The sequence below is a fragment of the Nocardioides sp. Leaf307 genome (assembly GCF_001423135.1).
In the GTDB taxonomy this organism is placed as follows: Bacteria; Actinomycetota; Actinomycetes; order Propionibacteriales; family Nocardioidaceae; genus Nocardioides; species Nocardioides kribbensis.
In genome coordinates this window covers 1,888,251-1,943,664 of sequence record NZ_LMNY01000001.1, presented here as the reverse complement: position 1 = coordinate 1,943,664, position 55,414 = coordinate 1,888,251, and the positions used below count along the sequence as shown (strand labels likewise).

Genomic DNA, 55,414 nt, shown 5'->3' with positions numbered 1-55,414 from the left:
CTGCGGCAGCGCACGGTCGTAGACGTCTCCGGCCAGCACCACGAGATCGACCTGCTCGGACTCGACGACCGCCAGCAGGTGGTCGACGTAGGCCGCCTGGTGGGTCAGCATCCCCTCGCGGTGGAACGACCGGCCCAGGTGCCAGTCGGAGGTGTGCAGGATGCGCATGGGAAGAACCTACGAGGGGCCGCCGACACTGCGGGGGACCCACGCCGCGCGGCCCCGGGACGGGGTCCCGGGGCCGTGCGGTCGCCGCCACGGGGGGCGGCGACGAGAGGTCGCCGCTCAGCCCTCGAGGGCCGCCATGTCGATGACGAAGCGGTAGCGGACGTCGCTGCCCACGACGCGCTCGTAGGCCTCGTCGATCACGGCCGGCTCGGGGGCCAGCACCTCGACCTCGGCCCCGATGCCGTGCTCGGCGCAGAAGTCGAGCATCTCCTGGGTCTCGCGGATCCCGCCGATCTTGGAGCCGGCCAGGCTGCGACGCATGCCGGCCAGCGAGAAGGCGTGGTAGGTGTCGGCGTCGGCGGGGATGCCGACGCTGACCATCGCGCCGTCGAGGCGCAGCAGCGAGAGGTACTTGTCGACCGGCAGCGTCGCGGCCACGGTGTTGACGATCAGGTCGAAGGTGCCGGCGAGGGACTCGAAGGTCTCGGGGTCGGAGGTCGCGGCGTAGTGGTCGGCGCCGAGACGGCGGCCGTCCTCCTCCTTCTTCAGCGACTGGCTGAGCACGGTGACCTCGGCGCCCATGGCCGCGGCGATCTTGACACCGAGGTGGCCCAGGCCGCCCATGCCGACGATGGCGACCTTCTTGCCCGGCCCGGCGCCCCAGTGGTGCAGGGGGGAGTAGGTGGTGATGCCGGCGCACAGCAGGGGAGCGGCGACGTCCAGCTCGATGCCCTCGGGGATGCCGAGGGTGTAGTCCTCGTGGACCACGATCTGCTTGCTGTAGCCGCCGTAGGTCTCGACGCCGTCGTAGTCCTTGCCGTTGTAGGTCGGCACCTCGCCCTTGAGGCAGTACTGCTCCTCGCCGGCGCGGCAGTTCTCGCACTCGCGGCAGGAGTCGACGAAGCAGCCGACGCCGACACGGTCGCCCACGGCGTACTTGGTGACGCCCGGGCCGACCTCGGCCACGGTGCCGGCGATCTCGTGGCCCGGGACCATCGGGAAGATGCCCTCGGCCCACTCGTTGCGGGCCTGGTGGATGTCGGAGTGGCAGATGCCGCTGTAGGCGATGTCGATCAGCACGTCGTGCTCACCGACGGCGCGGCGCTCCACGGTGCTGGTCTCGAACGCAGCGCTCGGGGTCGGCACGGACAGGGTGGCGGTGGTGCTCATGGGGTCGTGCTCCTCTGGTGTCGCGGATGAGGGACGACTCCACGCTAGGCAGGCGCGGGCCGGGATCCGCCCACCCCCTTGGGTCAGACGCCGCCGGAGCGGGGAACGTCACAATGCGCCGCCGGTGACCGGCGGTGACAGGGCTCAGACGTAGCGCACGGTACGCCGCGGCGAGGTGAAGCCCCACAGCTCCAGGCCGCTCTGGGCGGCCAGCTGCGCCGACAGGCTGGTCGGGGCACCGACCGAGACCAGGGAGCCAAAACCGGCGGTGACCGCCTTCTGCACCAGCTCGAAGCCGGCACGTCCGCTCACCACCAGGCAGGCGCCACCGGGTCGCTCCCCGGCCATCGCCCGGGCGCCGCTGACCTTGTCGACGGCGTTGTGGCGACCGACGTCCTCGCGCACCAGGACCGCCTCGCCGTCGGCGGTGAAGAGCCCGGCGGCGTGGATGCCGCCGGTGCGGGCGAAGACCGGCTGCCGCTCGCGCAGCAGGTCGGGCAGACGGCGCACGACGTCGGCGGTCGGCGTGGCGCCCTCCCAGCGCGCGCCGCGCGCGATGTCGAGCACCGCCGAGACACTGTCGGCGCCGCAGACGCCGCAGGCCGAGGACCCGGCCGAGAGGGCGTCGTGGCGGTGGCCCGGCGGCCGGGCCGGGGGCTCGGCCAGGGTGAGGGTCACGACGTTGAACTCCTGCTCCGGGGCGAGGTCGACGTCGGTGCAGTAGGCGATGCCCGCGATGCCGGCGGGCCCGGGCAGTCCCTCGTGCACGGCCCACCCCGCCGCGAGCTCGAAGTCGTGACCGGGGGTCCGCATCGTCACCCAGGCCCGGTGGGCCTCGGCGCCGGGCCAGGCGAGCCGGATCTCGAGCGGCTCCTCGGTGACCAGCCGGTCCTCGTGGCGGCGGACCTCGTCGGGCCCCTCGCCGTCAGGGCCGGCTCGGTGCTCCTCGACCCGCGTGCGGACGGTGGGCCCGGGACGCCTGGCGCGGGCACCGGGAAGGCCGCGCGCTGCGCCGCTCATGCGCCGAAGGCCCGGGCGACGGCCAGGCGGTGCTCGAGGTCGTCGGTGGCGTCGACGACGCGGCGGCGCACGGTGGCGTCGAGGCCCGGGGCGTCGGCCGCGGCGTGCAGCGCCGCGACGGTCTCGTCGCGCAGCGAGGTCAGGGGGAAGAAGGCGGTGACGACCTGGCCGAGCACCCAGCCCTGGTGGACCTCGGCGATGGTGGGGAGCGCCTGGAGGTAGCGGGCGACGTAGGACTCGGTCAGGTGCTCCTGACCGGGGCGCCACATCCCGAGGCCGGCGGCCTCGAGCTCGTAGTTGGTGGCGGGGACCGCACCGGTGAAGCGCTCCCAGGCGAACTCCTTGGCGGCGGCCTCGGGCAGCGACGCGACGGCCCTCGCGTGCTCGACACGGGTGCGGGTGGTGGGCTCCTGGGCCAGCCAGCGGTCGAGAGCGGACCGGTCGGTGGCGCCCAGCGCGGCGAGCCGCACGAGCAGGCGCCAGCGCAGCTCGTCGTCGACCTCGACGCCGTCGGGCAGTCCCTCGCCCGCGATCCAGTGCTGGAGGCGGTCGGCGGGTGCCGTGGCGGCGGCGGCCTGGAAGGCGGCGAGCTGGAGGGTCGAGCCGGCGGGAGCGGCGAGCGCCCCGGCCAGCCCCGCCTCGTGCACCCGCGCCGCGGCGTCGTCGCCGTCGGTGGTCAGCGGCAGCACGTCGCGCAGCAGCCACGGCACGGTGAAGGCGATGGCCGCGTCGCTGTCCTCGGTCGGCAGCCAGGCCTCGACGAGGTCGACCACCGCCCCCGGCGCCACCGTGGCGTGGTGGTAGCCGCTGCGCACGCCGTTCCACACCCCGGCCCGCAGCAGCGCGTCGTCGGTGCGGGGGAGCAGCGCGGGCAGCTGCGCCAGCGTCTCGCCGTCGGGCTCGACGACGGCCCACGTGTCGTCGTAGGGGTCGAGCACCACCGCGGCCCCCGCCTCCGGCTCGTACGGCGTGCGCCCGCCCCGGGTGGTGACCCGGGTCAGCGCCCACGGGCCGGTGCCGGCGGTGCCGCCGGACGGAGCCGTCGCCCGGGCGGTCGCGACGCGGAAGGTGTGCGACCGGTCCGCCGGGCTGCCGGGCGGCGGCGTGCGCACCAGCTCGCCGGCGGAGCGGTCGAGCACGATGCGGTCGGGCCCCGCGGTGACCAGCCAGCCGCGGGTGAAGTCCGAGAGGTCGCCGGCGCCGGCGCGCTCCCAGCTCGCGAAGAGGTCGTGCATGGTGGCGTTGCCGAAGAAGTGGCTGCGGAAGTGGTCGACCGCGCCGGCGAGGAAGACCTCGTCGCCCATCGTGGCGTTGAGCTGCTTGAGGATGCTCGAGCCCTTGGCGTAGGAGATCCCGTCGAAGTTCTGCAGGGCCGCCGTGGCGTCCTCCTCGCCGTTGCCGGCGACCGGGTGGGTGCTGGGCCGCTGGTCGGCCAGGAGGCCCCACTGCCGGCGCGAGAAGGAGTTGTAGACCCAGGCGTCGGTGTACTCGGTGACGTCGGCGGTGACCCGGTTGCCCATGTACTCGGCGAAGGACTCGTTGAGCCACAGGTCGTCCCACCACAGCGGGGTGGTGATGTTGCCGAACCACTGGTGGGCCATCTCGTGGGCCACGGTCGTCGCACGCTGGATGCGCTGGCCGCGGGTCACCTTGCTGGAGAAGACCAGCTGGTCGCGGAAGGTGACGCAGCCGGGGTTCTCCATGGCGCCGGCGTTGAACTCCGGCACGAAGGCCTGGTGGTAGTCGCCGAAGGGGTAGCGGATGCCGAAGAGGCGGTGGAACTCGTCGAAGCACTGCTTGGTCATGGTCAGCAGCTCCTCGGCGTCGGCGTCGAGGTCGGCGGCCAGGCTGGCCCGTGCGCTGAGGCCGAGGGGGATGCCGTCGTGCTGGTCGCGCACGAGGTGGTAGGGCCCGGCGACCAGGGTGACGAAGTAGGAGGACAGCGGCTGGCTCGTCTCCAGCTCCCACACGCCGGGCTCGGGGTTGGTGGCCGGGGCGTTGCCGATCACGACCCAGTCCTCGGGCGCGGTGACGTGCAGCGTGTAGGGGGCCTTGAGGTCGGGCTGGTCGAAGCAGGCGAAGACGCTCGGGGCGGCGTCCATGAAGGACATGCCGTAGACGTAGTGGCGCCCGTCGGCGGGGTCCACCGAGCGGTGCAGCCCCTCGCCGTCGTTGCGGAAGGCCATGACCGCGTCGACGACGAGCTCGTGGGGACCCTCGGTGGTCTCGAGGGTCAGGCGCCCGCGTCGCAGGAGGTCGACGTCGACGGGGTGCCCGTCGAGGTGCACGGAGCGCAGCGAGGCCGGCTTCAGGTCGACGAAGGTCGTCCCGCCGCGCGAGGTGAACCTCACGGTGGTGACCGAGCCGAAGGTCTCGGTGTCGGAGGCGAGGTCGAGGCGCAGGTCGTAGGACTCGACGTCGAGCAGCGCGGCGCGGGCGACCGCCTCCGCGCGCTTGAGCCCACCGGGGGCGGCGGCCTCGGTGGAGGCGGTGGGGTCGGTCGGCGGGGCGGTCGGGGTGTCGGCGGAGCTCACTCCCTCACCCTAGGACGTGCCTCCCACGGTCACGATCGGGCCACGGTCACCAACCTGCCCGGCCCGGCGTGCAACCAAAAGGGTGAGAAGCACGTCACCCTTCACGAGGGACGCAGACCGCGCCCTCGCCACACAGGAGGAATGAGGACGCGATGACGCGACCCAGCACCACGCGCCGGGGCCGGGCCCTGGTCGCCAGCACCGCCGCAGCCGGACTGTTTCTCGGGGCCGCAGCCGTCGCCTCCGGGCCGGCACAGTCCGCCGAGCCCGCCGAGGACTGCACCCCCACCTACCCCCAGGAGCAGATCACCGCGGACGCCGCGGTGACCGGCCTGACCGTCTCCGAGGGCACCACGCCCGAGGCCTTCGAGGGCTCGATCATCGGCGTGCTCGACGACGGGATCGCTCCCGGCGTCGACATGATCATGGCCGACCTCACCTCGCCGGCCATCGACGCGGCCGGCGGCATCTGGTCGGGCATGTCCGGTTCGCCGGTCTACATCGACGGCCAGCTGGTGGGCGCCGTCGCCTACGGCCTGTCGTGGGGATCCTCGCCGATCGCGGGCATCACCCCCTTCGCCGAGATGGACGACTACCTCACCTCCGGCACGCGCCGCGTCGACGTCGACGCGCGCGCGGCCCGCCAGATCGCCGCGAGCTCCGACGTCACCGCGAGCCAGGCCGAGCAGGGCTTCCGCCAGCTCCGCATGCCGGTCGGGATCAGCGGGATGACGCAGAAGCGCATCGACATGGTCCGCGAGAGCGACAAGAAGTACTTCTCCGAGCAGACCTACGCGGTCGGCGCCGTGGGCCGCGCGGCCGCGGCCGACGCCACCGAGGAGACGATCGTCGCCGGAGGCAACCTCGCCACCACGCTGTCCTACGGCGACGTGACCGCGGGCGCCGTCGGCACCGCCACCTCGGTCTGCGGCGGAGAGGTGGTGGGCTTCGGCCACCCGTTCGCCTTCTTCGGCGAGACCACGCTGGGTCTCAACCCGGCCGACGCGCTCTACGTCCAGCCCGACAGCCTGGGCGCGCCCTTCAAGGTCGCCAACATCGCCCCCGCCGTCGGCACCATCACCGACGACCGCACCACCGGGATCACCGGCACCTTCGCCACGCTGCCCGACACCACCACGGTGGCCTCGACGGTCAGCTTCGACGGCCGCGAGCGCACCGGCAGCAGCGACGCCTACGTGAAGCGCTTCCTCGCCGACACGGTCTTCGGCCAGCTGCTGGTCAACCACGACCGCGTGCTCGACTCCTACATCCCCGGCACCGAGGCACAGAGCTGGACCATCACCGGCACCGACGAGCTGGGTGCGCCCTTCGAGATCTCCTCGGCCGACACCTACGTCTCGGACTACGACATCTCCTTCGAGTCGGTCTTCGAGCTGGCCGACCTCGCCTACGCCCTGAGCCGCATCGACGGCGTCCAGGTCGACGACATCACCGTCGACAGCGACGTCGACACCTCCACCGACACCCTCAAGGTGACCGGTCTGCAGCAGCGCAAGGGCGGCGAGTGGACGACGATCGGGCGCCGCACCAACCTGGTGGCCAAGGCCGGGAGCACCCTCGACCTGCGCGCCGTGCTCACCGCGGTCGACGACACCGTCACCTACGCACCGGTCTCGGTGAAGATCCCGTCGCGCGCCAAGCGCTCGGCCTTCCTCGTCGTCCAGGGCGGTGCCTCGGACTACACCAACAACTACCGCATCAAGTCGGTGGCCCAGGCCGTCAAGGCCTACGCCGACCCGGTCCGCAACGACGAGGTCTCCGCGGAGCTCTACGCCAATGGCAAGGGCCTGCGACGCTCCTTCGTCACCCAGAGCGGTCCCTACGACGAGGTCGTCCGCGGCCAGCGCTACGTCGACATCCGCGTGCGCCGCTGACGCGACCGCACCACCCTCGCAGCACAGCACGACCCGCACACACGACGGCGTGTGGGGGGCTCGCTCAGAGCCGCACGAGCATCTTGCCGGTGTTGGCGCCGCTCAGCACGCCGAGGAACGCCTCGACGGCGTGGTCGAGCCCGTCGGCGAAGGTCTCCCGGTGCTTCAGCGAGCCGTCGGCCACCCAGGCGCCGGCCTTCTCGTAGAACTCCGAGGCCAGGTCGTAGTGGTCGGTCACGATGAAGCCCTGCAGCCGCAGCCGCTTCTGCACCACCATCATCATGTTGCGGGGGCCCGCGGCCTGGCTCGGGTCGTTGTAGCCCGCGATCATGCCGCAGACGGCCACCCGGCCGAAGTCGTTGAGGTGCGTGATGGCGGCCTCGAGGTGCTCCCCGCCGACGTTGTCGAAGTAGACGTCGACCGGGCCGTGCTCGCCCAGCCGGTCGCTCACCCGGCCGTCGTGGTAGTCGAAGGCGGCGTCGAAGCCGAGGTCGTCGGTCAGCCACGAGACCTTGTCGGCCGAGCCGGCGGAGCCGATGACCTTGCCGGCGCCCAGCAGACGCGCCATCTGGCCCACGGAGGAGCCGACGGCGCCGGCCGCACCGGACACGAAGACGGTCTCGCCCTGCTTCATCTCGGCGATGCGGGTGAGGCCGACGTAGGCGGTCAGCCCGGTGCTGCCGAGCACGCCGAGGTAGGTCGAGGCGGGCAGCGTGGAGACGTCGAGCGTGCGCACGGCCTTGCCCGACACCACGGCGTGCTCGCGCCAGCCCAGCCCGTGCAGCACGGTGTCGCCGACCTCGATGCCCTCGGCGCGCGACTCCAGGACCTCACCGACCGCGGCCCCCTCGAGGGGCGCGTCGAGGGCGAAGGGGGGCACGTAGGACTTCGCGTCGTTCATGCGTCCGCGCATGTAGGGGTCGACCGACATGACGTCGGTGCGCACGAGCACCTCGCCCTCGCCGAGGTCGGGGAGCGTGGTGGTGACGAGGCGGAAGTCGTCGGGCACGGGCGCGCCGGAGGGTCGTCGGGCCAGGTGGATCTCGCGGGTCTCGGTGGTCATGTCCTCGATGGTGCCACCGGCTCCCAGGGGGCGACGGAGGTGGTGCTGGCAGGGCGTCGACGGGTGCGCGACATCACAGCCTCGAGGATGAGGTGCGGTGTGTAGCAGTCGCTACGATGTAAGAGTCGAAAACGATGATGACCAATGACAGGTGTGCGGGTACCCGCACACCGGACGCCAGCCCCGAGACGGGGCGAAAGGGATGAGAGACACCATGAACTCGCAGCTGTACGTCGCCTACGGGATCTCCTCGACGAGGTTCCGCCCCGAGCGTGAGGCGACCGAGCGGCGGAACCTGGGTCTCCTGCTGGCGCACCGCCGACGCGTGCGCCTGGGCCTCGAGCCCGCCGAGGACTGAGCCCGGGCCGCCGGAGGGACTCCGGCGCCCCGGACGTACGACGGGCCCCCGACACCACTCCGGTGTCGGGGGCCCGTCGTACGTCGTGGCCCCGGCCCGCCTGGGGCCGGGTCCGGGTCCTACGGCTGCACGGCCAGGGCGAACTCGACCTTGCCGTCGGGGTGCACGGCGGCGTCGAGGATCTTGTCGTCGAGCAGCAGCGCGGCGGTCTGGTCGAGGTAGACCGTGGCGCCGTCCTGCTCGACGGTGACGTCGCCCGGCTCGGGCGCCGCGGCGGTCGACACCAGCAGCGCCGGCTCCACCTCGCTCTCGGAGACGATGCGGAGGCCGGCTGCGCCGGGCTGGCCCGGCTGGGCCGGCTGGGCCGCGAGGTCGGTGACGATGGACTGGGCGTTCTCGGTCAGGAAGAGCACGTGCTCGCCTTCCGATGGGGTGCGGGGGGACCACTCGAACGTCTCTCGGCTGGGCGCTGAGGTCAAACCGGACGACCTCCCGGGCGTGTCTGGGAGGCTGCTGGCATGGACGAGACCACGCAGCAGCCCCCGGCCCCGACCCCCGACCACGTGCGCGAGCCGGGCCGAGACCCCGCGACCCGGCGGGCGGTCGATCTCGAGCGCATCGGGGAGCGCCGCTACAAGGCCACCAACGGCCGCGGTGGCGTGCTGCCGGTCGGGTCGGGCGACGACCCCGACTTCACCCCGGTCGAGCTGCTGCTCGCCGCCCTCGTCGGCTGCGGGGCGGTCGACCTCGACCACGTCACCGGCAACCGGTCGCCCTTCGCGTCCTTCGCGGCGCGGGCCGAGGGGCACAAGGTGCGCGACGAGCAGGGCAACCACCTGGTGGACCTGCGGGTCACCTTCGACGTGACCTTCCCCGAGGGCCCCGAGGGCGACCGGGCGCGCGAGGTCGTGCCGCGCACCCTGCAGATGGTGCAGGAGCGCCTGTGCACGGTGGGGCGCACGGTCACCCTGGGCGAGCCGGTCACCTACGCCGCGGGCGACCTGGGCCACTGAGCCCGGGCGCCCAGGACCGAGCGCCCAGGACCGAGCGCCCAGGACCGAGGGCCCAGGACCGAGCGCCCAGAACCGGGCCCCCAGAACCGGGCCCCCAGAACCGGGCCCCCAGAACCGGGCCCCCAGAACCGGGCACCCGGGGCCGCGGAGCCGGTCAGCCGACGGTGACGCTCTCGATGTCGACCGGCGTGGCGGGCGCGCCGTCGCCGGTGCCGTTGTCGGTGCCCTCGTCGCCGATCTCGGTGAGCAGGTCGAGGCCGGCGTCGTCGATGGTGCCGAAGACGGTGTAGTCCGGCGGCAGCGGCGACTCCTCGTAGACCATGAAGAACTGCGAGCCGCCGGAGTCGGGGTACATCGTCTTGGCCATGGCCAGGGTGCCGGCCGGGTAGGTCTCCTCGCCGGTCAGCTCGTCGGGGATGGTGTAGCCGGGCCCGCCGGTGCCGGTGCCCGTCGGGTCGCCGCACTGGAGCACGTAGATGCCCTCGGTGGTGAGGCGGTGGCAGGTGGTGCCGTCGAAGTAGCCCTGCTCGGCGAGGCTGACGAAGGAGTTGACGGTGCAGGGTGCGGCGTCGGCGTCGAGGGTCAGGCCGATGTCGCCGGCGCTGGTCGCGACGTCGGCGCTCACCTCGCCGCTGACGGTGGGGGTGGTCTCGGGCGGGTCGACCTCCTTGGCGGGCTGACCGTCCTGCGGGTAGTCGCAGGAGCCCGACCCGGCGGCGGACCCGTCGTCGGAGGGGGAGCCGGAGGCGCTCTCGGAGGTGGCGGGGCTCGCGGCGGAGGTGTCCTCGGCCGTCGGTTCCTCGTCGGACCCGCAGGCGGCGAGCGAGGTGAGGCAGGCGACGACGGCGACGGCGGCCAGGGGGCGGGTCGCGGCGCGGCGGGCGAGGACACGGGGGGCGGGTCGGGTGCGCATGGCGCCGATCGTAGGCGCCGGGTGTGAGAGCAGCCTGAGCGGCCCGGCGCGCTCAGCCGTTCTGCCCGCGGGCCGTCACCGACCACGCGCGCAGGCCGCCGGCCTCCTCCACCCACAGGTCGTCGGCCAGGTTGACCGCGGAGCACACGTGGTTGGGCACCACGTCGAGCACCGAGCCGAGCGCGGGCAGGGCGGCGCCGCCGAGCTCGACGGTCGCGTGGTGCTCGGAGAGGGCGGTGATCCGGGCGCCGGGGTGGTCGAGCAGCCGGCCGAAGCCGGAGGAGTACGCCGCTCGGTCGGCTCCCAGCGCCTTGCTCCCGGCGTCGAGCACCAGGCGACCGTGGGCGTGGCTGACGACCGTGGCCCGGCAGGTGAGCGCGATGTCGGCGGGCTCGACGACGCCGAGCTCCCACTGCTGGGCGTCGCCGAAGACGTAGACGCCGGGGCGCAGCTCGTCGACCACGTCGGCGGCACCGGGCACGAGGCTCGCGGCGAGGGTCGGCGTCGAGCCGCCCGAGACGACGCGCACGTCGATGCCCTCGTCGAGCAGGGCGTCGCGGGCGGTGCGGAGGGCCTCGATCTCGTCGCGCACGGCTGCGGCGGTGGCGCCCGGGGCGTAGCCGTGGCCGGGGAAGGTGAACACCCCGCGCACGACGAGACCGGCCCGTCGGGCCGCGACGGCGACGTCCCCGGCCCGGTCCGCCGGCGCTCCGGTGCGGTGGTGGCCGGAGTCGACCTCCACGAGCACCTCGACCCCCGACCCGCCGAGGCGGCGCCCGGCGTTGGCGGCGCCGGCGACGGAGTCCACGCCGATGGCGAGCCGGCAGATCTCGGAGAGGTCGCGCAGGCGGGAGGCGCGGTCGTCGTCGAGCCAGAGGGGGTAGGCGATGAAGACGTCGGTGCAGCCGTGGCGCGCGAAGACCTCGGCCTCGCCGACGGTGGCGACGGTGATGCCCACGGCGCCGGAGACCAGCTGCAGCCGGGCGATCTCGGCGCTCTTGTGGGTCTTGACGTGCGGGCGCAGCGAGACCTGCAGGCTGCGGGCGCGCTCGGCGGTGCGGCGGACGTTGCGGCGCAGGCGGTCGAGGTCGACGCGGAGGTGGGGGGTCGGCGGGGCCGACGCCATCACATCTCCTCGTGGGTGTCGGGATCCCCGCCGAAGAGCCGGCCGTCGACGCGAGCGAGGGCGGAGATGTCGGCGACCTCCTCGTCGGTGAGCTCGAAGCCGAAGAGGTCGAGGTTGGCCCGCTGCCGCTCCGGGGTGGCCGACTTCGGCACCGGCACGGAGCCCAGCTGCACCTGCCAGCGCAGGATCACCTGACCCGGGGTGACGCCCAGGCGGGCGGCGGGGCCGGTGACGGCCGGCTCGTCGAGGGGGGCGTTGCGCTTGCCCAGGGGGCTCCACGACTCCGTGCGGATGCCGAGACGCTCGTGCACCGCACGCATCGGGGCCTGCGGGAAGTGCGGGTGCATCTCGATCTGGTTGACCACCGGGGTCACGCCGGTCTCGTCGATGATCCGCATCAGGTGGGCCTCGGTGAAGTTCGAGACCCCGATCGAGCGCACCAGCCCGTCGCGCTGGAGGTCGACCAGGGCGCGCCAGGCCTCGGCGTACCGGTCGACGCTCGGGTTGGGCCAGTGGATGAGGTGCAGGTCGATGCGCTCGAGCCCGAGAGCGCGCAGCGAGCCCCTGACGCTGGCGACCGCCTCGTCGTAGCCGTGGTCGCGACCGGGCAGCTTGCTGGTCACCACCAGCTCGTCACGATCGACCTCGGCCCGCCTGACCGCCTCGCCGACCGCGGCCTCGTTGCCGTAGTTGACCGCGGTGTCGAGCAGGCGGTAGCCCGCCGCGATCGCCGACCCGACGGCCTCGACGCACTCGTCGTCGCGCAGCGGGTAGGTGCCGAACCCGACGGCCGGGAGCGTCGTGCCGTCGAGCAGGTCGTGGGCCGGGATCGCAGGTGCCATGGGCTCCAACCTAGTCTCGTGGCGCCCGTCACCACCGCGCCCGTGGGCCAGGTGCCGGGTCAGGTGCCGGGCCAGGTGCCGGGTCAGGGGCCGGGTCAGGGCCCCTGGGGCCCGCGGTCGTCGGGAGCGGCCTCGTGGTGGCGTCGCCCGCGGGTGCGCTCCGACTCCTTCATCTCGGCCTCGAAGAGGTGGCGCCGCCCACCGACGAGCTCCTCGCGGGCGGTGCGCTCGAGGTCGCGGAAGACCGACCAGTAGGTGTCGTCGTACTCCTCCATGATCTGGAAGGTCCAGCGGCCCTCGATCACGTTGCGGCCCACGAGCTCACGCTCGATGCGGTCGGCCAGCTCGGTGTGCCCGGCCTCGCGCAGCTGCTCGACACCCTCACCGAGGGTCAGGTCGGCGGTGCCGGAGAGCCGGTGGAAGGTGTAGAGGTGGCCGCGCGCCACCTCGACGGCCTCCAGGGCCTCGGAGATCTTGCCGAGGGCCTCGACGGTGGCGTCACTGACGCCGTCGGGGCGCCGGTGCTCGGCGACGGGACCGTCGCCGGAACCCACCTCGGGCGCTGCGCCGGTCAGGACAGCACCGACGCGGCCTGCACCGGCCCGTCGCCCTCCTCCGCGGCCTCGATCGCCTCGGCCAGGGCCGTCACGTCGGCGTCGGGCAGGTCGAGGCCGGCCTCGCCGAGGCCCTTGCGCAGCTCGGCCTCGACGGTGCCCTCGGGGGCCGACTCCTGGTAGGAGGTCACGCGGTCGACGACGGCCTGGACGGCCTCGGTCTTCTCGTTGCTCTCGGTCATGGGTCGAAACTAGGCGCCGAGCAGCGGCGGCGGCCCCACCCCTACGGGGGTCGGTGCCGGTCGGCCTCCTCAGGTGGCGAAGGCGCCCACGCCGGCCCGGAAGGCGTCGTGGGAGGCCTGGCTGCTGGTGATGCGCCAGTCGGCCTCCTTCTGGAAGTGGAACCAGGTCAGCCCGCGCACCTCGCGGTGCTGGTCGAGGTAGGTCCACATGTCACGGATCCAGCCGGCCTTGTCGCCCACGCCCTCGGGGCAGCCGACCTCGCCGATGAAGACGGGCTTGGCCGTCAGCGAGGTGAGCTGGGCGAGGCCGGGCCCGAAGACCTCCCCGAAGGACTGCCAGGAGGTGGAGGGGATGAGGCCGGCCCAGTTGTAGCCGTCGAGGCCGACCCGGTCGACCCACCGGTCGCCGGGGTAGAGCCCGGGGAGCGCGACGGACCCGGGGAAGGGCACGTTGGGGGTCCAGGTCCAGATCGCGTTGGTCGCCCCGACCGAGCGGAAGATGCCGACCACCCGGCGCCAGGCCGCGACGTAGTCGCCGGAGGTGTTGCCGTTGACGCCCTCCGACCAGGGGTACCAGCTGCCGTTCATCTCGTGGGCGAAGCGGAAGGCGACCGGAGCGCCGTAGGCCTTCACCTGCTGCGCCCAGCGCGTGACGTAGGCGTCGAAGGCGCCGCCGGCGATGCGGTCGAGGGAGTAGGCGGGCTGGTCGGGCGTGCCGACAGCGGGGTCCCAGGGCTCCCAGGTGACCTCCGGCACGGCACCGGTCGAGGCGACCCGGCGGGCGTCGGCGGTGGGGAAGTCGGCGGCGTAGTGCCACGAGGAGTAGAAGGTGAGCTGGGTGGCGCGCCGGCCGAGGCTGGAGGCGAGGGCGTCGGCCTCCGACAGCTCCGTGGGGGCGCCGGGGATGGCGAGGCCGAAGACACGGGCCGGCAGGGTCTTCGCCCGGGCCTTGCGGGTCGTGCGCGTCACACGGTCGAGGGCGGTGGCCACGGGCTTGTCGACGGTGTCCGCGGCCAGCGGACCGGCTGCGCCCGCGACGGCGGCCGGGGCCGGTGCCGAGTCGGCGACGGCCGGCAGCGCGCCGAGCCCCACGACGGTGGCGGCGGCGAGCGCGGTCGCCACGAGGGCGCGACGCAGCCCGCGGCGGGGCGGGAGGGGGTCCAGGTGGGACATGGCAGACCTCGGGGGCGGTCGTGGTCGCGGACGATGGGTGGTCGCGCGCGGGTGGGGTGGGGGGGCGACGGTGCCGTACGCCGGCTCGGGGAAGCCGGTGTCGTGCGGGCCGGTGTCGTGCGGGGGAGGGCCGGCGGGTCACGGCCCGTGGGGGACGGGTCGCCCCACCAGGGTCGCACCCCTCGCCCCGGTCGGGGAGCCACTCACCCCGGGAGGGGGGCAGTGGTCCAGACCCCCGGGGGCCGACGGTGTGACCTGCACGACGAACGACCCCCGATCCCTCAGGTCGAGGGGTCGGGGGTCGATGTCGCGCCGATCGGGTCCGCTACTGCACCCGCACCCGGTCGGTGCGCTCACGGCGAGCCGCCTTGGGGCTGTCGAGCACGACGCGCACCGCCACGTCGCCGGCCGGGAAGGCCTGCTCCACCTCGCGGGTCACGGTGGTGACGGCGTCGCGCAGCTCCTGCACCTCGGCGGTCTCCTCGACGCGGCCCCTCAGCTCGACCACGGTCGAGCCCCGGTGGGTGCGAGCGGTGCCCGACAGGCCCGTGACCGGCGCGAGGGACTCCAGGCGCGCGGCGGTCGCGTGGGCCAGCGAGCGGAGGTCGACCTCGAGGCGACCCTCGGGGCCGCTCGCCGGGAGCCGGAGCGCCGGGACCGACGCCGGCCTGAGGTGGGCCAGGACCCAGGCCAGGCCGAGCAGGCCGAGCAGCACCCCCACGGCGGCGGAGGCCCACGGCCACCAGCTGGTGGCCAGGACGTCGTCGACGGGGGCGGTGTCGAGGGTGTCCCCCCACGACAGCACCCACCCGAAGCGCCAGTCGAGGAGGGCCAGCGACACGGCGACGAGCACCAGCCCGACGAGGGCGACGACCAGGCGGTCGGTCTTCGCGGGCGCGGTCATCGCGGTGCCTCCTGGGCGTGGACGGAGATGCGGGCGGGGGAGAAGCCGTCGAGATCGGCGGCGACGGTCTCGCGCACACCGGCGACGGTCTGGTCGGTGTCGCGCGGCGCGATGACCTCGACGCGCACGCGATGACGGCGGGAGACCGTGGCGCTGGCGCCGACGACGCCGCTGCTGCGGTCGGCGCGCTGGCGTGCCAGGGCGGCCACGGCGTGCGCCGAGACCCAGAGGTCGCCGTCGGCGGTGGCCGGCAGGTGCGCGACCGGGGCGGGCTTGAGGGCCAGCACGAGGAGCACCAGCCCGACGAGACCGGTCACCGCGGCGGTCACCACGACCGCGGTCGTGGCGCCGAGTCCGTCGAGGCCGTCCACGGCGTCGCGCAGCCAGGGACTGCCGCCGGTCCACCCCTGGGCGACGGCGAGGTCGCGCACGGTGACGACGGCCAGCGCGACGAGCGCCAGCGCGAGGAGCAGGGCCACGGGCACGACGGCCGGTCGGCCACGGGGCGGGTTGCGACGGCTCACTGGACCCGCCCCCCTCGCCCGTGGTCGTCGGCGGGCTCAGCCTCGACGAGGTGCACGGTGACGTCGACCGTCGTGATGTCGATCCCGCTGATGCGGGAGGTCTCGCGCTGCACCGTGGCCCGCACGCCCTCGGCGATGTCCGAGACGGCGCAGGGCCACACGGCAGCGACGTCCACCTCGACGCGGGCCCGTGCCCCGTGGACGGTGACGGTGGCGTGCGGGGAGCCGGATCCGGTGAGGCGACCCAGGGCCGACCCCACCGAGGACCCCAGGGCCGAGCCCATCGCCGGGCGGCGCGACACGGTGCCGGGCGCCTCGAGCGCCGCGCGCTCCGCGACGTGCTGGAGGGCACGCGTGCGCACGTCGAGGCGACCCCGGTCCTCCGGGGGCGCGAGGGCGGGCTCAGCCACGACGGCCCCGCACCAGCGCGCCCAGGTCGAGCTCGCCGTCGACGTGGCCGCCGATGAGGTAGCCGGCTCCGCCCAGCACGACGCCGAGCAGCAGGCCGAGCAGGCCGCCGACGACGATGGCGATCGCCAGCAGCAGTCCGGCGATGAGGCCGATGGTGGAGGTGGTCATGGTGGTGTCTCCTTCAGAGTTGGCCGTAGCGGCGAGAGCCGGGCAACGACCGTGGGATGCGGCGTCTGACGTCGCCCACGAGCCGGCGGCTCGTGGTGCGCACTGCTCGTCTGGCCCGCGACGCCGCGGTCGAGGTGACGGTGATGGTGGGGGCGGACGCCGGGCCGGCGGCCGGGCCGTCCCCCCACGGCCCGACCCCGGCGGTCGGGGTGCCTCCTGCGGTGCGACCCGCTGTGCTCCCTGTGCTCCCTGCCGCCCGCGCCGCCTCGAGGGCGTCGAGCGATCGCATGACCGCGACGAAGGTCGCCGCGTCCCCACCCACGTCGGGGTGGTGACGCCGGGCGGCCTCGCGGCGCAGGGCGCGCAGGTCGGGGTCGTTCATCGGGGCGCGCCGCCCGGGGGCTCGACGTCCTCGACGACGACGTGGACCGGTCCGGGCACGAGGGGACGGACCACCTCGCGCACGGCGGCCGTGGTCGTCGCCACGGCGGCGCCCCACGTCAGCACGACGTGGACCGAGGCCCCGGGCTCCAGCAGCTTCACGCCGGAGACCCGGCGCCCGGGCAGGTAGGTCGCGACCTCGCCAAGCACGCCGCCGTGCAGGTCGGCCACCCCGGGCACGGCCAGGACGGCCGCGGCGACGAGGTCGACCTGCTCCGGGGCGTCGTCGGACGACCCGGCCGGGTGCCGGTCGGAGACGCCGAGGTCCTCGGGCTGCTCGGTCACGCGCTCACTCGACCCGCGGGGCGCTGGAGGCCGAGGTGTCGGCGTCGTCCGAGCCGTCGTCGAGGAAGATGTCGTGCACGGTGATGTTGACCTCCGTCACCTCCAGGCCGGTCATGCGCTCGACCGAGCCGACGACGTTGCGGCGCACGGCCTGGGCGAGGTCGGCGATGGAGACGCCATACTCGGCGACGAGGTCGAGGTCGACGGCGGCCTGCCGCTCGCCCACCTCCACGGCGACGCCCTGGCTGAGGTTCGTGCGCGAGCCGGGGATGCGGTCGCGCAGGGCGCCGACGGCGCGGGCGGTGCCGCCGCCGAGGGCGTGCACGCCGCTGATGTCGCGTGCGGCGATGCCGGCGATCTTGGAGACGACGGCATCGGCGATCGAGGTGCGGCCCTGCTCGCTGGCGAGCGCGCCGGTGCCGCGGGTGGCGACGTCGGTGGTCGTGGTGGCGGTGGTCTCGGGCTTCTTCTCGGTCATGGGTGAACCTCTCTGTTCCCTGGTCGTCGTGCTGCGCGGGTGGTGTCCCCGCGCTGACGGTGCACGCACGTCGTGCGTCTGACAGGAGGTAGTCGTGCCGTCCTCCCCGATCGTCACGGATCTGGTGGTGTGATGTGGAGCACGCGGTCCCCGCGAGGAGTGGGGACCACTGGGGTGGGGAGGTCGGTGGGCCTGCCTGGACAGGATGGAGCCGTGGTGACCGCCGAGCCTCCCGAGGAGGAAGCCTCCGACGCAGCGCTGGTGCGCGCCGTCGGCGCGGGTGACGCCGAGGCCTTCCGCGAGATCGTGGACCGCTACGGTCCGCGGATGTACCGCTACGCCCTGCGGCTCGTCGGCGGCAACGACACCGACGCGGCCGAGGTCACCCAGGAGGCGCTGATCTCGGCGTGGAAGGACCTCGGCACCTTCCAGGGCCGCTCCAGCCTCAAGACCTGGCTCTTCCGGCTGGTCCACCGCCGTGCGGTGGACCTGCAGCGCCACCGGCGTCCCACGCCCATCAACGACGACCTGCTGTCGCGCTTCGTGCCCGAGGCCAGTGACAACCCCCTCCAGGACGTGCTCGACGCCGAGCTGCTGGCGGCCTTGCAGCAGGCGCTGGACGAACTACCGTGGCACCAGCGCGCGGTGTGGCTGCTGCGCGAGGTCGAGGGCATGTCGTACGACGAGATCGGCGAGGCGCTGGCCCTCCCGGTCGGAAGCGTCCGTGGTCACCTGCACCGCGGACGGCGGACCCTGGCGGAGAGGATGGCGCGATGGCGGTAGAGCCGCAGCGAGACGACGGTGACGACCTCGTCGGCGCCGACCAGCCCGATGTCGTGGGAGGCGAGCTCCTCGACCGCGCCCTGCGCGCCGTGCGCGAGGACGACCCGGGCGGCTTCGAGGGTGTGCGCAGCTCCGTGCTCGAGCGGGTGCGGCGCACCGTCGTGCCGGCCGACCCGGTCCTGCTGCGACGCGCCGACGGCGGCGTCGACCACGACCCCGACGGCTCGCGCACCTGGGTCTCCAGCCGGGTGGTGCGCTCGGCGGTGAGGCGTCTGGCGCAGCAGCGCGTCGCGAGCGCCCCGGCGTCGGTGCAGGTGGACGTCGACGAGGAGCGCGTGACCCGGGTGCGACTGGGTCTCGTGTGCTCCTACGGCACCGACGTCCGCTCGGAGGCCGCCGAGGTGCGCGGGGAGGTCCAGGAGCTCCTGGTGTCGCTCGTCGGGCCCGATCCCCGGGGCGCGGTCGACGTCGACATCGACGTGGTCGACGTCGTGGAGGGCGACCCGCGCCTGGTGTGAGCACGGGGAAAGGGTCACCTCCCGGCGCGGATCGACGTACCGTGGCTCCGGCCGTCGGCCGACCCCCGCGAGGTCGCCCCCGTGCCCCGTGGTCCCGGGTCGTCCCGGCGCCGTCTCACCCGCCCCTCTCCGTCGACCCCCCTCCAGGAGACCTGCATGCGCGACTCGGGTCCGCTCCCGTCCAGACCGTCCCGGCGACGCGCCACCGGCGCAGCCGTGGTCTGCTTCCTCGCCCTCTGCGTCGGCTCGGTCGCGCTCAGCGCCCCCGGCCGGTCGGCGCCGCCGCCGGAGCGGGCCACCACGTCGCCCCGCCCGGCCGGCGACCTGCGCACGGGCCCCGACGCGTTCGTCGGAGGGCAGGCGCTCCTCTTCAGCGGGCGGGTGGGTCCGCGACGCGAGCAGGCCATCCGTCTGCAGTTCCACATGAACCGTCCGGGCGACGTCTGGACCGACGTCCAGGGCTCCCGCGGCACGACCGACCGGTCCGGAGCCTTCCGGTTCACCTTCCCCGCACCGGCCATGGAGAACATCAGCTACCGCGTGGCCTCCTCGTCCGGCGTCACCCCGGGGCGGCTGCTGCGGGCCCGCGCCCAGGAGGTCGTGCTGTCCCTCGGGCGACGCCACCCGGCGGCGTACGTCGACCGCCCCTTCGTGCTGAAGGCGGACACGACGCCGGTGGTCCGCGGACGCCGCCCACCGGCCTTCCCCGGTCGTCGGGTGGAGCTGCAGGAGCGCGTCGACGGACACCGCTGGCGCACCGTCGACACCGACACCACCGACGCGCGCGGGCGGGCCTTCTTCACCCGCACCGAGGCCGAGGTCGGCAACCACGTCTACCGCGCCCGCCAGGACGACTGGACGCAGGGCGGCGACCGGATCGGCTGGTTCGCGTCGTTCCCGACCACGTTCACGGTCGTCGCGGAGCCGCCCCCGGCCCCCAGCCCCACTCCGGACCCCACGTCCAGCACCACCCCCAGCACCACCCCCAGCACCACCCCCAGCGGCACCTCCGGCGGCATCTCCGGCGGCGCCGGCTCGCGCGCTGACACGCCCGCGGTCACGACGACGGCGACACCCGCAGCGGTGCCGGCCCGGCTCACCGTGACCCGGGCGCAGGAGAGCGACGCGCAGCCCGCACGTGCGACATCGGGCGACGCCGTCCTCACCACCGCCGGGCGCGCGTCGGGCTCGACCAACGCCAGCTCCCGCTGGGGCTGGGGTCCGTCGCTGTTCGACTTCGCCTGGGAGTTCGGGGAGTCCCTCACCTCCCGTCCCTACCGCGGCAGCCGGCTCGAGGGCGGGTGGCGCGACACCTCCAACGGCACCGGTCGGGCCGCGCACGTCAACGGCGGCCTCTTCCTGCAGAGCGGCTCCGGCGCCACGGCCCGCCACCGCGGCACCACCACCGCCACCCTCGACGGCAACGCCCAGCGCACGGGGCGGTGGGAGTTCCGGCTGCGGGCCTCGGCCGACCGCGGCCGCGCCGCCGACTACGACGTGCGCGTCGAGCTGGTGCCCGAGGGCTCGTCGATCGACGCGTGCACCGGCCCCGTGGTCACGGTCGCCGACTTCACCATGCGCGAGCGGGGGATGCGCTTCGGCGTGCGCTCCCGCGAGGGCGGCACGGCCCGGGTGGGACGCGAGGCGGTCAGCCTCACCGACCAGCCCCGCAACGTCGCGGTCGAGGTGGGTCGGCGTCACGTGACCTGGTTCTACGACGGCGCCGTGATCGGCTCGGTCGACGTGGCCGACCTCGGCGCGCCGCTGACGCCGCGCATCAGCCTCGTCGGCAAGCGTCGGTCGACGATGAGCCCGACCGTCCTCACCACCGACTGGCAGCGCGCGTGGACCCTCGACCACGGGAAGCAGGTCCGGTCGGGGCCCTCGCTCGGCCGGGTCCGGACCGACCCCGCCTGCTGACCGGCGTCAGCGGCGTCAGCGGCGGTCCGCGACCCGGACGCGCGAGGGTCACGAGGCGCGGGCGCGACCCGCGTGGGGCGCCGGACGGCTCAGGCTCCGTCGCCCCCGGTGACCACCGCGAGGAGACCCTCGCCCCAGCGCTCGAGCTTGCTGGCGCCGACCCCCGAGATCGAGCCCAGGGCGTCGAGGGTGGTGGGTGCCTCGGCGGCGACGTGGCGCAGCGTGGCGTCGTGGAAGACGACGTACGCCGGCACGCCGGCCTCCTTCGCGGTCTCGGCCCGCCAGGTGCGCAGCCGCTCGAGGAGCGCAGCGCCCTCGGCGTCGAGGTCGACGACGTCGGCGGTCTTGGCGCGGCGCTCGTTGCGGCTGCGGGTGGAGCGCTTCGGCTCGGTGCGCAGGTGCACCTCGCGCTCGCCGCGCAGGACGTCGGTGGAGGCCTCGGTCAGCTCGAGGGTGCCGTAGCCGTCGGCGCCGACGGCGAGCAGGCCCTGCGCCAGCAGCTGGCGCACCACACCGCGCCACTCGCCGGCGCTGAGCTCCGTGCCGACGCCGAAGACGGTGAGGCTGGTGTGGTCGAGCTCCACGACGCGGGCGGTGGCGTTGCCCAGCAGGATGTCGACGACGTGACCGGCGCCGTAGCGCTGTCGTCGCTGCGCCAGCCGCACCACCGCGGAGAGCAGCTTCTGGGCGGCGATCGTGCCGTCCCACGTCTGCGGGGGAGCGGTGCAGGTGTCGCAGTTGCCGCAGGGCTGGCCCTGCTGGCCGAAGTAGGCCAACAGCTGCACGCGGCGGCACTGCACGGTCTCGCAGAGCGCGAGCATCGCGTCGAGGTGGGCGCCGAGCCGACGGCGGTGGGCGGCGTCGCCGTCGGAGGTGTTGATCATCCGGCGCTGCTGCACGACGTCGGCCAGGCCGTAGGCCAGCCAGGCGGTGGCGGGCAGCCCGTCGCGACCGGCGCGGCCGGTCTCCTGGTAGTAGCCCTCCACCGACTTCGGCAGGTCGAGGTGGGCCACGAAGCGCACGTCGGGCTTGTCGATTCCCATGCCGAAGGCGATGGTCGCGACCATCACCAGCGAGGGCTCGCGCAGGAAGCGCGACTGGTGCTCCGCGCGCTGCTGCGCGGGCAGACCCGCGTGGTAGGGCAGGGCGGGGATGCCGTGCTTGCTCAGGTGGGCCGCCGTCTCCTCGACCGACTTGCGCGAGAGGCAGTAGACGATGCCGGCGTCGCCGGCGTGCTCGCTGCGCAGCAGGTCGAGCAGCTGCTGGCGGGGGTTGTCCTTGGCCACGATGCGGTACTCGATGTTGGGGCGGTCGAAGCTCGCCACGAACTGCCGCGCCTCCGCGAGCCCCAGGCGGTGCACGATCTCCTCGGCCGTCTCCCGCGTGGCCGTCGCGGTGAGCGCCACCCGGGGCACCCCGGGCCAGCGCTGGCCCAGCACGGTGAGGTTGAGGTAGTCGGGACGGAAGTCGTGGCCCCAAGCCGAGACGCAGTGGGCCTCGTCGATGGCGAAGAGCGCGATCCGGCCGGCGTCGAGCAGCCGCAGCGTCTCGGCCACGGCGAGCCGCTCCGGGGCGAGGTAGAGCAGGTCGAGCTCGCCGGCGACGTAGGCCTGCTCGACCGCGCGTCGCTCGTCCGTGGTCTGGGTGGAGTTGAGGAAGCCGGCCCGCACCCCGAGCGCGTCGAGGGCGTCGACCTGGTCCTGCATCAGCGCGATCAGCGGCGAGATGACGACGCCGGTGCCCTCCCGCACCAGCGAGGGCACCTGATAGCACAGCGACTTGCCGCCGCCGGTGGGCATGAGCACCAACGCGTCGCCGCCGCCGACGACGGTGTCGATGATCTCGGCCTGGTCGCCGCGGAAGGCGTCGTAGCCGAAGACCCGCTCCAGCACCTCGAGGGGCGAGCCGGCGGGGGAGTCGGTGACGGTCATGGGGTCCATCGTGCCGACCCCTCCCGACCGTACGCCGACCCGGGCCACCCCACCTGTGGACGCGGCGGCCGTCGCGGGCCCGCGTCGGGCGTGTGGTCTCAGGCGTCGGAGCGCAGCAGCCAGCGCTCCACGACCACCTCGACCAGCACCCGGGCGCCGTAGCGCGACGGGTCGGCGGCGTCCCACCCGTCGTACCGCTCGGCGAACGCCGCCAGCACCGCCGCGTGCGCCTCACGCCCCCGCGGCCCGGACAGGTCGTGGACGACCGCGCGTCCCTCGCCGACCGTCGGGTCGGCTGCGCTGCCGTCGAGGGCGAGCGAGACCCGCGGGTCGTGCTCCAGGTTGCGCGTCTTCACGGCGTCTCGGGAGGTCGCGATCCAGACCAGGTCGGCGTCGCGCACGAACCACACCGGGGTCGTGTGGGGCGAGCCGTCGCGACGCAGCGTGGTCAGCCACAGGCAGGGAGGGGCGCTCACCCGCCGATCGTCACAGATCCCCGGTGACGCCCGCGCACTGCTGGCCTGGCCTGACGGTCGTGGACGTGGTGGTCGGTGGAGCTGCACCCCGGTTTCAGGGCAGCCGCCGACGACCTCGACCCCGCCTACCGCGGCGCGCACGTCGTCGACCTGGCCCGCAGGCTGGGCGGGGAGCTGACGCCCGCGGTGCTGGGCCGGGCGGCCCGGTCGGGGGACCACCCGCCGCAGACGGTCGAGCAGCTGTGGCACTGCCTGGCGCGCTTCCGGCGAGGGCGACCCCGGCCCACGACGTGAGCCCTTGCCGGGCCGTCCGGGCGGTCCGGAGAGGGCGGCGGTCAGCGGTCTCGCAACCACGCGTCGAGGGCGAGGGTGACCTCGGTGTGGGCCGCGAGCATCGCCCTAGGGTCGTCGGGCACCCGCAGCACGTGGTCGCCGGGGACCAGCACGGTGCGACCGCCCAGGGCTGCGAGCACGGTGCGGTCGAGGTAGGGGTCGGACTCCCCGATGGCGGTGAGCTGCGGTGCGGGGTACGCCAGCAGCGCCTCGCTCACCAGCGGCTCGATGAGCAGCGGGGTCAGCCAGGCGGCGGGACAGCCGAGGTCGGCCGCGACGGGAGCGGCGAGGGTGCCCAGCGACTTGGCCACGACGACGAGCCGGCCGTCGTACCCCTCCGCGGCGGCGCGCAGCTGCTCGCCCACCCAGACCGCCTCGTCCTTGATCTCGAGCGCTCCGCGGGCGGCGGGGTCCCACCAGACCTGGCGCACGTGCCACCCGCGGGCCAGGGCGACCTGGGTGGCGAAGAACAGCAGCGGGGCGTCGGGGGAGTACTGCCTGCCCGGCAGCACGACGCACAGGCCGCGGACGCCCTGGGGCGAGGTCTCGGCGGCGAGGTCGACGTAGCGGGTCACCGTGACAGCCTCGGCGCGGCCCGCGACGTCGTCAACGTGCCTGGTCGTCACGGCTAGCCTCGGTGCATGGCCGGGACAGGCAGGGTCGTCGCCGTGAGCCGGGACGAGACCCACCGCTTCAGCAAGACCCCGCGCGAGTCGATCACCCTCGTGACCGGCCTCGGCGTGGTCGGCGACGCCCACGCGGGTGCGCTCGTGCAGCACCGCTCGCGCGTGCACCGTGACCCCGGCCGGCCCAACCTGCGCCAGGTGCACCTGATCCAGGACGACCTGCTCGCCGAGGCGCGCGCGGCCGGCCACGACCTCGGCCCGGGCGGGCTCGGAGAGAACGTCCTCACCACCGGGGTCGACCTGCTCGCCCTGCCGACCGGCACCCGTCTGCGCCTCGGCGAGGTGGTGCTGCGCGTGACCGGACTCCGCAACCCGTGCCGCCAGATCGAGGACCACTCCGCCGGGCTGCTCAAGGTCGTCGTGGCCCGCGCCGACGCCCGGCCCTCGACCTCCGAGGTCACCCTCGGTCCGACCGGCGGGGCGGAGTCGATCGACGGAGCCGGCATCACCCGCCGGGCGGGCGTCATGGCCGTCGTCGAGCGCGGGGGAGAGGTGCGCCCCGGCACGGCGGTCGAGGTCGAGCTGCCGCCCGAGCCGCACCAGCGGCTCGAGCCCGTCTGAGACCGCTTGTGCGCGCCGCTCATGATGGGGTGGACCGGTGAGCGACTCCCCGACGACCGCGCCGCAGGTCGCGATGCTGTGGGAGGACGCCGACCCCGACCGTGTGCTGCGGCAGCGCTTCGGCCTCGACGGCGCGGGTGCAGCCGGGCGGTGGGTGTGCTCGCTGGTGGGGCGGGTGTGGGGCGCGCACGACGTCGCCTGCGAGCGGATCGTCCTCAGCGACGTCAACGCCCTCGCCTGGCTGTCGACCGACGACGGACCCCGGCTGGCGAAGTGGACGCGCTCACAGCAGCGCTTCGCCCGGCTGCAGCAGCTCGCGGCGCTGACCGGCTGGCTGGAGGGGGAGGGGCAGCCGGTCTCGGCGCTCGTGCCGGCTCGCGACGGACGGCTCCAGGTCGAGCACGACGGGGTCTCGACGGGTGTGCAACGCGTCGTGCGCGGCGAGCTGCTCGACGTCGACGACCCGGCCCAGGTCCGGGCCGCGGGTGCCGCGCTCGCGCGTCACGTGGCTCTCGCGCGCTGGCCGGGCGGCGTGCACCTCGCGGGCTCGCCGGATTACGTCGACCCGCGGCGAGCCCTCGCGGGCAGGCTCGGGGCCGACAGCAACCACCTGCCAGCCCCGGCCGGTGCCCTCCTGCGCCGCCTGCTGCGGGAGGCACCAGACCTGGGTGGCGCGCCCCAGCTCGTCCACGGCGACGTCCGCTCGGCCAACGTGCTGTGCCGGGGAGCCGAGGTCGTGGCGCTGCTCGACCTCGAGGAGGCCCGCGCCGAGCAGCGCGTGGTCGAGCTGGCGCGGGCCGCTGTGCTCCTCGGCACCCGCTTCCACGACTGGGCGCCGGTCCCGGGCGGGGTCCGCCAGACGTTCCGGGCGGGTTATGAGTCGGTGAGCCGGCTCTCGCCTGCCGAGAGCCGTTGGTTCGACGTCGTGGAGCTCGCGACGTCCTGGGCGATGGTGCCGACGGGTGGAGATCCGACAGGCTGGGCGAGCGAGGCCCGAGCCGTCACGACCCGCCTCGGCAGCTAGCATCGCTGGGTGCCGGTCGAGGTGGTCCCGTACTCCGCGCAGTGGCCTGTGCAGTTCGACCGGGTCGCCGCGCAGCTGCGGTCGGCCCTGACCACGGTGCCCTCGGCGTACGTCGAGCACGTCGGCTCGACCGCGGTGCCCGGCCTGGCCGCCAAGCCGGTGCTCGACATCGACGTCGTGGTCCCCGCGGATGACGTCGACGCCGCCGTGGCGGCGTTGGAGTCGGCCGGCCACGTGCACCGCGGCGACCTCGGCGTGCCCGACCGCGAGGCCTTCCACGCACCCGACGACGACCCGCGGCGTCACGTCTACGTCTGCCGCGCCGGCACCCTGGGTGTGCGCAACCACCTCGCCGTGCGCGACGTGCTCCGGCGCCGCGATGACCTGCGTGAGGCCTACGCCGCGGTCAAGCTCGCCCTGGCCGCCGACCCCGCCATGGACATCGACACCTATGTCGCCCGCAAGTCGGCGGTGCTCCAGGAGGTGCTCGCGGTCGCGGACCTCACCGCCGAGGAGCGACGCCGGATCCTGCGGCTCAACGACCCGAGCAGCGCCTGAGGGACGTGAGGCACGACTAGCCTTGGACCATGGCGCAGCCGCGGGCGGGGGACCGGAGGACGCGCCCGACCGGGCCGGTCGCGCCGGGATTCCGGTGGTTCTGGACGGGGGAGACGGTCTCGGCGGCCGGCTCCTACGTCACGGTGCTGGCGCTGCAGACGCTGGTCGTGCTCGACCTCGGGGGCGACGCGCAGGACGTCGGCTGGCTCAACAGCAGCCGGTGGCTTCCCTACCTCGTCATCGGTCTGCTGGTCGGTGCCTGGGTGGACCGCTGGCCCCGTCGCCCCGTCATGATGGCCACCGACCTGGCCCGGGCGGCGCTTCTCGTGGCGATCCCGCTCGCGTGGTGGGCCGGGGTGCTGACCCTCCCGGTGCTGCTGGGGGTCGTGGTCGCCTTCGGTGCCGCCTCGCTGTTCAACGACGCCGCCTCGCAGTCGTTCGTGACGCGGCTCGTGCCACGGCCTCGACTCCAGCAGGCCCATGCCCGGCTCGACACCGGCGACGCCGCCGCGCAGACCACCGGGCCCGCGCTGGCCGGGGGCCTCGTCAGCCTGGTGGGCGCGCCGCTCGCGGTGCTCGTGGACGCCGTGAGCTTCCTGCTCTCCGCGGCTGTCGTGTGGCGACTGCGGGTGGAGGAGCCACCGGCGGTGGACCGCCGGGCACGTCCCTGGCACCTGCGCCGCGAGGTGGCGGCCGGGGTCCGGTGGGTCTACCGCGACTCGGGACTCACCCGGCTCGCGGTGTCCACCCACGTCTGGTTCGCCGGCCAGGCGGTCCTCGGGGTGGTGATCGCGCCGTACGCCCTGGTGGAGCTCGGCCTCAGCGCCTTCCAGCTCGGCCTCGCCGTCGCCTGCGCCGGGGCGGGGGCCGTGCTGGGCGCCGTCGTCACCGGCGTGGTCGGGCGCCTGCTCGGCACCGGTCCGACCATCGCTGCCGCCCGGGTGCTCGCGGTCGCTGCGGCGCTGGTGACGGCGGGTGCGGCGTCGGTCGGCGCGGGGGAGCAGGGGACTGCGGTGGTCGTCCTCGCCACCGGTCAGCTGCTCTCCGGCCTCGGCATGGGCCTGAGCAACTCCCACGAGATGGCCTACCGCCAGCTCCGCACCCCCGACGGGCTCCAGGCACGCACCAACACGACCATGCGGTCGGTCAACCGCGGCATCCTCGTCGTCGCGGCGCCCGCCGCCGGGCTGCTCGTGGTCCTGCTCGGCAACGCAGCCGCCCTCCTCGTCGCCGCCGCGGTCTTCGCGGTGTCGGTCTGCGTCCTGCTCACACCCACGATGCGGGCCGACCGGTCCACGGTCTCGACCTGAGCCCCTCCGCCCGTCGCCTTGACGCGAGCAGGTGGAGGTGATGCGTTGGTCCGGGCACCGATCCGGGGGAGCAGGGGGATCCCGGCGCTCCCGGTGCGACCACCGACAGCGCGAGGGGACGAGGACGACGATGCGGGCCGACCACTACGACGACTTCGCCGAGGCCTACGCCCGCGACAACGAGTCGAACCTCTTCAACGCCCACTACGAGCGACCCGCCATGCTCGACCTCGCCGGCGACGTGACCGGACGTCGCGTCCTGGACGTCGGGTGCGGCGCGGGCGCGTTGGCGCAGGCGCTGCGGGACCGCGGGGCCCTGGTGACCGGTCTCGACGCGAGCCCGGCGATGGCCGCGCTGGCCCGACGGCGCCTCGGCGACGACGTCGACGTCGTGGTCGCGGACCTCGCCGAGCCGTTGCCGTTCGCCGCAGGGGAGTTCGACGACGCCGTCGCCTCGCTGGTGCTGCACTACCTGCCGGACTGGTTAGGCCCGCTGGCCGAGCTGCGACGGGTGCTGGAGCCCGGCGGTCGGCTGCTGCTCTCGGTCAACCACCCGGTCATCCGCCCGGTCGTCTACCCGCAGGAGGACTACTTCGCGACGACGGCCTACACCGAGGACTACACCTTCGACGGCCGCACGGCGGCGCTGACCTTCTGGCACCGACCGCTGCACGCGATGACCGACGCGTTCTCGCGGGCCGGGTTCCGGATCTCCACCCTGGCTGAGCCGCCGTTCTCGCCGCAGACACCGGCGGAGCTGCTGCCGCCCGACCTCGGCGACCGCACCGCGTTCCTCTGCTTCCTCTTCTTCGTCCTGGAGGCACGATGACCCACAGTCTCGGCCGTTCGTCGGGTCGTGGCTCGGGGGCCGAGTGCCGGGGAGCGGCTGACACGTCCTCCACGGCTGTCATTCGGCGTAACCTGACATAATGTCAGTTATCGGCGGCATGTACCGTCCTGCAACACGCAAGCGTGCTGCAGGTCCGGTCCATTGAACATTGCCCTGCGGGCGGCCAGACCTAGGCCGTTCGCTGACCCGTTGCCACACACCCAACTTGGGAAGGTGTGGCCTAGATGCCGTACTACACTGACCGTGCTTGGTGGACTGTCGATGATGCTGCGCGGCTGCTTCGTGTGAATCGCAAGACCTTGTATGACGCTTGCAACGCTGATGACTTCGCCCACAAGCGTCTTGGGCGGTACATCAGGATTCCTGCCGAAGCCTTAGGGATGCTGGTTCGTCCAGAAACCCGTACACGGACCTATCACGTGACTGATGAACCCGCACAGTTGGAACTTCCCCTTGATGCCCTGTGTCTGGTGCCTGTTAAGCGATTCAGGAACACCCGTGAACGCATCACACCTTGGCACTATGAAGACAATCTGTATTGCCAGAAGGCCAGAATGACACCTAGGACAGCCTAGGAAAATAAAGGTGCCCCAATCCCCCACTGACAAATCCCATGCCCTTAGATTGATGCATCGGATTCATGGCCTTTAGACACGTGCTGTGTTAAGATGGTCTAGTACCACTTTCAATCCGGGCCGGTAGAAACTTTCTGAAAAATAATCGGCCTAGAAGAATCTGTGGTATAATAGATATGTAAGCGAACAACGACTAGGAAGACCGCTGCACTTAGACTTAAAACCGTTGGTTTTGAAATCCCCTGCAAGGGTCGTCGTTGTTTCTTGCAGGGGATTTTTTTTATGCCCAAGTGTTTTGGAAACACGTTGTTGCAGTGATTCAACCGGTGGTTGGTAGACAACTGGCTGTGGCTAAAGACCTAACGAACTTGGGATGCCACTTCAAAGGGACCAACATAAGTGGGTAAGCACGTACCGGGCTTAGGCATTGACTTCGAACTACTTGCCTAAGCACAACTATGCCTAAATACAAAGCATACTAAGTTCCATGGGGTTCCACCCCAAACCCCGGCAAGCCGCTAGCGCGTCTTGTTACTAGAAAGACTTAGAAGTTAAGGATGATGAAGATATAACCTTCCTTCCTTAATAGTTAAGAAGATGTTTTCTAAGGCGGCTTGTCCGCCCCGGCGCAGCCGGTACAGAAAGGAACATATGAAGAAAAATGAAGGTGAATGTAACTTTGAAGGTTGCTTTAGAAACAAGCATTCAAAGGGTCTATGCACAACGCACTATCAACAGCAACGTGTTGGTAAACCCTTAACACCAATTGGTAAGCGTGGTCCAAAGCCCGGTAGTAAGATTAGAACCAAGCCTAAAGAAGAAGATAGACGTAGATTCAACGGTGGTCTGAACAAGAAGTTTGCAGGTCAAGACTGCAAGCATGAAGGATGCACCAGACCTGCCACTGTTAGATACATGTGTTACACCCATGACTGTCAGTTTCGGAAGTATGGGTACACATGGAAGATTGGAACAAAAAGACCAAGAAAGGATGGGAACGATTTGAATGAAGTGAAGATTACTGATGGGTTCAGCACCGACCGGTACTGTGAAGTATGTAACCAAACTAAGCATTGGACCAAGTACCACCTAGAACAGCAGATGTGCGCAGACTGCCACCGCATCAAGGTAACTGTACGTCTTGAACCAGTAGAAAAGAAGCCACTTAAGACCAAGAAGAAGTACACGGTCGATGACTTGCTAGCAGACATTGCAACACTTTCGGAAGACAATCAGTAACATTGTAGATGCATAGTTCACTAACTGAATTCATCAAGTGGCCGGATGACCAACGTAGGGGTTGTCCGGCCACTTTTGTTTTGTAGAAAAAAAGATGAAAAAAGTTTCCCAAATACCCCTAAATTGGGCCGCTTTAGGAAACAAGGATGATATAATAGTTATAGACGTTAGAAAGTAGCGTCACAATCCTACGAAAGAAGTGAACTATGTATGAAACTATGTATCATCGAAACCACGCTAGAACAGCGTGAAGCAGCAAAGAAGGCAGCAACAAAGCGTTACGAACACAATCGCCACACACCAGACCGTGCAGGTTGGCAAGGTGGCAAGTGCCCGGTAGGTGAATACCGTGCAATTATTGCTGAAATTGGTGCGGCCAACGCACTAGGCTATGACTGGAATGACCTGTGCTTGTTCAGCACGGACCCTGCTGATTACACCACCGCTGATTTGGGCGGTATCTGGGAAGTCAAGGCAGGAAGCACCTTTAGCAAGAAGGACATTACCAAGGGTGCCAAGTACATCATCTGGGTAGCACCGTGGAACACCGGTCAAGTCTTTGACTGTGGATATGACACGTGCAAGACCCTTAACCCACACAGAACACTATCTGGTGTTGTGGAAGTTCTAGGTTGGACGAACCTAGAAGAAGACCTAAGTCTGTGTTCAGACTTCGGCAATTACTACAAGCCTGCTGGTGCTGCCATGCGCAGTGCAGCAACACTGCCAACGTTGGGTGGTGTGACGGTATGACTGAATTTGAAGAAGTCATCAACAGTACCTACAAGCCCAAGGAAGTAGCAGACCTAGCGCATGAATTCGCTAAGGGTCAGTTCGATATCAACGTAGAAAAGGTCTATAAGACTTTGTCTACTGCAACTGACTGGTTGGCAGAACAGACAGACCCGTTCGTGGTCGCAGCAGCGCTGGAAATCTTGTCCCTTGAATGGGATGAAGCGACCGGGGTTGATGATGATGAATCGTCTAACCAGTGACGCTGTAGCACAGATTAAGGCTGCTGATGGGGTCTACAGGGCCGCAGACGTGGCTAGGGCATATGAAGTACACCGCAGCACCGTTACACGCATCTGGCAGGGTCAGATTCATGGGCAGGTATCCCCCGCACCTGACTTCCCTGATGTGAACGTCAGATACCGCCCATCAGACAAGGTTGAAGACCTAGACATTCTGATTCGGCGCGGTATGAAGATTGACGAAGCAGCAGATTCCCTAGGTATGTCCCGTTCACAAGCGTATGTACTAAGGGGGTTGTTTCTATGATTACAACACTAATCATCATCGTGTCGCTGTACAACGGATACAAGTTGGCACGCATTACTACAAAACTACAGGAACTAAGGAAGGTATCAGTATGAAGACTTACTTCGAAACACTATGGAAGGACCCAGCAGCCGCACGTAAGGCGGTACTGGCATTGATTGCCGTGGTCGCACAGATTGCCGTAGCGGTCTTCCCTACCGCTAGTTGGGTGCCGGTACTGATTGCAGTGGCTACTGCACTAGGTGTGTACCACGTGCGCAATGACAGGAAGAAGGTGGTGCGCCCATGATGACTGTAACCATCACAAGGGACCTAGCCACCAATGAATACACCATTGAAGTGAAGTGCCAAGACGGAAAACTAGGCAAAGATATTGCACGCGCCATGCTGCCGGTATTGCAGGAAAACATGATGAAGGGGGTACGTCGTGAAGGTAGTAAAGGTTGAAGTTCTAGCAGACGTTACCTACATCAACTTGGTTGTATCTAATGAAGCATCAACAGCAACGCTAGGCCGTGCGGTACTGGCAGCACTGAATGACTATTACAGGAACGACAAGGACGAACACACAAAGGGGGTTAATTGAATGGAAGACTGGAAGGTAGTGACATACGACAGCACATCACAGACAGGACCAGCCAAGGCTATGCAGGCATTGTGTGATGACCTAGATGAAAAGGGTACAGACTATGAAGTCATGGACTATGTAACAGCCGGGCCGGTACAGGAAGATGTACGTACCACTAAGCCTAAGACTAAGAAGACAGTAGGAACTACAGAACTAGAAGTACGTTGATGCCGGGTGGTGTCAATGCCGGGTGGGGTATCTAGCAGGATGGATTAGATACCCCACCTAAACCCCGGTAGGGGTATGGATGAAAGGGGGGTATGTATGTGGCAGTACAAAGCAGCAGGGGTAGTACCTATAAGAAGAACAGACTGACAGTGTTAGCACGTGACAACTACTGTTGTGTCTATTGTGGAAGGGAAGCAACTACCGCAGACCACGTGGTTGCTGTAGCAAACGGCGGTACGGATGATGTATCTAATCTAGTAGCCTGTTGTATCACTTGTAATAGCAGTAAAGGCAAAAGAATTAACGTCAGACTGAACTACTATGATGCCCGGTGGCTAGATAGCCTGTAGGAAAATAATTTAGAAGAAGTTGCAAGAAGCAGAAGGTTGCGTTTTTTTGGTGGTGGTCCCACACCCCGCCCCCTTCTGTTGTTTTCAAAATCGGGGCAAAATCATTCCAAATTGAAAGGATTGCCAAGAATCTGGCAAAGTTGAAGAAGATTGAATACAAACAGTACATTTTCAGAAGCAGTGGATGCCTACCTTGCTTCTGCCGACTATCTAATTGATGAAGATTTGCCACTGGTGGTGGCACTTAAGCAGGCAGCACTAGAACTAGACACCAATGGTGTTCAAGCAGCATTGCTAAATACGTTCGGTGTGACGTACAGGGCACTGCGTAAGAAGGCAGGCCAGAATAATGGGGATGCAGACCCCCAACTTGAATTTCTGGACAGTCTATGAACGCCTTCGACACGGTGAACCTTGGCAGCGTTCAGCCAAGTGAATTGATGCAGATTGCAAGGCGCTTCGGTGCCGATGCAAAAAGCGTTGTCAGCATCACCTTCAATGCCGATGGGTCAGTTGTAGCCACGTGCATTGTCTGCGCTGATTGCAAGCAGGAAATGCATCAGCAGACACCAGCACTAAAGGATGAAGTTTGGTTAAGCATCTGGCCCGACGATGACGGCAGGCTGTGCCTTGATTGCACCGAACGCAGGCTAGGTCACAAGGTCACGAAGGATGACCTTTGGTGACCGAACGTTGGATTCCGGGAACCTACACCAGTCCCCTATCCCCTGACTTCGTATCTGACGGGCCGGTACTTAGAAAGTTCGTAGAACTATTCTGCAAGACAGAAGACGGTAACCCGCTAGTCCTAGATGCTTGGCAGGCATGGCTAGTTGACCACGTTCTAGAACGCTACCCAGATGACTGGCATGAAGAAGACAAGCGTGGCCGTCTGCGTTATCGCAGTGTCGTCATCAGCATGGGACGACAGAACGGCAAGTCTGAACTAGCACAGGTGTTTGGCTTCTACGGCTTAATGATGCACGAAGCAGGACCATACGTCTTGTCACTGGCTTCTAATGCTGACCAAGCAACAATTATCTACAACCGTGTTAAGTACAGCATTGATTCTAACAGGCACCTGAACAACAGGTTCAAGACAACTGGTACCCGTGGTATCACCAGACTGGACAAGCCCGGTACCTACAAGGTCAAGCCTGCCAAGGCAGATGCACTACAGGGAATCCCTGTCACCCTGTGTCTGTTTGACGAAGTTCACCTGTGCCCACCGGATATGTGGTCAGCCATGATTCTAGGTACGACTGCTAAGAAGGACGGTCTGGTCATTGGCATCACCACCGCTGGTGACGACAACAGCACCTTGCTTAAGACGCTGTACGACCAAGGCAAGCAGTCTGTGGCCGGTACAGGTTCACAGCGCCTTGGATTCTTCGTCTGGGAAGCACCAGAAGGCTGCAAGGTCGATGACCCAGAAGCCTTGATGGACGCCAACCCTGCACTTGCGTCAGGACGCTTGTCCATGGACGTGGCACTAGAACAAGTCAGGTCGATGCAGGAAGCAGACGCACGCAGATTCCGTCTGAACCAATTTGTGTCATCTGAATCTTCTTGGCTGCCTATGTCGATGTGGCACCGTGCAGAAGAAGGTCCGGTACCGATTGAATCACCAGTCTTCACAGTAGACCGCACAGTCAACTGGGAATACGCCACCATCACAGCCACCGTGAAGACAGACGAAGGTGTACATACCGGTGTGGTGGCAAGCATCAGAAAGCCCAACCTTGAATGGCTGGTGTCAGTGTGCGAACAACTACAGCGCCACAATCCAAGTATGTTCGTGATGGACGGTTACAGCCTAGGTGACCTAGGTAATGAACTGAACATGCGCGGTATGCCAACCAAGATTATGCGTAAGGCTGATGTGACCAATGCCTGTGCTACTGCCTATGCCCTAATTGCCACTGGCAAGGTGAAGCATGCTGGCGACCCACTACTAGCACAGCAATTGCCGTTCGCTGTTAGGAAGAATGACGGCGCGGGGTACAGGGTAAACAAGGGTTCATCATCAAGTCACATTGATGCAGTGATGGCAACAATCTTCGGCATCTATGTAGCGGCTAATCAATCAGAACAGGTTCTACAACTGTTTTAATTGCAACCGTATCGGACGCAGGTAAATATAATAGAAACTGTAATGACAGATTCTATTATCAAAAGGGCAGGTGTCCGTCTAGGTCTAGTAGACGCACCGACAGATGTTCGTTCTGAACTACCTATCTTGCGTAGTCCGAACATGCCCCTGAATCCCGTAAATCTTACCGGGTTCAATGACACAGCGGTAAGCACCGACAGGGCACTTGGCCTTGCCGGTGTTTTCCGCGCCGTAAGCATCCTAGGAACGTCAGTCAGCCAACTAGAAATTGGTGCATGGCGTAAAGGTCAGGAAGTTCCTACTAAGTCCACAGACTTGGTGGTACGTCCTGACGGGGATACTTCCCGTGCGGCCTTCCTAGAAAAGACCACTGTCAGCCTTGCTACAGACGGCAACGCTTTCTGGTTCCTTCGTGGCAAGACCAGCCCTGACGGCAAGCCCCGTGGTCTTGAAGTACTAGACCCACAGCACGTGATTCTGGAACGCAACCAGAATGGCAAGTTGGTCTACAGGTACCACAACAGGGTCTTGCAGGAATGGCAGGTCAAGCACCTGTGGCTTATGCGTCTACCCGGCTACGACCGTGGCGTAGGTCCAATTCAGGTTGCACAGAATGAACTACGTGGCGCACTAGACCTTAGGAACTATTCAGATAACTGGTTCCGCACAGGTGGTGTTCCTAGCGGTGTTCTAAGCACAGACAACGTTCTGACTGCTGAACAGGCTGAACAGTACCGCGATGAATGGGACAGACGTCAGTACAACCGTGGCACGGCGGTACTTGGTAAGGGTCTTTCCTACCAGCCGGTGTATCTAGCACCGAAGGACGCCATGTTTATCGAAAGCATGCAGTTCAGCGTCACGCAGATTGCCCGCATGTTCGGTATCCCAGCCACATACCTAATGACCGGTGTTGAAGGTAATTCAATGACCTACACCAACACTGAACAGGTTGACACCGTGTATGTGAAGTACACGTTGATGAAGTACCTGACAGAAATTGAAAGTGCATTGACTGACCTGTTGCCAGAAGGACAGACAGCACGTTTCAAGGTTGAAATGCTTCTTCGTGCTGACACGAAGACCCGCTATGACGCATACAAGGTGGCACTGGAATCACAGTGGCTAACACCTAATGAAGTCAGGGCAAAGGAAGGCTACCTACCAATTGAAGGTGGCGACACAGTCGTTACCGCGCCGGTAGGAAATAAAAATGAAAGCAGTGATTCAAATGCAGAACCTAGAAACTAGAAGTTTTGAAGTTAGGGCTGCTGACACTGATACCCGCACCATCACTGGTCTTGCCGTGCCATACAACACGGAAACCAACATTGGTGACTTCGTTGAAAAGTTTGAACGTGGGGCATTTGGCGAAATTTCAAACGTCAAGTTGTTCTACGGACACACCGAACCTATTGGTCTTGTCACCAAGGGTGAAGACACAGAAGACGGGTACGTGATTGAAGCCCGTATTTCAGACACACCTAAGGGTAACGAAATCTACACCCTTCTAAAGGACGGTGTTCTAAACAGATTCAGCGTTGGCTTCATCCCGGTTGAAGACCGCATGGATGACGACGTTGTGGTTAGAACCAAGGCCACCTTGAAGGAAGTAAGCGTAGTTCCTTTCCCAGCCTATGAAGGCGCAGAAGTTTTGGCTGTTCGTGGATACGACAGCACGAAGAATTCAGTTGGCACCGCCACTGAAAATACAAATAATGAAAAGGGGGACATTAATATGTCCGAAATTACATATGCATCCAGCGACGACGTAGCAGACCTACGTACCGCTGTTGATGAAATGGAACGTCGTATGGCCTTGGCTGGAACCAGCGTCAACGACAACGCGGCACCACAGTTCCGCAGTGGCGGTGACTTCCTTAAGGCACTTGCCGATGGTGACGCAGGCGCACAGAACGCAGTCCGTGCCTACACAGGCGCAACACTTTCTGATTCACACACCAGCAACGATTGGAAGGCCAACCTTCTAACCATCGTTGACCGTGGCCGTCCGGTACTGAACTTGTTCAGCCGTGGTCCACTTGGCCCATCCGGTAACAGCGTGGAATACCCAAAGGTATCTGCACTTACTGGTGACGTTGCCAAGCAGGTTGCAGAAGGTGACAACCTTGCTTACCTAGAAGTTGGCATCACCACTGCAACTGCACCTGTTGAAACCTTTGGTGGATACAGCGAACTATCCCGTCAGGCTATCGAACGTTCAGACGTTTCCTACCTAGACACTGTATTGCGTTATCAGGCTGCTTCTTACGCCAAGGTAACCAATGCCAAGGTACTTAGCGCCATGACTGCTGCTACTGCACAGGCTGGTACTTCATTCACCTTGTCTTCTGCAACCGCAGCAAACTTCCTAGACGCAGTTGTTGACGGTGTTGCAAAGATTGACGCTAACGGACAGGGCGCACAGGCTGACTTCATTGCTGTGTCACCTGACGTATACGCCAAGTTGGCAACCGTTGCAGGAAGCCAGTTTGCACTAGATGCAAACAACAGCGGTGGCGCAACCATTGGTTCCGTCAACGTACGTGGCATTTCTGGTTCCCTAGCAGGTGTACCGATTGTTGTAGTTGCTGGAATGGCTGCAAAGTCCTTCTACGTGGCTTCTTCAACCGCTGTCACTTCTTGGGAAAACAGTGGCGCACCACTTCGCCTACAGGATGAAAACATCATCAACCTAACCAAGCAGTTCAGCCTTTACGGCTACCTAGCAGTTGGTGTTACCAACGCTAACGGTTTGGTTAAGGCAACGGTGGCTTGATTCACCGTGGCTACTTGGACTGACCTAAAGGTCTTCGTGAAGGCACCAGATGCCGACAGCGCTTTGGTTCAGTCCTGTTTTGAACAGGCGGTGGCGCTGGTAACACGTACCAACCGTGTCTGGAACGCAGATACGAAGACTTACGTGGCTAGCGCCGCCCCTGTGGCAATCGTAGACAGGGCTGTGTTGGCTGTTGGTGCCGAACTGTACAACCAGCGCAATACCAAGAATGGTGTGGCGCAGTTTGCAGCCTTTGATGAAGCACCAGTACGTGTGGCACGTGACCCAATGGTTGCTGCCTATCCCCTGTTGTCACCTTGGGTGGTGTTCATCTAATGGCAATTTTGTCTGAACTACGCACCGAACTAGCAGGCGTATTGGCCGGTACGGGAATTGAAGTCATTGACTATATTCCCGAAGTGGTCAATCCACCACTAGCCATTGTGTCTGCTGGTGACCCTTATGTACAAGAATCATTCGATGAAAAGACGTTTGATTCAGACTACAAGGTGAACATGAAGGTGCGCCTAGTCGCATCGCCGGTACAGAACGAAGTGGCTACTGATGACCTAGATGACTACATCACTGCCACCCTTATTGCACTTAACGGTTCATGGGAAACAGAAGTATCCCAGCCGTTCATGTATGAAGTTAACGGGTACGTATATCTAGCAGCGGACCTGAACCTAAGCACGACTATCACTATCAAGTGAAATAACTAAGAAAGAATGTGAAATGAATGGCTATCGCCAACGGTAAGTACAAGGGTGGACAGTTGTCTATCCTAATCAACAACGTTGAATATAAGGGTGACCTTACAAACCTGATTATGAACAACGAAGAAGCCGACAGTGACGCAACCACCTTTGCTGATGAAGGTGCCGGTGGTGCCTTGCAGTGGTTCATGGAAGGTACAGCAGTTTCTGACTTCGGTACTGGTTCCCTTTGGAACTACGCATGGACCAACAGCGGTCAGACCGGTATTGCGTTCGTCTACAAGCCTTATGGCAACGCTACGGCAACCGCAGCCAAGCCGCACTTCACAGGAACATTGACACTTCCTGCTAAGCCACCTGTCGGTGGTGCTGCTGGTGAAACATGGTCCTGGGATGTACGCATGGACATTGCTGGAACCCCAACAATGGTAGTTGCCTGACGTATGTATTACGAAGGTTTGCGGGAAGTATCACGCAGTCTTCAACAACTTGGGGTTGCCGTCACTGACCTTAAGGCAGTGTTCAAGAAGGTTGGAACACTTGTCGTCAGTGACGCGCAATCGCTTGTTCCTAGGAAGTCTGGTGCATTGGCTGCAAGCATCAAGTCATCCAACGCAAAGAATAAGACCATTGTCAGGGCCGGTAGTTCAAGACTGCCGTATGCAGGTGTTATTCACTACGGCGGATACAACAACATTGACGCCAACCCGTTCCTGACAGATGCAGTCCAGCGTAATGGACCTGCTGCAAAGCAGATTATGGACGATGGACTAGAAGATTTGATTAGACAGTACGGACTGCGCTGAAAGACAGTCCAAATTCATGGGAAGAAGGAAATTATTATGAATCAAAAGCAAATTGCAAAGAAGGTTCTGCTTATTACTACAAGGTTGATGACAGCCCGTCAGTGGGCCAAGGCTAGAACAGCCCTAGATATGTCTAAGGAAGAAATCCTGAACGACAGTGACAGCCTTGCTGTTGTCATGGCATGGTTCACAGAAGGTGCAGACTTTTCTAAGTTTGAAGATTACCTAGACAAGCCAATTGCTGAACTGGAATCTATCTTCGCTGGTGTACCGGTCGATGACGCTGCTTGGGAAGCAGAAGTAGACAAGGTTCTAGCAGACAGTGAACCAGTCGACTGACAGTCAGTTTGAAGAAGTGGCAATGGAAAAGGCAGAATTCTGCTTGAAGACCGGCATTGCCCCTTCTGAATATGACATGTTGACGGACGTTGAAATTGCAGCGTTCGTCAACATGTTCAACAAGTTAAACAAGAAATCTTAAGGAAGGGGTTGCACCGGAAGCAACATAAGAAAATTGGCAAACACAATTAGTGTGTCTGTACTAGCAGACGTACGCGATATTAGAAGCAAACTGTCTAGCGTAGACAGTCAGTTGTCAGGCTTCGGCAAGGCTACCAAGGCAGTTGGTGGCTTGATTGCTGCTGCCTTTGCCGGTGGTGCCGCAATCAGCGGTATCAAGACTATGGTCAACAGCGCATCTGACCTTAATGAAACAATCAGCAAGACCCAAACCATCTTCGGTAAGTCCAGCCCTGCAATTATGAAGTGGGCTGATGGTGCAGCCACGTCCCTTGGTCTATCCAAGCAGGCTGCCCTAGATGGTGTATCAACGTTTGGAAACTTCTTCAACCAGATTGGTATTGGTGCGAAGGAAACCGAACGTATGTCTAAGGGCTTCGTACAGGCATCCGTTGACTTGGGTTCATTCCACAACGCTGCACCTGTAGAAGTCATGGACGCTTTGTCTGCTGCAACCCGTGGTGAATACGACAGTTTGCAGAAGTTCATTCCAACCATCAATGCTGCAAGGGTTGAAATGGAAGCAATGCGTCAGACTGGTAAGGCTAGCGCCAAGGAACTTACCGACCAAGACAAGGCACGTGCAGTATCTAGCCTTGTAATGAAGGGTCAGGGTAAGGCTGCTGGTGACTTTGCCCGTACACAGGATTCATTGGCTAACAGAACCAAGATTGCCAAGGCGCAGTTTGACAACATGGTTGCCACACTAGGTGGCAAGTTGCTTCCTGTAGCCACAGCAGCCATGGGGTTCATCAGTTCTACTGCCCTACCGGCTTTGCAGCGCTTTGGTTCATTCGCCCAAGACAACGTTGTTCCTGCACTTAAGCAAATGGCAACGTTCTTCAAGCAGAACCAGACTGTCCTAGTGGCACTTGCTGGTGGCCTAGTTGCTGCTGGTGCGGCATGGGGCATCTACACAGGCATTATGAAGGTTTCACAGGCTGTGACTACTGCTGTCACGGTGGCACAAAGGATTCTGAATGGAACCATGCGTGCTAACCCAATTGGTCTAGTCATCACTGCCATTGGTCTTCTAGTTGCCGGATTCATCTTGGCGTACAAGAAGTCTGAAACCTTCCGCAATATCGTCAATGGTGCATTCAACGGCATCAAGAAGGTTACCCAGAAGGTCTTCCCTGTCATCAAGACAGTAATTGTCACCGTCTTCAAGGCTGTCTTCACTGCCATTAAGACGTACGTCAATATCTACAAGGCAATCATCACAACGGCTTGGAACATCATCAAGGCAGCCACCAAGGCTGCCTGGAACATCTTCAAGTCAGCGGTACTGAATCCAGTCAAGGCAGTTGTTGGGTTCGTACGTAGTGCCATGGGTAATGTCAGGGGCTTTGTCAGCAATGCATGGAACGCTGCTAAGTCTTTGACCGCATCTGTCTGGAACGGCATCAAGAATTCCGTCACCACGGCAATCAGCAACCTTATGGACAAGGTGCGCGGTATCAAGTCAGCCGTCATGGGTGCCTTTAGTGGTGCAGCATCGTGGCTTCTAAATGCCGGTAGGGACATTATCGGTGGTCTTCTAAATGGTATCCAGTCAATGATTGGCAAGGTAGAAGACAAGTTGCGTGAACTTACCAACAAGATTCCTGACCTTAAGGGACCTGCCAACGTTGACAAGGTTCTTCTTCGTAAGAATGGTCAGTTGATTATTCAAGGTCTTATTGATGGGTTTGACGACAAGGACAGTGCTGTACGTGACAGCCTTGGCCGTTTGACCAACAACATTGGTCAGAACTACGGCAGGGATTTCAAGACACCACAGTTCACCAGTTCCACAAGTTCTACTGGTTCTTCAAGTGCAGCACCAGTAATCAACGTTTACGCGCATCCGACCAACAACCCTGCCGAACTAGGTAGGACGGTCGCAAATGCACTTGATTCTTACTACAAGCAAGGGGGACGCCGTGCGGCGGTCTGATAAGAAATGGCAATTCCATACATTAACGAAAGCAATCTAAGGCTAGAAGTAGAAGTACCTACAGGTGGTCTACCCAACCTAGTACCCAATCATTCAGGTGATGACGGTGCTTGGGGTTGGGTGTCCCCTGTGGCGCAGTCCATCATTAGCAGCCGTGGTTCTGACTACGGTTATCCAGATGGAAGCCGTCTGTACTTCACCAACACAGCAGCAGTAGCAACATACTTCACCACTGAACACCTACCTGTGGCAGCCGGTAAGTATGTCAGGTCACAGTTCACCCTAAGAAGCATCAGTACATCTACTGCCATTAGGGCACGCTTTGAATTCTACACATCTGCAAAGGTCTTGATTTCATCCGGTACGCAGACAGCATTGTTGACTGCTGTAGGTAACCCGTTCTTCATGCCTGCCACTGTGGCACCGGCTGGAACGGCATACGTCAAGTTGCGTTTTGACCTATACACAGATACCGGCGCAGGCCCTGTTGCTGGTGCTAATTTCACCATGAACAAGATTCAGGTGACCTACACCGATACAGCATCTACGGTTGCTTCTGTCAGGACCAACATGGTGAAGAATCCTTCACTTGAAGTCAATACAGCCAACTGGTTCTTGATTGAAAGTTCCTTTGCACGCAGCACCGCTGCTGCCTTTACTGGTACAGCATCTATGTTGCTGACCACAGGATTCAGCAGTGGCAGTGCCACCGTACGTTCAGACAGTGGTACGTCTGGAATGCCTGTCACGGGCGGTAAGTCATACACCGTGTCTTATCACCGTAAGCACGCAGCATTGACCAACAGTCCATACACCAAGGTAACGGTCTACTGGTACGACAGCGCCGGTAAGGTATTGGACACTTATGGTGAACAAGCCACAGGTGTATCTACAGACACCAATTGGTCTAGGTTCAGTGCAACGTTTACTGCACCATCTAAGGCAGCATTCCTAAGGATGGACCTTAGTTGTTACGGTTCCAACACCTACTTTGATGCAATCATGGTTGAAGAAGGTTCAGAACTTGGTACCTACTTTGATGGTTCTATTGCTGATACCGCCACGTTCGATTACGCATGGACTGGAACAGCACACGCTTCAACGTCTACGCAGACCACCTTGGGTGATGTGTTCACGTTCAGCGAACCAAACGCATGGCGCAATATTCTTGGTCCTACATCAAGCATTAACGTCAAGCGTGCAGCCCTAGACACTGGTTCTATGTCAGCCATTGTCATGGACCCACTTCTAGACCCAGCCGTCGTACCTGATATCCGTACAGGAAAGAAGGTCCGTCTGCGCGGTCTAGTAGAAGGTGTATGGGAAAACATCTACGAAGGTCTTCTAACTGGTGCCAACACAACCTATGACCGTTCCAAGAAACGTAACGCTGAAATTGTAACCCGTATCGAAATCACAGCAGCAGACGCCATTATGGCCTTGTCCAACCAGGGTGAAGCCCGTGGTATTTCGTCTGTGTCCAACTTGCCATTCATCCTAGAAGGCAAGGGTGTTCCGTGGAACACCAACGGCAGTGGTGGTCAGGTCACCACAGTTGGTAGCGCATGGGTCAATGAAAATGCATCTGTGCTGGACCAAGTAGCGCTGACACGTGACAGTGGTCTTGCTTACGCATGGGTAGACCGAAACAACGTTCTACAGGTCTGGGACAACAACCGTCTGTCTTCTACAGCGGTCTGCACCTTTAGTGATGTTGCTAGTTCAGACCCAACATGGGTGTCCTATTCAGACATTAACGTTGACTTCAATAGCGATACCTGCATCAACAGTGTCAGCATCAAGTGGCTTCGCTACGACCCAACTAGCGGTGCTACAGAAGAAATCCCATACGGGCCATTCATTGATGCTGCATCACAGGCAACGTGGGGACCACACACAGCAGAATTCACCATTGGTGGACCTACTGAATCCCTAACCAATATTCAGGCTTACGCCAACGCAGTCTTGACTGCCAACGGCACACCGCAGATTAGGTGCAACAGTCTGACCATGCCTGTCAATGATGCCCGCGAATTGAAGTGGGCGGTACGCAATGACCTTTATACCCCGGTCGCTGTTAAGTACAACACCAAGGTAGACAAGACACTACGCATCACCAGTATTGAACACCAGATTACGCCTAAGGGATGGTTTGTCACCTACGGCTTTGATGTTCAGACTTCTGTTGCACAGCCTACCTATACCCCGGCACCACCTTACAAGGGCACAACTGCTGAAACGGCTATCTTCAACAACATCAACATCAGGTCTGCCGATGATGCAACAACTGCTGCTGGAAATGAACCAGCATTGAAGGTTGGTCCAACAACAGGACAGCACTTGCGTATTGACAACAATGAAGTCTTGGCAATGCTTAACGACAACACCCAAGGAACCTTGGTCTTGAATGTCGGTGGGCCAATCAATGCTTCTGGCTTTGTCAAGGCTGGTTCTAGGACGCTGAACGTTACGGCTGTCAACACTTTGATTACATCTGATGTCACGTTCCCTAATGCGTTCCCTGCATCTGGTCCTGTACCAACGGTGATGTTGACACTTAGGAATATCACCAACGCAACTGCACAGGTACGTATGTCGGTGTCTAACTTGACCCGTACCGGCTTCACCATTCAGATGGTCAGAAGTGCTGGTACTGGTTCTACAGATGTTGACTGGTTGGCGGTGGCACAATAATGCTTAACTTCTTGTCCGGTGTACCGGTCATTGGTGAAATCATTGTTGCTATCGCAGCAGCGGTGGCTGCCTTCCTACTTATTAGAAAGGTAGTCATCCTGCCAGCCATTACATTCCTGAAAAGGGTAAACGGCGGTATGGATACATTGCTTGGTTATGAAGCAGTACTAGACCCCGGTAGTGGTAAGCAACTTAAAGAAGCCACACCACCACTAGCCCTTAGGGTAGACACACTAGAAGAAGCCTTAACGGTGTTGGTGGAAAATCAATCAAAGATGATTACTGTTCACGAAAGAATTACTGCGCTAGAAGAATGGCGCATGAAACACGTAACGTGGTCCGAAGATGTGTTAAAGGACGTTCAACAAACCAATATTGATTGGCAGAAGGAACACGAAGCCCTACACCTTCTAAGCCACGAAGTCGCAACAGGAATTAACAAAGCCCCTTCCCCATGAAGCACAAAAACCCCTAAGCCACATCAGGCCTAGGGGTTTTTGTGTGAAAGTTCAGGACTTGTCTTCCATGAACTTCTTGTAGTCGTCGTAGATTTCCTGGTTCAGAACACGGGTGTCAACCGTGATGGGCGAACCAGACTTGGCGGTCTTCTTGTTGTCTACCGCCCATGCACGAACATCAGCGTGAACGTAGCCGTAGGTGTCCACCGGCTTGCGACCACGGCCAGACGCAGCAGCAGCCTTCGGGGCGGTACGGGGTGCAGCAGAAGCAGCCTTGGGAATGGCACCTTCACCCTTGGCCCACGTGATGAAGCCTTCCTTGGTTTCACTACCAAGATAGATTTCATAGGTGTCACCGTCGATGGTGATGACAGTGGGCTTGGTGTCGCTGTTCAGTTCAGCGCCGGTCAAGTCGTCCACGATGATGGTGTGCATGCCCATGATGGGTTCCCCTTAAGAAGTCATGTTGAAGCGTCTAGGACAAGATACACGTCTAGAACGTCTAGAACAAGTCTAGGAAGAATTGGCCTATATATCCGTGTACTAGACCGAACCTGTGGGATAGGCCTAGGAAGCCCTAGAAGGCATGCTAGACTGCGCGGGAAATAGTGTGTGACGCAACGGGACTGACCAAAAATTAATGTCAGTTATCGGCGGCAGGTTCACGCCACGGTGAGTGGGTCGAGAGGGTGCTGATCGCGGGTCAGAACCCGTCAGCGTCGAACTCAGGACCCGGCGAGGCGCGCCCCGGTCCACGACTCGTCCTCGGAGACGTCCCGGATGACGTCGAGCCAGCCCGGGGGCTCGAGGGCAGGCTGGTCGCCGTCGTCGATCTCGGCGACCAGCGAGCCGTCCTCGTGCTCGTCGACGACGACCAGCAGGCCGTCGCGGCGGACCATGTGGCGTCGCTTGCGCAGGACCCGGCTCGGCAGCGCGGCCAGGACGGCCCACTCGGCGTCGTCGAGGTAGAGGTTGGTGCACGCGACCTCGGCCGGGCCGTCGGACAGCCGTACCTTGTGCCCGAGCTTGCGGACGACGGTGCCGTCGGCCTCCCGCACCTCGCGCAGCCGCAGCCGCGTGCCCGTGACGTAGCGGTCGACGATGTCCTTGGTGCTCGACACCTCCTCGGGGATCCGACGGACCAGCCAGCGGCGCTCGCGCTCGACCACGGCGTACTTCAGCGAGACGGACATCGCGACAGGCTAGGGCCCGGAGGGGTTCGGGCCCGACGACCCGGGCTGGTGGAAACGTGCGGCGCCCCGCTGGGCCTTCGCGGCGCTGGCTCGAGCACGCTGGTCCGCCTCGTGGCGGCTCGACAGCTGCTCTCCCCCGGTCTCACCGCTGCGCAGGCGGCGTGCGAGCCGACCAGCGCTGACCCAGCCGGCGACGGCGTAGAGGACGACGGCCGCCAGACAGGCGACGAGGATCCAGGTGAACACGACGGGCCTCCCGAGACGGAAAGTAAAGACGACGCGATCCTAGGCCACAGCGACACCGGGCGCGGCTGACCGCGCAGGACGGTCGCCCTGCCGACTCGGGCTACGTCGGGGCGACGAGCGTGGCACGCACGACGCGGCCGACGGCCTCGTCGGCCTCGACCAGGACCGACCCGTCGGCGGCGACGACCGCCGAGCGGCCGGCGGTCTCGGTGAATCCCCCGCCGGTGCCGCCGGCATGACTGGCGATGAGCACGGGCACACCGAGCGCGCGACTGATCACGAAGGCCCGTGCACGGCACTCGACGACGTCGGCGGGCACGTCGACGACACCGGCGGCGTAGAGGTCGACACCGAGCGGGGCCAGACCCGCGGTGTGCTGGCTGGCTCCGGTGTCCTTGCAGATGGCCAGGCCGACGACCCAGCCGTCGACCGTCGTGGTGGCTGGGCCGTCGCCGGGGGTGAAGCGGCGGTGCTCGTCGCCGTGGAGCCAGCTCTTGCGGTAGGCCAGCGAGACCCCGTCGGCGTCGACACGGACGGTGGCGATGAAGAGGCGGTCATCGACGGCCACCGGAGCGCCGACCAGGGCCACGGCTCCCGCCCGGGCACAGGCCTCGACGACGACCGCCCAGCGCGGGTCGTCGAGCGCGACGGGCTCCGCGTCCAGCTCGTAGCCGGTCAGCGAGAGCTCCGGGAAGACGACCAGGCGAGCACCGGCCGAGGCGAGGGCGAGAGCGTGCTCGCGCGCGGTGGCGGCGAGGTCGCCGCGATGGACCCTCGGCTGCGCGACGGCGACGTCCAGGTCGGGCAGGTCGGGCAGGTCGGGCTTGCTCACGCGGCACACGATCCCACGCCCCGTCGCGGCACCACGCGCCACGGCGACCCCACGCGCCACGGCTACCGGAGTGCCGCGACCACCCCTCTCAGCTGCTCGGCCCCGTCTGCGGGGCGTCGACCACCACGAGCGGCCCCTCCTCGGGCGTCGGCGCCTCGACGTGGTCGACGTAGCGCTCGGCCAGCGCCTCGTCGATGACGAAGTCGTCGGGGTGCGCCGCACGACGCCCGCGCAGGCGGGCCAGCACGGTGGCGCGGTCGGTGGCGAGGTGGACGGTCTCGGGCACGACGCCCAGCGGCGCCAGGAGCCGGCGGTAGTCGTCGCGCATCGCGCGCGACCAGAAGGAGAAGTCGAGCACCACGTCGGCGCCGTCCCCGACGAGTTGCAGCAGACGGGCGCGCAGGTCGGTCTCGATCTCGGCCCGCACCTCGGGCGGCAGCGGCACCGTGGTGATCCCGCGCCGCCACATCTCGACGTCGAAGGACAGCCGGGTCATGCCGGCCGTCTCGAGACCTCTCGCGTAGGTCGTCTTGCCCGACCCCGCGGGGCCGCACATGAAGACGACCCTGGGCACCACGCCAGGCTGGTGCGCCCTGGGGGCGCCGCTCAGTCCGACAGGCCCGCGGCGCGGAAGGCACGGGCGTAGATCGCGCGCACCACGTCCTGCTTGCGGGCGTTGTAGAGCATCGCGTGCTCCCCCGCCGCGTTTGCGGCGTCGGCGGCGGAGCGCTTCGCGGCGGCGTAGAGCTCCCGCTCGTCGGGGTGCGCGCGTAGCCAGTCGCGGAAGAGCCGGTGCTTCCACGGCTCCGCACTGTCGGGCCCGAAGACGTGCAGGTGGCAGCCGAGGCTCTCCCCCAGCGCCGGCGGGTCGAGGCGCAGCAGCCGGTGGCCCTGCCACCACGGCTCACGCACGGTGAGCACGAAGCCCAGCGACTCCAGCGCAGGTACGTAGGCGTCCTCGGCGTCGGGGTCGGCGAGCACCATGTCGAGGTCGAGGGTGGGCTTCGCGGCGAGCCCCGCCACGGCGGTGGAGCCCACGTGCTCCAGCGCCAGCACCCGCCAGCCCAGAGCACTGCGCACCGTCGCCGCGACCTGCGCGGAGCGCTCGGGCCACGACGGGTCCGGCTCGACGACCGCGACGTACGGGCTCGGGCCCCGGCCTGCCACCCAGGGCGACTCGCCCGGCGGTGCCTCGTCGCCGGCGAAGGACACGATCTGGGCGCGGGTCGGCATGCCGGTCAGGCTAGAGCGCCGCGGTGAGGAAGACGCGCAGCGCGGAGACGAAGGCCTCCGGCCGCTCCGAGTGCACCCAGTGCCCGGCGCCCTTGATGGTCACCTGGCGCGTGCGCGGGAAGAGGGCGCGCATCAGCGGCTCGTGCTCGGGCTGCACGTACGCCGAGCGTGCGCCGGCCATCCACAGCACCGGGTGGTCGAACGGCGCGACGTCGTCGAGCTCGGGGAAGCCGGCGATGGCGGGCAGCTCGCGGCGCAGCAGGTCGAGGTCGGCCTGCCAGCGGAAGCCGTCCTGGCCCGAGCGCAGGTTCTGCAGCAGGAACCCGCGCACCCGCGCGTCGTCGATCTGGTCGGCCAGACCCGCGTCGGCGTCGGCGCGGCTGGTCAGCGCAGGCAGGTCGAGCCCGGCCAGCGCCCCCAGCAGGTGCTCGAACTCCCCCGCCCCGTCGCTGGGCGCCGGGGAGATGTCGACCACGACGAGCCGGTCCACGAGGTCGGGGTGACGCAGCGCGAGGACCATCGCCACCTTGCCGCCCATCGAGTGGCCCACGAGGTGCACCGGGCCCTGCGCGGCGTAGCTGGCGCGCAGCCAGGCGGCGACGGTCTCGGCGACCGTCTCGTAGTCGGCGGTGCCGGTCCACGGTGAGCGGCCGTGGTTGGGCAGGTCGACGAGCACGGAGCGGAGGTCGGGCTGGAGGGCCTTGGCGACCTGGGTGAAGTTGCGACCCTGCCCGAAGAGCCCGTGGAGGAAGACGACGGTGGGGCCGGTCGAGCCGACCTCGGTCGTGTGCAGCGCGGGCGAGGACGTGTCGGAGGTCGACGGCTCGGGGGCAGCGGCGTCGGGCGAGGTCACCGGTGCAGCCTAGGAGCCCCGGCTAGCCTGCCGGGCATGGCCCTCCTGCACCGCGCGAGCATCGTCCCGACCAAGCTCGAGGCGATCAACGCCTGGCTCCCGCAGCAGCCGTGGGCGCTCGACGCGGGCGAGGTGGAGACCCTGGGCGCCTTCCGCTTCGACGACCCCGCCGGCGAGGTGGGTGTGGAGACCTTCCTCGTGCGCGACGCCGCGGGCGGTGTGCTCCAGGTGCCGCTGACCTTCCGTGGTGCGCCGCTGCCCGACGGCGAGCGCTGGCTGGTCACGACCATGGAGCACACCGTGCTGGGTTCGCGCTGGGTCTACGACGGCTGCGGCGACCCGGCCTACGTCGCGACGCTGGCGGCCACGATCGCCGAGGCGGCCGGCGAGGCCCGCGAGGTGGTGCGCCAGGGCGACGGCACCGAGGTGGAGCGAGACCCGTCGGCGCGCGCGAGCGGCACCGGCGGCGCTGCGCCGCTGGCCGACACCGCGTTCGACGTCGGGCGCGCGCTGGGCGAGGAGGCCGTCACCGACGTCGACGGCTGGACCCTCGTGCGGGTCGGGGGCGCGACGCTCGGCGTCTCCCGGCACCCCGCGGCTGCTCCGGCCGACCCGCCGGCCGGTGTGCTCACGGGCCACGCGGGCGAGGCGACCGGCCCGCTGCTGCTCGCCACGCTCACCAGGTGAGGGCTGCGGTCCGGCAGGATGGCGCCGTGATCCCCCTCGTGGCCGGCCTCAGCACGACCCAGCTCGTCGCGCTGATCGTCGTCCTGCTCATCGCGCTCGCCGTCGTCTCGGCCGTCGTGACCCGCTTCCTGGTGCGGCGCGGGCTGCGCACGCCCTTCGCGATCCGCCAGATCAACAAGGGCCGCGACAAGGTGGTCTCGATGGTCAAGCGCCCGATCACGATCATGGTGCTCGACGAGGTCGCCGACGTCATCCAGACCGGTCACTACACCAAGAACATCTCCGACGCCCTGCTGGAGAACCACGACGAGCTCAAGGCCCTCGTCACCGAGAAGGTCCGCCACGACCCGACCTCCCGGCTCATCGGACGCCTGCCCGGCTACGACCTCGTGGTCTCCGAGGTCACCGAGACCACGCTGCGGGTGCTGATCGAGATGCTCGGCGACCCCCGCATGGACGAGCTGGTCTCCGACCTGCTGCGCAACAACCTGCAGCAGATCAAGCTCGCCGTGCGCGAGCGGCAGAACGAGCTGCTCCCGCCCCCGCCTCCGCCCGATCCCTCCCCCCACCTGGCCCACCGGCGGCGGCGCACGCCCGGCTAGGATCGGCCCCAGCAGCACCCCGCACGAGCGCAGCCCGGCTGCACGCACCACCCCCGATCGAACTCCGAGCAGAGAGCGGCCCGACCGTGTCCCTTCCCGTGTCCCGGCCCGAGGCGTCGACCCCGGCCACCCCCGAGACCGTCACGCAGCAGCCCTACGTCGCTCCGCCGCCGGTCGCCGGCCCGCTCGGCTGGGCCCTGGCGCTCGGCGCCGCGACGGCGCTCCTGCTCTCCAGCTGGATGCTCTACTCCACCGACACCCCCGACGGCATGTGGTCGGGCTACATCTCGCAGTCCTTCGCGCTGGTGATCATCCTCGCGGCGCTCTCGCTCAAGGTCGACCTGCCGGCCGCGCCCGCCATCGGCGTGCTCTTCCTGTGCGGCATCGGCCTGGTGCTGGTCGGCATCTTCGCCAACAGCTCGACGACCGTCATGGTCAGCGACCTGTCGGCCGGCATCGTCGTGCTGATCGCCGCGACGCTGCGCACCACCCAGAGCCGCTGACGACGGCTCCCCCGCCCGGCCGGTCGACCCCGGCCGGGCCGCTCGACCTGCTGGGCACGTGGTCGGTCGAGCGCGACATCGACGACCGCCACGACGGGCTGCGCCGCAGCGTGGTGGGGCTCGCCGAGCTCAGCCTCCTCGGCGACGGCCGCGTGCGGTGGCACGAGCACGGCACCATGTCCTGGCCGGGCACGAGCGTGCCCGTCTCCCGCACCCTCTACGTCGAGCCCCGCGACCAGGGCTGGTGGGTCACCTTCGAGGACGGACGCGACTTCCACCCCTGGGAGCCCGGCGTGCAGGTCGACCACCCCTGCGGGCGCGACCACTACCGCGGGCTGCTCGAGCCCGGCTCCCCGGCCGGCGGCTGGACCATCACCTGGGAGGTCCGGGGCCCGGCGAAGGACTACACGATGGTCGCCGCGCACCGCCCGCTGCACGGCTGATCCGACGGCCCGGCGCCACACGTGGTCACAGGTGACCACGGCGCATGGCCCGTCTGGGCCAGGCCTCCCCCGCTCCGTCCGGACAGTCTTCGCGACGCGCGTGTCGTTCACCTCACATCGGCCCCCCGGTGTCCGTACGGTCAGGGGACGGATCCCGGACCGACGCCGAGAGGAGGAACCGCCATGTGGGACACCACCCCCGCCACCGACACGCACCTGTCGCACGACATGCCGTGCCTGCGCTGCGGCCACGCCGTGCACACCTTCCTGGCCTGCGGCGACAGCTGCTCCTGCGAGCCCGTCGTCATGCCGGGCACCCCCGTGCGCACCGCCCGCGTCGCCTGACCCCGCAGGCCGGCCCGCCGCGCGGCTCAGACGTCGACCGAGGACACCGCGCGCCAGACCGGCCGGTCGTGGTCGCCGTCGCGGACCTCGCCGGTCGACCAGGTGATCGACAGCCCGCCGGGGCGCACGTCGAGGGTGGCCAGCAGGTTGGTGAACCACGGCCCGTCGGTGACCTCCCAGTGCAGCGGCGAGCGCAGGGTGCGCCGCCCCATGACCCAGCCCCGCGGGCGGGCCTTGCCGCGCACGCCCAGCGAGAAGGCCAGCCGCATCACCGTGGGCAGCGGGTTGCGGATGGGCGAGCACACCGCCTGCACGATCCGGCTGCGCGCCTCCACCCCGGCCCTCGGGTCGGGCCAGGCGCGGGCGAGGTAGCTGTGGTGCACGTCGCCGCTGAGGAAGGTGACGGTGATCGGGGCCCGGCCCCGCTCGCCGGCGGCCACCTCGCGCGCCATCAGACCGACCTTGCGGAAGCCGTCCTGGAAGGCGGCCCAGTGCTCGATGTCGACGGCGCGGCGCAGCTTCTCGGCAAGTCGCGCGACGTGCTTGCCCCACACACCCTCCGCGACCGCCTCCACGACGGCCTCGGTGTGGTGCAGGCCGGGGGCCATGAGGAACGGCAGCGAGGTGCCGATGAGCAGGTGGTCGACGTCGCCGCGCATCTGCGAGTCGAGCCACGCCATCTCCTCGTCGTCGATGATCGAGCGCAGCTGGGGCTCCAGCACGCGGGCGGCGCGGGAGTCGACGACGACCAGGCGCGCCTGGGTGTCGAAGGTCCGGGCGTAGCTCCACCGGTAGGTGGTGGGCTCGCGGTCGGCGAGGTCGGCCAGCTCGTCGAGGGTCTGGGTGAGGTCGAGCTCCTCGGGGCCCTCGTGGCCGGCCACGAGCTGCCACACCCGGTCCTCGGCGCGACCGGCGGCGTCGAGGTTGCCCAGGTGCTGGTAGACCCAGTAGGAGGCGAGCCCGCCGACGATGCGGCCCTTCCACCACGAGGTGGCCTCCATGTCGCGTCGCCAGGTCACCGAGGTGTTCCAGTCGTCGCGGATGTCGTGGTCGTCGAAGATCATCGCGCTGGGCACGGTCGAGAGCAGCCAGCGGTTGGCGGGGTCGCTCCAGGCGAGGCGGTAGAGCTCGGCGTACTCCTCGTAGTCCTGCAGCTCCCAGCCCGGGTCCTGGTCGGGGTCGCGCCGTGCGGCGATGAAGTCGCGCATCGACTCCGAGGTCTCGTCGGCGTAGACCTGGTCGCCCAGGAACATCATGAGGTCGGGCCGTCGCTGCTCGGGGTGACGGATCAGGTGCAGGCCGAAGGTGCGCAGCGAGTCGACGCCGAAGCTCTCGTGGTGCTCCTCGTCGTGGGGCACCGCGACGCGGCACGACCCGAAGAGCAGGTGCAGCGGACGCCCGGCCAGCAGGGTCCCGATGACCGAGTCCTCCTGGGGCGTCTCCGGCGGGGGCCAGACCTCGGCGCCGTCGAGGGAGACAGTGTAGGCCGAGCGCGACCCCGGCTGGAGGCCGGTGAGCTCGACGAGCGCGTAGTGGTGCCCGTGCACCCGCCAGGTGCGGGCCTGCGCGCTCGGGCCCGCTCCCCCGCCCTCGGCGGTGGTGCTGACCGTGACCGACGTGGCGTCGGAGGTCTCCACCCAGATCGTCGCCGACGTCTCGTCGACGTGGCGCAGCAACGGTCCCAGCACCAGCTCGGTCATGCGTCCTCCCACCGGTCCGTGCGGACCTCTCCCGCGGGCACGCTACTCGCGGCCGACGGCGCCGGGCCCACCCGTGTGGGCCCGGCCGCTGCCGGGGCGCGCGGCGGCGCGCCCCGGTCCCTCCGGTGCCCTCAGGGCTGCAGCAGCACCTTGGTGGCGCGGCGCTCGTCCATGGCGGCGTAGCCCTCGGCGACCTGGTCCATCGGCAGGGTCAGGTCGAAGACCAGCCCCGGGTCGATGCGGCCGGCCAGCACGTGGTCGAGCAGCTCGGGCAGGTAGCGGCGCACGGGGGCCATGCCGCCGGCGAGGCCGACGTTGTGGGAGAACATCCGCCGGATCGGCAGCTCGACGCCGTGCGGTACGCCGACGAAGCCGACCGTCGAGCCGGGTCGGGCGACCGTGAACGCGGTGCGCATGGCCTGGTCGGTGCCGACGCACTCCAGGACCGCGTCGGCCCCGACGCCCCCGGTGATCTCCATGACCTCGGCCTCGCCCTCCTCGCCGCGCGTGGCCACCACGTGCGTGGCGCCGAAGTCGCGGGCGATGCGCTGGCGCGACTCGTGGCGCGACATGACCACGACCTTCTCGGCGCCCATCATCGAGGCCGCGAGCACACCGCACAGGCCGACGGCCCCGTCGCCCACGACCACGGCCGTGCCGCCCTCGGCGACGCCCGCGCTCACCGCGGCGTGCCAGCCGGTGGGCATGACGTCGGAGAGGGCCATCAGCGAGGGCACCAGGGCGGGATCGGGGCGGCCGTCGCCGAGCACGCCGTCGACGCGCACGAGGCTGCCGTCGGCGTGGCCGACGCGGGCCAGCTCGCCCTGGCCGCTCTGGGTGATGGAGAGGTCGACGCAGGCCGACTGCATGCCGGCGCGGCAGTGGGCGCAGGTGTTGTCGCAGTGGTCGAAGGGCACGACGACGAAGTCGCCGACGCGGATCTGGGAGACCGAGGAGCCGACCTCCTCGACGACGCCGATGCACTCGTGGCCGATGGTGGAGCCGGCCTTGATCGGGTTCTCGCCCCGGTAGGGCCACAGGTCGGAGCCGCAGATGCAGGCGGTGGTGACACGGACGACGGCGTCGGTGGGCTGCTCGACGCGCGCGTCGGGCACCTCCTCGAAGCGGATGTCGCGGGCAGCGTGGATGGTGGTGGCCTTCATGGTGCCGATCCTGGCACGCCCTCCCCGACCGCCCGGAGCGGCCCGACACGCGCGGGTCACGGAGGATGCGGCGCTATCTCACATGTGAGTTACCGTGGACGGCATGAGCGAGGGATACAAGGGTCGGATCGGCAACCTCATCCGCGACGCCCGCAAGCACCGAGGCCTCACCCAGCACCAGCTGGCCGAGCTGCTCTCCACCAGTCAGAGCGCGATCAACCGCATCGAGAAGGGCCACCAGAACCTCTCCCTGGAGATGCTGGCCCGCATCGGCGCTGCGCTCGACTCCGAGATCGTGGCCCTCGGCGCCGGTCCGACGCACCTGCGCGTGAGCGGTCCGACCACGCTGACCGGCAGCATCGAGGTGAAGACCTCCAAGAACGCCGGCGTCGCGCTGCTGTGCGCCTCGCTGCTCAACCGCGGGCGCACGACGCTGCGGAAGGTCGCCCGCATCGAGGAGGTCAACCGTCTGCTGGAGGTGCTCGGCAGCCTCGGGGTGCAGACCCGCTGGCTCAACGCCGACAACGACCTGGAGATCATCCCGCCCAAGGAGCTGCGCCTCGACGCGGTCGACGAGACCGCGGCGCGGCGTACGCGCTCGGTCATCATGTTCCTGGGTCCGCTGCTGCACCGCGCCGACGCCTTCGAGCTGCCCTACGCCGGCGGCTGCAACCTCGGCACGCGCACCGTCGAGCCGCACATGGCCGCGCTGCGGCCCTTCGGCCTCGAGGTCAAGGCGACCGACGGGATGTACCACGCCCAGGTCAACCGGGCCATCGAGCCGGGCCGCCCGATCGTGCTCACCGAGCGCGGCGACACCGTCACCGAGAACGCCCTCATGGCCGCCGCGCTGCACCCGGGCACCACGGTGATCCGCAACGCCTCGTCGAACTACATGGTCCAGGACCTCTGCTTCTACCTCCAGCGTCTCGGCGTCACCGTCGAGGGCGTCGGCACCACGACGCTGACGGTCACCGGCTGCGAGGTCATCGACGTCGACGTCGACTACGCCCCGGCCGAGGACCCGATCGAGGCCATGTCGCTGCTGGCCGCCGCGATCGTCACGAAGTCCTCGATCACGATCCAGCGCGTGCCGATCGAGTTCCTCGAGATCGAG

At 66.6% G+C, this 55,414-nt stretch carries 66 protein-coding genes (2 of these 66 only partly in view); 37 read left to right on the top strand and 29 right to left on the bottom strand.

From position 1 onward, the window contains the following. The 4 genes from ASF50_RS08905 to pepN form a co-directional block, all read right to left on the bottom strand. On the bottom strand, positions 1-168 hold the 5' end (the start) of the coding sequence (locus tag ASF50_RS08905; RefSeq protein WP_082502923.1) for an exonuclease SbcCD subunit D. Its footprint begins 1,104 nt before the window's first position; only the first 168 of its 1,272 coding nucleotides appear in the window; it begins with the start codon at positions 166-168; its stop codon lies beyond the left edge, outside the window. 117 nt (positions 169-285) lie between these two features. Next, positions 286-1,338, bottom strand: a complete 1,053-nt coding sequence (locus ASF50_RS08900; RefSeq protein ID WP_056904095.1) for an NAD(P)-dependent alcohol dehydrogenase — start codon at positions 1,336-1,338, stop codon at positions 286-288. Between the two features lie 144 nt (positions 1,339-1,482). After that, positions 1,483-2,358, bottom strand: coding sequence for a formate dehydrogenase accessory sulfurtransferase FdhD (locus ASF50_RS08895; RefSeq protein ID WP_056864471.1), 876 nt, complete (start codon positions 2,356-2,358; stop codon positions 1,483-1,485). Then, a complete protein-coding gene (gene pepN / locus ASF50_RS08890; RefSeq protein WP_082502921.1) occupies positions 2,355-4,892 on the bottom strand; it encodes an aminopeptidase N in 2,538 nt (845 codons plus the stop codon). Before pepN ends, ASF50_RS08895 begins: the two co-directional genes overlap by 4 nt. Before the next feature lie 152 nt (positions 4,893-5,044). Between pepN and ASF50_RS08885 the strand changes: the two genes are divergently transcribed. After that, a complete protein-coding gene (locus ASF50_RS08885) occupies positions 5,045-6,787 on the top strand; it encodes a SpoIVB peptidase S55 domain-containing protein (protein ID WP_056904094.1) in 1,743 nt (580 codons plus the stop codon). A 64-nt stretch (positions 6,788-6,851) separates the two neighbouring features. On the opposite strand, the gene ASF50_RS08880 is transcribed toward ASF50_RS08885, so the two are convergent. Next, positions 6,852-7,850 (bottom strand): NADP-dependent oxidoreductase, encoded by a 999-nt coding sequence (locus ASF50_RS08880; protein WP_056904093.1) that lies wholly within the window; start codon positions 7,848-7,850, stop codon positions 6,852-6,854. 214 nt (positions 7,851-8,064) lie between these two features. On the opposite strand from ASF50_RS08880, the gene ASF50_RS18980 reads away from it, so the two are divergent. Beyond that, entirely contained in the window at positions 8,065-8,208 is a 144-nt protein-coding gene (locus ASF50_RS18980) for a hypothetical protein (RefSeq protein WP_156697893.1), read from the top strand. Between the two features lie 119 nt (positions 8,209-8,327). On the opposite strand, the gene ASF50_RS08875 is transcribed toward ASF50_RS18980, so the two are convergent. Next, the gene (locus tag ASF50_RS08875; RefSeq protein WP_056904092.1) at positions 8,328-8,621 is read right to left on the bottom strand and encodes a hypothetical protein; all 294 of its coding nucleotides are present in this window, start codon (positions 8,619-8,621) and stop codon (positions 8,328-8,330) included. Positions 8,622-8,726: 105 nt separating this feature from the next. Here ASF50_RS08875 and ASF50_RS08870 point away from each other — a divergent pair, with 105 nt between their 5' ends. Then, a complete protein-coding gene (locus ASF50_RS08870) occupies positions 8,727-9,221 on the top strand; it encodes an OsmC family protein (RefSeq protein WP_082502919.1) in 495 nt (164 codons plus the stop codon). Between the two features lie 154 nt (positions 9,222-9,375). Here ASF50_RS08870 and ASF50_RS08865 read toward each other — a convergent pair whose 3' ends face one another. From ASF50_RS08865 to ASF50_RS08810, 12 genes are all read right to left on the bottom strand, one after another. Then, positions 9,376-10,134, bottom strand: coding sequence for a peptidylprolyl isomerase (locus ASF50_RS08865; RefSeq protein ID WP_056864467.1), 759 nt, complete (start codon positions 10,132-10,134; stop codon positions 9,376-9,378). Positions 10,135-10,186: 52 nt separating this feature from the next. Next, positions 10,187-11,260 (bottom strand): alanine racemase, encoded by a 1,074-nt coding sequence (locus ASF50_RS08860; protein ID WP_056904091.1) that lies wholly within the window; start codon positions 11,258-11,260, stop codon positions 10,187-10,189. Continuing rightward, on the bottom strand, positions 11,260-12,102 hold the full coding sequence (locus ASF50_RS08855; protein ID WP_056904090.1) for an aldo/keto reductase: 843 nt from the start codon (positions 12,100-12,102) through the stop codon (positions 11,260-11,262). Before ASF50_RS08855 ends, ASF50_RS08860 begins: the two co-directional genes overlap by 1 nt. 95 nt (positions 12,103-12,197) lie before the next feature. Beyond that, positions 12,198-12,656, bottom strand: a complete 459-nt coding sequence (locus tag ASF50_RS08850; protein WP_056904089.1) for a hypothetical protein — start codon at positions 12,654-12,656, stop codon at positions 12,198-12,200. A 17-nt stretch (positions 12,657-12,673) separates the two neighbouring features. Beyond that, positions 12,674-12,898, bottom strand: coding sequence for a hypothetical protein (locus ASF50_RS08845; protein WP_056864463.1), 225 nt, complete (start codon positions 12,896-12,898; stop codon positions 12,674-12,676). Between the two features lie 69 nt (positions 12,899-12,967). After that, a complete protein-coding gene (locus ASF50_RS19900; protein ID WP_056904088.1) occupies positions 12,968-14,071 on the bottom strand; it encodes a glycoside hydrolase family 26 protein in 1,104 nt (367 codons plus the stop codon). Positions 14,072-14,396: 325 nt separating this feature from the next. Then, entirely contained in the window at positions 14,397-14,975 is a 579-nt protein-coding gene (locus tag ASF50_RS18975) for a hypothetical protein (protein WP_056904087.1), read from the bottom strand. Beyond that, positions 14,972-15,499, bottom strand: a complete 528-nt coding sequence (locus tag ASF50_RS08830) for a DUF6286 domain-containing protein (RefSeq protein ID WP_056904086.1) — start codon at positions 15,497-15,499, stop codon at positions 14,972-14,974. Before ASF50_RS08830 ends, ASF50_RS18975 begins: the two co-directional genes overlap by 4 nt. Next, a complete protein-coding gene (locus ASF50_RS08825; RefSeq protein WP_056904085.1) occupies positions 15,496-15,909 on the bottom strand; it encodes an Asp23/Gls24 family envelope stress response protein in 414 nt (137 codons plus the stop codon). The genes ASF50_RS08830 and ASF50_RS08825 overlap by 4 nt, the downstream gene beginning before the upstream one ends. Continuing rightward, a complete protein-coding gene (locus ASF50_RS18455; RefSeq protein WP_082500291.1) occupies positions 15,902-16,078 on the bottom strand; it encodes a DUF2273 domain-containing protein in 177 nt (58 codons plus the stop codon). Before ASF50_RS18455 ends, ASF50_RS08825 begins: the two co-directional genes overlap by 8 nt. A gap of 378 nt (positions 16,079-16,456) precedes the next feature. Then, the gene (locus tag ASF50_RS08815) at positions 16,457-16,804 is read right to left on the bottom strand and encodes a hypothetical protein (RefSeq protein WP_200919082.1); all 348 of its coding nucleotides are present in this window, start codon (positions 16,802-16,804) and stop codon (positions 16,457-16,459) included. A 4-nt stretch (positions 16,805-16,808) separates the two neighbouring features. Then, positions 16,809-17,282, bottom strand: a complete 474-nt coding sequence (locus ASF50_RS08810) for an Asp23/Gls24 family envelope stress response protein (RefSeq protein WP_056904083.1) — start codon at positions 17,280-17,282, stop codon at positions 16,809-16,811. Positions 17,283-17,495: 213 nt separating this feature from the next. Here ASF50_RS08810 and ASF50_RS08805 point away from each other — a divergent pair, with 213 nt between their 5' ends. From ASF50_RS08805 to ASF50_RS08795, 3 genes are all read left to right on the top strand, one after another. Beyond that, entirely contained in the window at positions 17,496-18,065 is a 570-nt protein-coding gene (locus ASF50_RS08805) for an RNA polymerase sigma factor (protein WP_235557598.1), read from the top strand. Continuing rightward, entirely contained in the window at positions 18,056-18,583 is a 528-nt protein-coding gene (locus ASF50_RS08800) for a hypothetical protein (RefSeq protein ID WP_056904082.1), read from the top strand. Before ASF50_RS08805 ends, ASF50_RS08800 begins: the two co-directional genes overlap by 10 nt. Before the next feature lie 156 nt (positions 18,584-18,739). Further along, the gene (locus ASF50_RS08795; RefSeq protein WP_056904081.1) at positions 18,740-20,503 is read left to right on the top strand and encodes a hypothetical protein; all 1,764 of its coding nucleotides are present in this window, start codon (positions 18,740-18,742) and stop codon (positions 20,501-20,503) included. An 89-nt stretch (positions 20,504-20,592) separates the two neighbouring features. Here ASF50_RS08795 and recQ read toward each other — a convergent pair whose 3' ends face one another. Further along, positions 20,593-22,434, bottom strand: coding sequence for a DNA helicase RecQ (gene recQ / locus ASF50_RS08790; protein ID WP_056904080.1), 1,842 nt, complete (start codon positions 22,432-22,434; stop codon positions 20,593-20,595). A 98-nt stretch (positions 22,435-22,532) separates the two neighbouring features. Further along, entirely contained in the window at positions 22,533-22,910 is a 378-nt protein-coding gene (locus ASF50_RS08785) for a nitroreductase/quinone reductase family protein (protein WP_200920056.1), read from the bottom strand. Positions 22,911-22,985: 75 nt separating this feature from the next. Between ASF50_RS08785 and ASF50_RS08780 the strand changes: the two genes are divergently transcribed. Then, a complete protein-coding gene (locus ASF50_RS08780; protein ID WP_056904079.1) occupies positions 22,986-23,204 on the top strand; it encodes a hypothetical protein in 219 nt (72 codons plus the stop codon). Between the two features lie 41 nt (positions 23,205-23,245). On the opposite strand, the gene ASF50_RS08775 is transcribed toward ASF50_RS08780, so the two are convergent. After that, positions 23,246-23,818 carry a hypothetical protein gene (locus tag ASF50_RS08775; protein ID WP_156718176.1) on the bottom strand — a complete coding sequence of 191 codons (573 nt, stop codon included), beginning with the start codon at positions 23,816-23,818 and terminating at the stop codon, positions 23,246-23,248. A gap of 93 nt (positions 23,819-23,911) precedes the next feature. On the opposite strand from ASF50_RS08775, the gene ASF50_RS08770 reads away from it, so the two are divergent. From ASF50_RS08770 to ASF50_RS18910, 24 genes are all read left to right on the top strand, one after another. Next, positions 23,912-24,490 carry an MOSC domain-containing protein gene (locus tag ASF50_RS08770; protein WP_235557597.1) on the top strand — a complete coding sequence of 193 codons (579 nt, stop codon included), beginning with the start codon at positions 23,912-23,914 and terminating at the stop codon, positions 24,488-24,490. A gap of 37 nt (positions 24,491-24,527) precedes the next feature. Beyond that, the gene (locus ASF50_RS08765) at positions 24,528-25,514 is read left to right on the top strand and encodes a phosphotransferase (RefSeq protein WP_200920055.1); all 987 of its coding nucleotides are present in this window, start codon (positions 24,528-24,530) and stop codon (positions 25,512-25,514) included. 9 nt (positions 25,515-25,523) lie between these two features. Next, the gene (locus tag ASF50_RS08760) at positions 25,524-26,072 is read left to right on the top strand and encodes a GrpB family protein (RefSeq protein WP_056904076.1); all 549 of its coding nucleotides are present in this window, start codon (positions 25,524-25,526) and stop codon (positions 26,070-26,072) included. A gap of 29 nt (positions 26,073-26,101) precedes the next feature. Beyond that, positions 26,102-27,382 carry an MFS transporter gene (locus ASF50_RS08755; RefSeq protein WP_056904075.1) on the top strand — a complete coding sequence of 427 codons (1,281 nt, stop codon included), beginning with the start codon at positions 26,102-26,104 and terminating at the stop codon, positions 27,380-27,382. 130 nt (positions 27,383-27,512) lie between these two features. After that, positions 27,513-28,211, top strand: coding sequence for a class I SAM-dependent methyltransferase (locus ASF50_RS08750; protein ID WP_056904074.1), 699 nt, complete (start codon positions 27,513-27,515; stop codon positions 28,209-28,211). Between the two features lie 245 nt (positions 28,212-28,456). After that, on the top strand, positions 28,457-28,807 hold the full coding sequence (locus ASF50_RS20065) for a helix-turn-helix domain-containing protein (protein ID WP_082502915.1): 351 nt from the start codon (positions 28,457-28,459) through the stop codon (positions 28,805-28,807). Between the two features lie 1,449 nt (positions 28,808-30,256). Beyond that, on the top strand, positions 30,257-30,799 hold the full coding sequence (locus tag ASF50_RS18970; RefSeq protein WP_156718174.1) for a hypothetical protein: 543 nt from the start codon (positions 30,257-30,259) through the stop codon (positions 30,797-30,799). Then, on the top strand, positions 30,796-31,041 hold the full coding sequence (locus ASF50_RS18965; RefSeq protein ID WP_156718173.1) for a hypothetical protein: 246 nt from the start codon (positions 30,796-30,798) through the stop codon (positions 31,039-31,041). Before ASF50_RS18970 ends, ASF50_RS18965 begins: the two co-directional genes overlap by 4 nt. 377 nt (positions 31,042-31,418) lie before the next feature. Then, positions 31,419-31,616, top strand: coding sequence for a hypothetical protein (locus ASF50_RS18960; protein WP_156718171.1), 198 nt, complete (start codon positions 31,419-31,421; stop codon positions 31,614-31,616). Beyond that, positions 31,613-31,774: a hypothetical protein gene (locus ASF50_RS18955; RefSeq protein WP_156718170.1), complete on the top strand. Its 162-nt coding sequence runs from the start codon at positions 31,613-31,615 to the stop codon at positions 31,772-31,774. Before ASF50_RS18960 ends, ASF50_RS18955 begins: the two co-directional genes overlap by 4 nt. 441 nt (positions 31,775-32,215) lie before the next feature. Continuing rightward, the gene (locus ASF50_RS20060; protein WP_082502913.1) at positions 32,216-32,473 is read left to right on the top strand and encodes an HNH endonuclease; all 258 of its coding nucleotides are present in this window, start codon (positions 32,216-32,218) and stop codon (positions 32,471-32,473) included. 180 nt (positions 32,474-32,653) lie between these two features. Then, positions 32,654-32,866, top strand: a complete 213-nt coding sequence (locus tag ASF50_RS18950; RefSeq protein WP_156718169.1) for a hypothetical protein — start codon at positions 32,654-32,656, stop codon at positions 32,864-32,866. Continuing rightward, complete coding sequence (locus ASF50_RS18945) at positions 32,863-33,159, top strand: hypothetical protein (protein WP_156718168.1); 297 nt, start codon at positions 32,863-32,865, stop codon at positions 33,157-33,159. The genes ASF50_RS18950 and ASF50_RS18945 overlap by 4 nt, the downstream gene beginning before the upstream one ends. After that, the gene (locus ASF50_RS18440) at positions 33,156-34,586 is read left to right on the top strand and encodes a terminase large subunit domain-containing protein (protein ID WP_156718167.1); all 1,431 of its coding nucleotides are present in this window, start codon (positions 33,156-33,158) and stop codon (positions 34,584-34,586) included. Before ASF50_RS18945 ends, ASF50_RS18440 begins: the two co-directional genes overlap by 4 nt. Positions 34,587-34,727: 141 nt before the next feature. Continuing rightward, on the top strand, positions 34,728-35,837 hold the full coding sequence (locus ASF50_RS18435) for a phage portal protein (protein ID WP_162242374.1): 1,110 nt from the start codon (positions 34,728-34,730) through the stop codon (positions 35,835-35,837). Further along, positions 35,800-37,365: an HK97 family phage prohead protease gene (locus ASF50_RS18430; RefSeq protein WP_082503069.1), complete on the top strand. Its 1,566-nt coding sequence runs from the start codon at positions 35,800-35,802 to the stop codon at positions 37,363-37,365. The genes ASF50_RS18435 and ASF50_RS18430 overlap by 38 nt, the downstream gene beginning before the upstream one ends. 36 nt (positions 37,366-37,401) lie before the next feature. Continuing rightward, entirely contained in the window at positions 37,402-37,701 is a 300-nt protein-coding gene (locus ASF50_RS18940; protein ID WP_156718165.1) for a hypothetical protein, read from the top strand. 8 nt (positions 37,702-37,709) lie between these two features. Continuing rightward, positions 37,710-38,078 (top strand): hypothetical protein, encoded by a 369-nt coding sequence (locus ASF50_RS18935; RefSeq protein WP_156718164.1) that lies wholly within the window; start codon positions 37,710-37,712, stop codon positions 38,076-38,078. Between the two features lie 26 nt (positions 38,079-38,104). Then, positions 38,105-38,521, top strand: coding sequence for a hypothetical protein (locus ASF50_RS18930; RefSeq protein ID WP_156718163.1), 417 nt, complete (start codon positions 38,105-38,107; stop codon positions 38,519-38,521). Between the two features lie 78 nt (positions 38,522-38,599). Next, positions 38,600-38,887 carry a hypothetical protein gene (locus ASF50_RS18925; protein WP_156718162.1) on the top strand — a complete coding sequence of 96 codons (288 nt, stop codon included), beginning with the start codon at positions 38,600-38,602 and terminating at the stop codon, positions 38,885-38,887. Positions 38,888-38,923: 36 nt separating this feature from the next. Further along, on the top strand, positions 38,924-39,226 hold the full coding sequence (locus ASF50_RS18920) for a hypothetical protein (RefSeq protein ID WP_156718161.1): 303 nt from the start codon (positions 38,924-38,926) through the stop codon (positions 39,224-39,226). Positions 39,227-39,479: 253 nt separating this feature from the next. After that, positions 39,480-41,345, top strand: coding sequence for a hypothetical protein (locus ASF50_RS18915; protein WP_156718159.1), 1,866 nt, complete (start codon positions 39,480-39,482; stop codon positions 41,343-41,345). A gap of 129 nt (positions 41,346-41,474) precedes the next feature. Next, positions 41,475-44,039: an H-type lectin domain-containing protein gene (locus tag ASF50_RS18425; RefSeq protein ID WP_162242373.1), complete on the top strand. Its 2,565-nt coding sequence runs from the start codon at positions 41,475-41,477 to the stop codon at positions 44,037-44,039. Continuing rightward, positions 44,039-44,497, top strand: a complete 459-nt coding sequence (locus ASF50_RS18910) for a hypothetical protein (RefSeq protein WP_156718158.1) — start codon at positions 44,039-44,041, stop codon at positions 44,495-44,497. The genes ASF50_RS18425 and ASF50_RS18910 overlap by 1 nt, the downstream gene beginning before the upstream one ends. Before the next feature lie 51 nt (positions 44,498-44,548). On the opposite strand, the gene ASF50_RS18420 is transcribed toward ASF50_RS18910, so the two are convergent. The 6 genes from ASF50_RS18420 to ASF50_RS08715 all read right to left on the bottom strand — a co-directional run bounded on the left by ASF50_RS18420 (position 44,549) and on the right by ASF50_RS08715 (position 48,854). Next, complete coding sequence (locus ASF50_RS18420) at positions 44,549-44,938, bottom strand: Lsr2 family protein (RefSeq protein WP_082502907.1); 390 nt, start codon at positions 44,936-44,938, stop codon at positions 44,549-44,551. A 284-nt stretch (positions 44,939-45,222) separates the two neighbouring features. Further along, entirely contained in the window at positions 45,223-45,690 is a 468-nt protein-coding gene (locus tag ASF50_RS08740; protein ID WP_056904072.1) for a hypothetical protein, read from the bottom strand. A 346-nt stretch (positions 45,691-46,036) separates the two neighbouring features. Beyond that, a complete protein-coding gene (locus ASF50_RS08730; protein ID WP_200920054.1) occupies positions 46,037-46,768 on the bottom strand; it encodes a carbon-nitrogen hydrolase family protein in 732 nt (243 codons plus the stop codon). An 88-nt stretch (positions 46,769-46,856) separates the two neighbouring features. Then, a complete protein-coding gene (locus tag ASF50_RS08725; protein ID WP_200920053.1) occupies positions 46,857-47,342 on the bottom strand; it encodes an AAA family ATPase in 486 nt (161 codons plus the stop codon). Positions 47,343-47,374: 32 nt separating this feature from the next. Next, on the bottom strand, positions 47,375-48,001 hold the full coding sequence (locus ASF50_RS08720) for a GrpB family protein (RefSeq protein WP_056904070.1): 627 nt from the start codon (positions 47,999-48,001) through the stop codon (positions 47,375-47,377). 10 nt (positions 48,002-48,011) lie between these two features. Continuing rightward, positions 48,012-48,854, bottom strand: a complete 843-nt coding sequence (locus tag ASF50_RS08715; RefSeq protein WP_056904069.1) for an alpha/beta fold hydrolase — start codon at positions 48,852-48,854, stop codon at positions 48,012-48,014. Positions 48,855-48,890: 36 nt separating this feature from the next. Between ASF50_RS08715 and ASF50_RS08710 the strand changes: the two genes are divergently transcribed. The 5 genes from ASF50_RS08710 to ASF50_RS19450 all read left to right on the top strand — a co-directional run bounded on the left by ASF50_RS08710 (position 48,891) and on the right by ASF50_RS19450 (position 51,434). Next, entirely contained in the window at positions 48,891-49,541 is a 651-nt protein-coding gene (locus ASF50_RS08710) for a CG0192-related protein (protein WP_056904068.1), read from the top strand. Positions 49,542-49,567: 26 nt separating this feature from the next. Further along, positions 49,568-50,143 (top strand): hypothetical protein, encoded by a 576-nt coding sequence (locus ASF50_RS08705; protein WP_056864442.1) that lies wholly within the window; start codon positions 49,568-49,570, stop codon positions 50,141-50,143. 86 nt (positions 50,144-50,229) lie between these two features. Continuing rightward, positions 50,230-50,646: a hypothetical protein gene (locus tag ASF50_RS08700; RefSeq protein ID WP_156697892.1), complete on the top strand. Its 417-nt coding sequence runs from the start codon at positions 50,230-50,232 to the stop codon at positions 50,644-50,646. Next, a complete protein-coding gene (locus ASF50_RS08695; RefSeq protein WP_235557622.1) occupies positions 50,643-51,089 on the top strand; it encodes a DUF6314 family protein in 447 nt (148 codons plus the stop codon). The genes ASF50_RS08700 and ASF50_RS08695 overlap by 4 nt, the downstream gene beginning before the upstream one ends. 183 nt (positions 51,090-51,272) lie before the next feature. Continuing rightward, positions 51,273-51,434, top strand: coding sequence for a hypothetical protein (locus tag ASF50_RS19450; protein ID WP_193660834.1), 162 nt, complete (start codon positions 51,273-51,275; stop codon positions 51,432-51,434). 26 nt (positions 51,435-51,460) lie between these two features. Here ASF50_RS19450 and ASF50_RS08690 read toward each other — a convergent pair whose 3' ends face one another. Then, the gene (locus tag ASF50_RS08690; RefSeq protein ID WP_056904067.1) at positions 51,461-53,134 is read right to left on the bottom strand and encodes an alkaline phosphatase D family protein; all 1,674 of its coding nucleotides are present in this window, start codon (positions 53,132-53,134) and stop codon (positions 51,461-51,463) included. Between the two features lie 131 nt (positions 53,135-53,265). Further along, positions 53,266-54,297, bottom strand: coding sequence for a zinc-dependent alcohol dehydrogenase family protein (locus ASF50_RS08685; RefSeq protein ID WP_056864437.1), 1,032 nt, complete (start codon positions 54,295-54,297; stop codon positions 53,266-53,268). Between the two features lie 103 nt (positions 54,298-54,400). On the opposite strand from ASF50_RS08685, the gene ASF50_RS08680 reads away from it, so the two are divergent. Further along, positions 54,401-55,414, top strand: the 5' portion of a protein-coding gene (locus ASF50_RS08680; protein WP_056864692.1) for a helix-turn-helix domain-containing protein. The gene runs 513 nt beyond the window's last position; 1,014 of the gene's 1,527 nt are visible here — the first part of the coding sequence; the start codon lies at positions 54,401-54,403; its stop codon lies off the right edge, out of view.

Bases quoted from the DNA above. Each gene is read 5' to 3' on its own strand.
- ASF50_RS18980 (WP_156697893.1), top strand. From the start codon at position 8,065: ATGAACTCGCAGCTGTACGTCGCCTACGGGATCTCCTCGACGAGGTTC.
- ASF50_RS18955 (WP_156718170.1), top strand. From the start codon at position 31,613: ATGATGACTGTAACCATCACAAGGGACCTAGCCACCAATGAATACACC.
- ASF50_RS08740 (WP_056904072.1), bottom strand. From the start codon at position 45,690: ATGTCCGTCTCGCTGAAGTACGCCGTGGTCGAGCGCGAGCGCCGCTGG.
- ASF50_RS08810 (WP_056904083.1), bottom strand. From the start codon at position 17,282: ATGACCGAGAAGAAGCCCGAGACCACCGCCACCACGACCACCGACGTC.
- ASF50_RS08895 (WP_056864471.1), bottom strand. From the start codon at position 2,358: ATGAGCGGCGCAGCGCGCGGCCTTCCCGGTGCCCGCGCCAGGCGTCCC.
- recQ (WP_056904080.1), bottom strand. From the start codon at position 22,434: ATGACCGTCACCGACTCCCCCGCCGGCTCGCCCCTCGAGGTGCTGGAG.
- ASF50_RS18960 (WP_156718171.1), top strand. From the start codon at position 31,419: ATGAAGACTTACTTCGAAACACTATGGAAGGACCCAGCAGCCGCACGT.
- ASF50_RS18430 (WP_082503069.1), top strand. From the start codon at position 35,800: ATGAAAGCAGTGATTCAAATGCAGAACCTAGAAACTAGAAGTTTTGAA.
- ASF50_RS08800 (WP_056904082.1), top strand. From the start codon at position 18,056: ATGGCGGTAGAGCCGCAGCGAGACGACGGTGACGACCTCGTCGGCGCC.
- ASF50_RS08720 (WP_056904070.1), bottom strand. From the start codon at position 48,001: ATGCCGACCCGCGCCCAGATCGTGTCCTTCGCCGGCGACGAGGCACCG.
- ASF50_RS19900 (WP_056904088.1), bottom strand. From the start codon at position 14,071: ATGTCCCACCTGGACCCCCTCCCGCCCCGCCGCGGGCTGCGTCGCGCC.
- ASF50_RS18455 (WP_082500291.1), bottom strand. From the start codon at position 16,078: ATGACCACCTCCACCATCGGCCTCATCGCCGGACTGCTGCTGGCGATC.
- ASF50_RS18975 (WP_056904087.1), bottom strand. From the start codon at position 14,975: ATGACCGCGCCCGCGAAGACCGACCGCCTGGTCGTCGCCCTCGTCGGG.
- ASF50_RS08710 (WP_056904068.1), top strand. From the start codon at position 48,891: ATGGCCCTCCTGCACCGCGCGAGCATCGTCCCGACCAAGCTCGAGGCG.
- ASF50_RS19450 (WP_193660834.1), top strand. From the start codon at position 51,273: ATGTGGGACACCACCCCCGCCACCGACACGCACCTGTCGCACGACATG.
- ASF50_RS08845 (WP_056864463.1), bottom strand. From the start codon at position 12,898: ATGACCGAGAGCAACGAGAAGACCGAGGCCGTCCAGGCCGTCGTCGAC.
- ASF50_RS08755 (WP_056904075.1), top strand. From the start codon at position 26,102: ATGGCGCAGCCGCGGGCGGGGGACCGGAGGACGCGCCCGACCGGGCCG.
- ASF50_RS18930 (WP_156718163.1), top strand. From the start codon at position 38,105: ATGGCTATCGCCAACGGTAAGTACAAGGGTGGACAGTTGTCTATCCTA.
- ASF50_RS18945 (WP_156718168.1), top strand. From the start codon at position 32,863: ATGAACGCCTTCGACACGGTGAACCTTGGCAGCGTTCAGCCAAGTGAA.
- ASF50_RS18420 (WP_082502907.1), bottom strand. From the start codon at position 44,938: ATGGGCATGCACACCATCATCGTGGACGACTTGACCGGCGCTGAACTG.
- ASF50_RS08865 (WP_056864467.1), bottom strand. From the start codon at position 10,134: ATGCGCACCCGACCCGCCCCCCGTGTCCTCGCCCGCCGCGCCGCGACC.
- ASF50_RS08880 (WP_056904093.1), bottom strand. From the start codon at position 7,850: ATGACCACCGAGACCCGCGAGATCCACCTGGCCCGACGACCCTCCGGC.
- ASF50_RS08860 (WP_056904091.1), bottom strand. From the start codon at position 11,260: ATGGCGTCGGCCCCGCCGACCCCCCACCTCCGCGTCGACCTCGACCGC.
- ASF50_RS20060 (WP_082502913.1), top strand. From the start codon at position 32,216: ATGTATGTGGCAGTACAAAGCAGCAGGGGTAGTACCTATAAGAAGAAC.
- ASF50_RS18435 (WP_162242374.1), top strand. From the start codon at position 34,728: ATGCCCCTGAATCCCGTAAATCTTACCGGGTTCAATGACACAGCGGTA.
- ASF50_RS08750 (WP_056904074.1), top strand. From the start codon at position 27,513: ATGCGGGCCGACCACTACGACGACTTCGCCGAGGCCTACGCCCGCGAC.
- ASF50_RS08900 (WP_056904095.1), bottom strand. From the start codon at position 1,338: ATGAGCACCACCGCCACCCTGTCCGTGCCGACCCCGAGCGCTGCGTTC.
- ASF50_RS18910 (WP_156718158.1), top strand. From the start codon at position 44,039: ATGCTTAACTTCTTGTCCGGTGTACCGGTCATTGGTGAAATCATTGTT.
- ASF50_RS08795 (WP_056904081.1), top strand. From the start codon at position 18,740: ATGCGCGACTCGGGTCCGCTCCCGTCCAGACCGTCCCGGCGACGCGCC.
- ASF50_RS08685 (WP_056864437.1), bottom strand. From the start codon at position 54,297: ATGAAGGCCACCACCATCCACGCTGCCCGCGACATCCGCTTCGAGGAG.
- ASF50_RS08855 (WP_056904090.1), bottom strand. From the start codon at position 12,102: ATGGCACCTGCGATCCCGGCCCACGACCTGCTCGACGGCACGACGCTC.
- ASF50_RS18920 (WP_156718161.1), top strand. From the start codon at position 38,924: ATGAATCAAAAGCAAATTGCAAAGAAGGTTCTGCTTATTACTACAAGG.
- ASF50_RS18970 (WP_156718174.1), top strand. From the start codon at position 30,257: ATGAAACTATGTATCATCGAAACCACGCTAGAACAGCGTGAAGCAGCA.
- ASF50_RS08870 (WP_082502919.1), top strand. From the start codon at position 8,727: ATGGACGAGACCACGCAGCAGCCCCCGGCCCCGACCCCCGACCACGTG.
- ASF50_RS20065 (WP_082502915.1), top strand. From the start codon at position 28,457: ATGCCGTACTACACTGACCGTGCTTGGTGGACTGTCGATGATGCTGCG.
- ASF50_RS08690 (WP_056904067.1), bottom strand. From the start codon at position 53,134: ATGACCGAGCTGGTGCTGGGACCGTTGCTGCGCCACGTCGACGAGACG.
- ASF50_RS08885 (WP_056904094.1), top strand. From the start codon at position 5,045: ATGACGCGACCCAGCACCACGCGCCGGGGCCGGGCCCTGGTCGCCAGC.
- ASF50_RS18965 (WP_156718173.1), top strand. From the start codon at position 30,796: ATGACTGAATTTGAAGAAGTCATCAACAGTACCTACAAGCCCAAGGAA.